Genomic DNA, 56,125 nt, shown 5'->3' with positions numbered 1-56,125 from the left:
TTCCCTCGGCCCGGGCGCAAAATATGTTGCGATGGGGAGTTCCTTCGCCGCCGGACCGGGCATCACGCAGACCGCCGACACGCCGCCAACGCGTTGCGCCCGATCTTGGGACAATTATGCACATCAGCTGGCTCGCAAACGCGGGTTTAGGTTGACGGATGTCAGTTGCAGTGGCGCCAAAGCCCTTCATCTGCTGGAAAAATGGAGCGAACTGCCGCCGCAACTCGACGCGCTGACGCAGGACACCTCGTTGGTTACCGTTACGGTCGGCGGCAATGATGTCGGTTATATTGGCGGGTTGATAGGCGCGTCATGCCGTGCGATCGGCGGCAGTTCCTGTCTGCCCGTCGTCGATCCGGGCGAGCAGGACTGGCAGCAACTGGAAGCCCGTATGCGGGCCATGCTTGCGGAAATGCGCCGCCGCGCACCCCAGGCGCGGATCATCGTCAACGATTATCCTGCAGTCCTGCCGGATGAAGGACAATGCCGGGCGTCGCCGTTGCCGCCGCAACAGGCGGACAGGAGCCGGGCGATCGCTGCGCGTCTGGCCCGGCTGACGGCGCAAATCGCTGGCCAATCAGGTGTTGAGCTGTTGCAGGCGTCCCGCATCACCCATGGTCATGATATTTGCGCGCGCGATCCATGGATGAACGGTTTCGCCGGTTCTGCGAATTCGACCGGATTCGTTCCCTATCATCCCAATCTGGCGGGAATGACGGCGGTTGCCAACGCTCTCGATCACATGCTCGACTGAACGGGCTATCAGCCGACGAAGGCCTGAAAAACCAGTGCCAGCCCGATCATACTGACCAGATAGGCAACGGTTCGCACGACCGGCACGCCCATGCCATAAAGCGGCAGATACACGATCCGCGCCCCCAGCCACATCCATCCGCCGATGGCAGTCAATCCGTTGGTCTTTCCCGCGATCACCACGCCCAGCAGCGTGATGATCGCGATGGGAAAGGTTTCCAGGAAATTGGCCTGCGCCCGCACCAGTCGCCCGCCGACGGGATCAAGGGGGGGCAATTCCTCGTCGCGCGCGCCCATATTCCATTTGGTACCATATTGGCGGGTCTTGATATGCGCTGCCGCGAAGATGTGAGCCAACAACAGCACGCAGCTCCACGCCAATATCTTCAGTTCGACGGCCATGTCATTTCCCCTTTCAGTCGCCCATTACCGGCAACCATATCGCGCTCGCGCTGCCTGCGCCATAATGCACGCTTTGCGTTGCAATCTTGTAGTCGTCCTTCTTCGCATTGAAGATCGACGGCACGAAGCTTTGCGGATTGCGGTCGTAGAGCGGGAACAGGCTCGACTGCACCGTCACCATGATCCGGTGGCCGGGCTGGAAGAGATGGTTCACATTGGGCAGGCCGAACCTGTAGTTTTCGACCTTGCCCGGCACTAAAGCCTCCGGCCTGTCGAAGCCATGGAGATAGCGCCCGCGATAGATCTCTATCCCGATGGGCAGCTGATAGCCCGCCATTTTCGGCACATTGCTATATTGTTCCGGATAGACGTCGATCAGCTTGACCACCCAGTCGCTGTCCGTACCGCTCGTGGCGGCGAACAGGTCAACTATCGGTTGCCCGGCGATATGCACCGGCTTGTCCAGCACCGGCGTAACATAGGTCAGCATATCGGGCCGCCCGGCGACGAAACGCTGGTCCTTCACCAGCCAGGTCTTCCACGCATCATCCTTGTTCGGCAGGACGGGGCGGGGAAGGTAGGGCACGGGCTTGGCCGGATCAGACACATAGCTGTCGCTGCCCTCGATCCCTGGCTTGGTCCAGCTCAAACCGTTGCTCGCTGAAAGATAGAGCGGCGTTGCTTTGCCTCCCGGCCACTTCGCCATCACCTGCCATCTGTCGGCTCCGGTTTCATAGGTAAGCGCCCCTGGGACCTTATATCTCTTGGCAGGATTGTCTTTCAAATAATGATCGAGAAAGGGTTTCATATAGTCACGGCGGAACTGGAGTCCGGTGTCGCCTGCGAAATCGAGATCCCCCAGATGCGACCCATCATAGTTGACGCCGCTATGCCGCCATGGCCCGATGACCAGGCTTACCATGTCGTTATTTCTGTCCTGCGGCTCCAGTGCCTTGTAGACCGCGGGCGCGCCATAGCTGTCCTCCTGGTCCCACTGTCCGACCACCAGCATGGTCGGCACGGTCAGCTTGCGTCGGCCAAGCAGCTTGTCGACGGCCTGCTCCTGCCAGAAGCTGTCATAAGCAGGATGCTCCATCAGCTTGCGGGAGAAAGGAAAAGTGTCCAGCCCATAGGCCCGCGCGAAATCACCCGCCGATCCCTCGGCCAGATAGGCGTCATATTCGTCGCCCGTTCCATAGGGCACGCCGCCGCCGCCCTTCTTTGCGGTCTGGCCCAGAACATAGTTGAAATTGGGCTGGCGAAACGCGCCGTTGTGGAACCAGTCGTCCCCGATCCAGCCATCCACCATCGGGCTTTGCGGAACGGCAGCCTTTAGCGCAGGATGGGGATCGATCAGCGCCATCAGCGAGGTGAAGCCCAGATAGGATGAGCCAGTTATCCCAACCTTTCCATTGCTTTCCGGTACATTCTTCACAAGCCAGTCGATGGTGTCATAGGCATCGGTGCTATGGTCGACCTGGGTATGATTCAGCGGCCCGCGCAAGGGGCGGGTCATCACATAGTCGCCCTCGGAGCCATCCAGCCCGCGCACATCCTGATAGACGCGGATATAGCCGTCATTGACGAACTCGGCGTCGGAGACGGGCAGGATTTCCTCGATCTTCTGGCTGCGGTTGCGGGAGGTAGACTTGCCCGCATTATAGGGCGTGCGGCTGAGCAGGATCGGGCCATGCTTTGTGCCCTTGCGCATGACGATGACGGTGAACAGCTTCACTCCATCGCGCATCGGGATCATCACTTCGCGCCGGATATAATCGGCCTGCTCGCGCGCCGGGTCGTAAACCTTGACCGTATCAGGGGTCATCGGATCGATCTGCGCGCCCAGCGGCGGCCCGAACGCCGCCAAGGCCAGAGCCAGGATTGAAACCCGTGCGAATATTCTCATGGCGTTGCTCCCTTTGCAGGCGCAACGGTTAGTTGTTGAACAACTGTATGGCAATGGTCGGGAAATAGTTCAGGTTACGCAAAAATCCTCCCCATCAGCCGATGGAGAGGATTGAAAGCTATCAGAACACCGGCTGGTTGGCCGGATCGTCCGGATCGGCCGCTGGCGAAGGGATGGGCGTCACCGGCGAGTGAATGCCGCACTCCACCTTGTCCCACCCGCGCCAGCGCCCGGCCCGCGGGTCTTCACCCGGCAGCACCTTGGACGTGCAGGGTTCGCAGCCGATGGAGAGATAGCCCTGCGCCTCCAGCGGATGGCGCGGCAGATTTTCCGCCTCGAACCAGGCTTCCAGATCGTCCTTGGTCCAATCACCCAGCGGATTGATCTTCAGCCGCCCATCCTCGACCTCGAAGCGGGGCAGGTTCTGCCGGGTCACCGACTGGAACGCCTTGCGCCCGGAAATCCAGGCGTCGAGGCCTTCCTTGGCGCGGGCCATCGGCTCGACCTTACGGATTTCGCAGCAACCATCGGGGTCGTAGGACCAGCGCAGGCCGGTCTCGTCCTTCTTCGCCAGCACTTCCGCATTGGGCACCACGGCCCGGCTGTCGGTGAAACCCAGCGTGTTGATCAACGTCTCCCGATAATCCAGCGTCTCGGCAAACATCTTGAGCGTGTCGACGAAGATCACCGGCACGCTCTTGTCCGCCTTGGCGATCAGCGAGAGCAGCACGGCGCTTTCCGTGCCGAAGGACGACACGACCGCCACATTCCCGGCCAGCCCTTCGGCAAAGACGGTCTTGAGCATCGACAGCGTGTCGACACCTTCGAAACGCGCGTTGAGCGCGTCCGCATCGGCCTGGGTAAAGGCGGGGCGGGCGTCGATCACGTCAAGCTGGCGGGCGGGTTCAGCCATTCACAGTCTCCGGATGCCGCTTCGCCCATACCGGGCGGCGGCCGTCGACGGTCTTCTGATAGACGTCGGCATAACGATTGAGCGCACGCTCCACGGCGGCATCGTCCAGCGCCTTGTCGGGCCGGAATGTGTCGAAACCGCAGCGGCGCATCGCGACAAGCTGGTCCACCAGCACATCGCCCACGGCGCGCAGCTCGCCCTGATAGCCGGCCTCGCGCAGGATGCGCGCCGCCGAATAGCCGCGCCCGTCGCCATAAGCCGGGAAATTCACCTCAACCAGCGACAGCCGGTCGAGATAAGGCAGCAATTCGCGCGCATCCTCGCCCGCTTCGATCCGCACCGCGGTCGAGTTGGACTGGCCCGTGAAGGATTCGACCGTCACGGCGGGTTCCTGCGCGGCTTCTCCGTCGCGGAAGGACAGGAACTCAACCATAGATCGCCTCCTTGAAGGGCTTCATGCCAAGACGGCGATAGGTGTCGAGGAAGCGTTCGCCCTCCTCCCGCTGCGCAAGATAGAGGTCCGTGACCTTCTCGATCGCATCCACGACGCCATCTTCCGAGAAGCCGGGGCCTGTGATCTGGCCGACGGCGGCATCCTCCGCGCCCGATCCACCGAGCGAGAGCTGGAAATTCTCCACGCCCTTCCGGTCGACGCCCAGCACGCCGATATGACCGGCATGGTGATGGCCGCAGGCGTTGATGCAGCCCGAAATCTTGACCTTCAGCTCGCCCAGGTCCTTCTGCCGCTCGGCCGAAGCGAAACGCTCCGACAGCTTCTGCGCCAGCGGGATCGAACGCGCATTGGCAAGGCTGCAATAATCGAGACCGGGGCAGGCGATGATGTCGGTGATGAGGTCCAGATTGGCCTCCGCCAGACCAGCTTCGTCCAGTTTCTGCCAGATGGCGTAGAGATCCGCCTTCTTCACATGCGGCAGGACGAGGTTCTGCGCATGGGTCACGCGCAGTTCATCAAACGAATGGGTTTCAGCGAGGTCTGCCACCAGCCCGATCTGCTCGGCCGAAGCGTCGCCCGGAATCCCGCCCTTGGGCTTCAGGCTGATGTTGACGATGGCGTAGCCCGGCTGCTTGTGCGCCGCGACCTGACGGTCGACCCACAGGGCGAAGGCCGGATCGGAGCGGTCCAGATCGTCGCTCAGGCCCTGCTCATAAGCGGGGTTGGCGAAGAAGGGCCGGATGCGGTCCAGTTCCTCGGTCGGCGGGTTGAGGCCGAGCTGCTTCATATGCGCATACTCTTCCTCTACCTGCCGCTTATATTCCTCGACCCCCAGTTCATGGACGAGGATCTTGATCCGCGCCTTATACTTGTTGTCGCGGCGACCGTAGCGATTATAGACGCGCAGGCATGCCTCCAGATAAGAGACGATCTCATCTTCGGGCACGAAATCCTTGATTTGCGGTGCAACCATCGGCGTGCGGCCCATGCCGCCGCCGGCATAGACTTCCGCACCGATCCGGCCGTCACGCGACACCAGCTTGAGGCCGATGTCGTGCAGCCGCATCGCCGAACGGTCATCCTCGCTGGCGATCACCGCGATCTTGAACTTGCGCGGCAGATAGGTGAATTCCGGATGGAAGGTCGACCATTGCCGCAGCAGTTCCGCCCAGGGGCGCGGATCGGTCACTTCATCCGCCGACACGCCCGCATATTGGTCGGACGAGATATTGCGGATGCAGTTGCCGCTGGTCTGGATGGCATGCATCTCGACCGTCGCCAGTTCGGCCAGAATATCCGGCGCATCGGCCAGCTTGATCCAGTTATACTGAAGGTTCTGGCGCGTCGTGAAATGGCCATAGCCCCTGTCATATTTCGCCGCGATTTCGCCCAGCTTGCGCATCTGCCTGCCCGACAGCGTGCCATAGGGAATGGCCACGCGCAGCATGTAGGCGTGCAGCTGGAGATAGAGGCCGTTCATCAGCCGCAGCGGCTTGAACTGATCCTCGGTCAGCTGCCCGGCCAGACGGCGCTGGGTCTGGTCGCGAAACTCCTCGACGCGGGCGTCGACGATGGATTGGTCGTAGCTGTCATAACGATACATGGTCAGATCACCCAGTTGCCGGCATCGGCATCATTCGGTTTGAGCGTCAGATCGGGGCGAACGGTCGGCCCCAGAGCGCGGATGCGGTCCTTGATATGCGCGGGGCGCACGCCGTCCGAATCGACGGTGGCGTCGATCACATAGGCGCCCACGACGCGCAGCGCGGCTTCCTCCGCCCGCGCGAGGTCTTCACCCCTTTCGCCTACATCGACGGACTCGCTGACCTGCCGCGACCAGCCGTCGCCCGCCCACCAGATGACATCGCCCGACGACAGATCATTCCCGGTCAAAATCTTCATTCTACCCTTTTCCCGCTCTCTGACGGCATCAAATCCCGATATTGAAGCAGCACATCCTGCGCCAGCGCATAGGCCGCCACGTCCCCGACGACGATCAGCGCCGGACTCTTCACCTTCTCCCGCGCCACCATGTCGCCCAGATCGGCGAGCAGTGTGCGTAAGGTTCGCATGTCGGCGCGCGTGCCATTTTCCAGCACCGCTACCGGGATGCCGGGGCTGACGCCGTCCGCGATCAGCTTGTCGGCGATATCCGCCGCCGTCGCCACGCCCATATAGATAACGAGCGTCCGCCCCGCACCCGCCAGCCCGGACCAATCCTGATCCGCCAACCCCTTGCACTGGCCAGCGACAAAGGTGACTGCGCTGGCGGCCTCGCGATGGGTGAGGGGAAGCTGGGCTTGTGCGGCTGAACCGATCGCGGCGCTGATCCCCGGTACGATCTCGACCGGCACGCCAGCGGCGCGACAGGCTTCCATTTCCTCGCCACCGCGCCCGAAGATGAAGGGATCGCCACCCTTCAATCGCACGACCGAGCGCCCGGCCAGCGCCATATCGACCAGCAGGGCATTGATGCCGTCCTGCGGCACGCTATGGCGGCTGCGCTGCTTGGCGACCGAGATCAATTCGGCTTCAGGCGAAGCCAGCGCCAATATTTCCGCCGAAACCAGCCCGTCATGCACGATCACCTCGGCCGCGCCGATCAGGCGGGCGGCGCGCAGCGTCAGCAGTTCCGGATCGCCCGGACCAGCGCCGACAAGGGTGACAGTGGCAGGTGCAGTTTCAGCCATGCTGGCCAAATGGCGAAAGCATCCCATAGTTTCAATTCAGAATGCTTTGTCCGGCACGTAGGAAAATTTGGGCGCGCTAACAGAACGGCTATCGCTCAGTCGCCCATGGCGCTCGTATCGATATCCTTAAGTCCGACCCCGATAGAGGCCCGGGGCTGCTCGATCTCCACGGAAGCCACCGGATAGGCGCAATAATCCGCCGCATAATAAGCACTCGGCCGATGATTCCCCGAAATGCCGACGCCGCCGAAGGGCGCCGACGAGGACGCGCCGTTGGTCGGCCGGTTCCAGTTGACGATTCCGGCGCGGATATTCGCCCAGAACTGGTTATATTGTTCGGGCGATCCGCCGACCAGCGCCGCCGACAGGCCGTAGCGCGTATTGTTCGCCTCCCGGATCGCGGATTCGAAATCTGGCACACGGATCACCTGCAACAGGGGGCCGAACAGCTCGACATCCGGCCGCTCCGCCATCGCCGTCACGTCGATGATCGCGGGCGTCACGAACGGCAGTCCCTTGGTCGGGCGCTGCATATGCTTGATCGGCCTGCCGCCGTTGCTCATCAGATAGAGAAAGCTCTCGGTCAGCTGGTCCGCCGCCAGATTGTCGATCACCGGCCCCATATAGGGCGCGGGATCGGCATGGGGATGGTCCACGATCAGCCGGTCGGCCAGCTTCCTGACCTCCCCGATGAGCGTATCGGCCAGGCTTTCCCTGACGATCAACCGGCTCGCCGCCGTGCAGCGCTGCCCGCTCGAAAGGAAGGCCGATTGCACGATCAGCGCCGCCGCGCTGGCGATATCCGCCGTGTCCCAGGCGACGATGGGATTATTGCCGCCCATTTCCAGCGCGAGAATCTTGCCCGGATTGGCCGCGAACTGCCGGTTGATGGCAATCCCGGTCTGCGCCGATCCGGTGAACAGCACGCCGCCCACATCGGGATGCGCCGCCAGAGCCTTGCCCTCGTCCGGCCCGCCCAGCACCAGCCGCACGGCATCCTCCGGGACGCCCGCCTCATGATAGAAGCGCACCAGCATCTCGCCCACCGCGGGCGTCTTTTCCGAAGGCTTGAACACCACCGCATTGCCCGCCAGCAGCGCAGGCACGATATGGCCATTGGGCAGATGCGCCGGGAAATTATACGGCCCCAGCACCGCCATGACGCCATGGGGTTTGTGCCGCACCGACTGTCGCGCGCCCATGGCCGCTTCCAGCCGCCGCTGCCCGGTGCGTTCGGAAAAGGCGGCGACGGAAATGTCGACCTTGTTCATCACCGCCGTCACTTCGGTCCGCGCATCCCATAACGGCTTGCCGGTTTCGCGCGCGATCAGGTCGGCCAGAGTCTCTTCATTGGCGCGTACCACATTGACGAAGCGGCGCAGCGTCTCGATGCGATAGGCGATGGGTTGCGCCGCCCATTTTGGCCAGGCGGAACAGGCGCGGGCGACCTCTGCCTCGACGTCGCTGGCAGTCCCCTGCCACAAGAGAGCACCAGTGGCGGGTTCGAACGAAGTCAGCGCTGCGGACATGGAACCGATATGGCAATTAATTCGATCTTAGGGAAGGGCTTCCCGCTGCCGCAGGCGGAGGGCTCAGGGCAAATCAGGCGAATCCCCCAGCGCATCGCCCATGGCCCGGATCGACGCGACCTTGTCATGGAGCGGCGCCCAGTCGTCATCCCTTTCGATGGCGCTCCAGATCGCTTCGACCTCATCGATATGCATGGAGCAGGGCGAAGCGGCACTCCAATAGGGATGATCGAGCGGTCCACTGGCCTCCAACCCGGCCACCGCCTCCCGGAATCCAGCCCATTCCTCGCCCGCATAGGGCGCGCCGTCGCGAGGCTCCCCTCCGCGCCAGTCCTGAAAGAAGCGGTCGATCGGCCGTTGCGTCCCGACCATGCCGCGCACCGCCGCCTCGACCATGGCCGATGCATCGCCGCCCTGCACCACGCCCAGCCGCCAGCAAAAGCGCCGGACCATCGCCTCACCATAAAGCTGCGGAAAGCGCTCCAGCTGCGCGATCAGCGGCTCCGCCTCGACCAGAGGCCGCAGCGACACCGCCAGTTGCGCCACATCCCAATGGATCGCTTCGGCCTGCCGCCCGAACGCGTAGAGGCCCGCATGGTCGAAATAGGCGGCGGTAAAGCCCGGCTCCCAAAGCGGCGTGAAGCGCCACGGTCCATAATCGAAACTCTCGCCCGTCACATTGATATTGTCGCTGTTGAGCACGCCATGCACGAAGCCCGCGACCATATAGCTCGCCGCCAGATCGGCGGTCCGCTCCACCACGCGTCCCAGCAATTGCGCGGGCGGATTGTCCCCCGGCGCTTCGCCATAGAGTTTCGTCAGCGCATAATCGACCAGCCGCTCCAGCAGGGCCTTGTCATCATGATAGGCCGCCCGCTGGAACGATCCGATGCGGATATGCGAATGGCTGAGCCGCACCATGACGGCGGCGCGGGTAGGGGATGGCTCGTCATTGCGCTCCAGCGCCTCGCCCGTCTCGATGATGGAGAAGGTTTTGGACGTATTGACGCCCAGCGCCTCCAGCATCTCGGTCGCCAATATCTCGCGTACCCCGCCTTTCAGCGTCAGTCGTCCATCCCCGAAGCGGCTGTAGGGCGTCTGTCCTGACCCCTTGGTGCCGAGGTCCAGCAACCGCCCGGCGCCATCGCGCAGCTGAGCGAACAGGAAGCCGCGCCCGTCGCCGATATCGGGATTATACACCCGGAACTGGTGCCCGTGATAGCGCAGCGCCAGCGGTCCCGGCAGCGATCCCTCCAGCGGCTGAAACCGCCCGAAATGCGCGACCCATTCTTCATCGCTCAGGCCCTCAAGCCCGACCGCGGGCGCCCATCGGTCATTGCGGAAGCGCAGGATCGCCTGTGGAAAGTCCGCCGCCGCAACCGGATCGGCAAAGTCGGGTTGCAGCGCGGCGATTTCATTCGCGGCGCGAAATTCGGAGGCTTGCAGGGGAGAGCGCATGCGGCGATATGTGGGACGAAGGCCTTAAGGATCAAGCAGCTTGAGCAATTACACCGACGGATATTGGTGGTCGCCCGATGGCCTGAGGCTCCATTATCGCGATTATGCCGGGGCGGAGGATGGCCGCCCGCCCTTGCTCTGCCTGCCGGGCCTGACCCGCAACGCCCGCGATTTCGAACCGCTGGCGGATCGTCTGGGCGGGCAATGGCGCCTCATCTGCCCCGACATGCGCGGCCGCGGCGAAAGCGCGCAGGCCAAGGACCCGATGAGCTATGTCCCGCTGACTTATCTGCAGGATATCAGCCGCTTGCTGGCCGACCTTGCGATCACCCGCTTCGTCGCCATCGGCACCTCGCTGGGCGCGATCATCACCATGTTGATCGCCGCGACCCATCGCGAATGGCTGGCGGGTGCATTGCTCAACGATGCCGGTCCGACGCTGGAGGAGGCGGGCCTTGCCCGCATCCGCACCTATGTCGGCGTCGGCCAGTCGCACCCCAGCTGGGTCCACGCCGCCCGCGCGCTGGAGGAGGCGAACCGGGATGTGTATCCCGCCTATGGTCTGGAGCAATGGCTGGCCATGGCGCACCGCCTTTACCGGCTCAACAATGCCGGGCGCGTCGTGCTCGATTACGACATGCGCATCGCCGAGCCGCTGCGCGTCGCCGGCGATGAAGCCGGGGTCGACATGTGGCCGGTGATGAAGGCCTTCAGCGGCATCCCGACGCTGATCCTGCGGGGCGAGCGCTCCGACATTCTGACCGATGCCACCGCCACGCGCATGGCGCAGGAGGCGGGAGCCGACGCCGACTATGCCGTCGTCCCCCATGTCGGCCACGCTCCCGTTCTGGACGAGCCTGCCGCCGTCTTCGCCGTCGACCGGCTGCTTGCGCGGGTCATGAATGACTGAACCGCCCCGGCTGCTTCATGTCCATGGCAGCTTCTCTCTGGGCGGAAAGGAAGCCCGCGCCGTCCGGTTGATGAACCTTTGGGGCGACCGCGCGCGCCATAGCATCGTCAGCGCCGCCCCGCATCTGATGAGCGCCCGGGACGCGATCGATCCGGGCCTTCAAACCGATTTCCCCGAATCGCCGCCGCTCGCCGGCAAGCCCGGCCTCAGGCGGTTCAGGGCCATTGCGCAATTCCTGTCCGGCTATGACCTTGTCCTCAGCTATAATTGGGGCGCGATGGACGCGGTCATGGCGCATCGCCTGCATGCCCCGTCTCTCAACCTTCCGCCCCTGATCCACCATGAGGACGGCTTCAACGCGGACGAGACCGCCGGTCTCAAGCCCCAGCGCAATCTCTACCGCCGCCTCGCGCTCCAGCGCGCCCACGCGCTGGTCGTACCCTCGATCCGCCTCGACGGCATCGCCCGGCAGGTCTGGCGCCAACCTCCGGCCCGGGTTCATCTGATCCGCAACGGCATCGACACGGCGCGCTATGCCGAACCCTGCGCGCCGGACGCCGTTCCGGGCCTCCTCCGCGCGCCGGGCAAGCTCCTCGTCGGGACGCTGGCAGGCCTGCGTCCGGTCAAGAACATTCCGCGTCTCGTCCGCGCTCTTGCGCCGCATCGCGACCGGCTGCAACTGGTGGTGATAGGGGAGGGGCCGGATCGCGACGCCATTCTGGCCGAAGCCCAGGCCCAGGGCCTCACCGACATCTGCCTGCCCGGCTTCATGAGCGAACCCTGGCGCTTCATGGGCCTGTTCGACCTGTTCGCGCTCTCGTCCGACAGCGAGCAGTTTCCGATCTCGCTGGTGGAGGCGATGGCCGCGGGCCTGCCCGTCGCTTCCACCAATGTCGGCGACGTCGCCCATATGGTCGCGCCCGAAAACCGTCCCTTCATCGTCCCGGACGAAGCGGGGCTGAGCGCGGCGCTGGGAGCGCTGGCCGCCGATCCAGACCTTCGCCTCCGCCTGGGCAACGCGAACCGCCATCGCGCCCGTCGCGATTTTACGGAGGAGGCGATGGTCGCCGCCTATGCGACGCTTTATGGTCAGGCACTATCCAGCCCCCATATTTTGCGGTAGGGCGCCGCCGGAAAATTCGCCCTATTTTAGCAAAGCTGCTATAGGGCGGCGTTTACGTGGCTGGCGGCCACGGGATTTTTGCGCTGGGAGATTGCGTTGTTCAAGGGGTTGAAGCCCATCATCTACGGCGGTCGCGAAGTGTGGCCGCTGGTCGAGGGCGGCAAGGGCGTAGCCGTTTCCAACCATGCCAGCTCCGGCGCCTGGGCGGCGGCCGGCGGCATCGGCACGGTGTCGGCGGTCAATGCGGACAGCTATGACAGCTTCGGCAACGTCATCCCCCAGATCTATCACGGCCGCACCCGCCGCGATCGGCACGAAGAACTGATCGCCTATGCCATCGACGGTGCGGTCGAGCAGGTGAAGCGCGCCTTCGAAATTGCAGGCGGCAAGGGCGCGATCAACATCAATGTCCTCTGGGAAATGGGCGGCGCCCAGCGCGTCCTCCACGGCGTTCTCGAAAAGACCAGGGGCATGGTCGCGGGCGTCACCTGCGGCGCTGGCATGCCCTATAAGCTGTCGGAAATCGCCGCTTCCTACGGCGTCAACTATCTTCCCATCGTCAGCTCCGGCCGCGCCTTCCGCGCGCTATGGAAGCGCGCCTATTCCAAGGCGTCGGAATGGCTGGCGGCCGTCGTCTATGAAGATCCCTGGCTGGCGGGCGGCCACAACGGCCTCTCCAACGCTGAAGATCCCAAGGTTCCGCAGGACCCCTATCCCCGCGTGCGGGACCTGCGCGCCACCATGCGCGAAGGCGGCATTTCCGACGACGTGCCGATCGTCATGGCGGGCGGCGTCTGGCACCTCAAGGACTGGAACGACTGGATCGACAATCCGGAACTCGGCGCCATCGCCTTTCAGTTCGGCACCCGTCCGCTGCTGACTCAGGAAAGCCCGATTCCCGACGAATGGAAACAGCGTCTTACCCAGCTGGAGCCGGGCGACGTGCTGCTGCACCGTTTCTCGCCGACCGGCTTCTACAGCTCGGCGGTCCGCAACCCCTTCCTGCGTCAGCTCGAAGCGCGGTCCGAACGCCAGATTCCGTTCAGTACGGAGCAGGCGGGCGACCACACGCATCAACTCGACGCGGGCGTGAAGGGCAGGAATTTCTGGGTGACGCGGGGTGACCTGCTGCGCGCCCGCGAGTGGGTGGGGCAGGGTTTCACCTCCGCGCTCAAGACGCCGGACAACACGCTGGTCTTCGTGACCGAGGAGGAAAAGGCCGAAATCCGCAAGGATCAGACCGACTGCATGGGATGTCTCAGCCAGTGCGCCTTCTCCAGCTGGATGGACAGCGAGACCAACTCGACTGGCCGTCTGGCTGATCCGCGCAGCTTCTGCATCCAGAAGTCCTTGCAGGAAGCCGTTCATGGCGGCGACCTGGACAAGAATCTGCTCTTCGCTGGCCACGGTGCCTATAAGTTCAAGCAGGATCCCTTCTATTCAAACGGGTTCGTGCCGACCGTGAAGCAGCTGGTCGATCGCATCCTGACCGGCAACTGATGGCAGATATTCAGGGACTGGCGGTGTTGCGCTATGATACGCCGCATTTCGACATCATGCGCCCAGGGCAATTTGTGATTTGCGCAGTTTCTGGTGCACGGATCGATCTTGACGACCTCAAATATTGGAGCGCCGAGTTTCAGGAGGCTTATCGCGGCCCGCAGGAGGCCACCGAATCATTCCTGAAGCATCGCAGCTCCGCATTCCGATAAGCCGTCATAGAGGAAGGGGTTTGCACCTGCGCTGAAGCAGGCGGCCCTTTTCCGCGCACCGCGAGGGGGATTGCGGGGCATTCTTTTTCAATTCGTCGCTGATCGGGCCTTTTTTACCGCAATTCAGCTATTTCTTTACGCGCCCACATGGTTTATCCTTCTTGAACGAAGCGACGCAAGATCGCGCGAAAGAGGAAGGATGTGAATGATGTCGCGGATCGACATTTTTGGTGATCGGGTTTGCGTGGTGACGAGCCTGCTGATCATGGGCTGGTTCATCTATAATGTAGCGTTCTGACGCGCCGCTCTCCCTCATCCCTTGCCGCTTTTATGGCATGGGCGCTTTGTCTGAAGCTTTTATGTGCCGTTATCCTGCTTATGCGTGGCGGGCCACAAAAGCTGCACTCTACCCCTCATAAAGCAAAGTTATCTTTCCGCCTCTCTATTGCATGAGTAGAGATATGCGTGAGCTTAGGCTCCGCGGCTTTTGAAGGATGTCAGCTTGCTCCGCGTCATCAACGGCTAAAGCGCACGGCACTGAAGCGACCACGCAAGGTTTCGTGTTCCTCCGCATCAGGAGAAGACGATGACCAAGACTGTTTCCCGTGCCAACCGGCGGCGCCATGCCGCGATTGGCCAGCAGATTCACATTCCGCATTCATCCTGGACGCGCACAGATCGCGCGTCCGAGCAGGCTGCGCCAGTCAAGCCCGATGAATTTTGGATCCGCCTTGGTTTGTAGCCTTTAGCGGAAAACCACCGTCTTTCCGCCATTCAGCAGGACCCGCCGGTCGGCCAGCCAGCTTACTGCGCGGGCCAGCACCTGCGCTTCTATGTCGCGGCCGATGCGGATCATGTCCTCTGCCGTGGCACGGTGGTCGACACGCTCTACCGCCTGTTCGATGATGGGCCCTTCGTCGAGGTCGGCGGTCACGAAATGGGCCGTCGCTCCGATCAGCTTGACGCCGCGCTCATGCGCGCGGTGATAGGGGCGCGCACCCTTGAAGCCCGGCAGGAAGCTGTGATGGATGTTGACGCAGCGTCCTTCCAGCTTGTCGACCAGCCCTTCGGACAGCACCTGCATATAGCGCGCCAGGATCAGATATTCCGACCGCGTCCGTTCGAACAGGCCGAGCAGCGCGGCTTCCTGCGCCGCCTTGTCGCCGTTGGGCGGCAGTTCATGATAGGGAATGCCGTGCCATTCGGTGATCCGGCGCATGTCGGGATGGTTGGACGCCACGCCCATGATGTCGACCGCCAGCGTCCCCGTCTGCCAGCGATGCAGCAGGTCGGCGAGGCAGTGCGATCCCTTGGACACGGCGATCAGCATGCGCGGCTTTTCGTCCGCCGCCGTCAGCCGCCAGTCCATGGCGAAGCGCGTTCCCACCGCCGCAAATTCCTGCCGCAGCCGGTCGGTGTCGCCCATGCGCTCATCGGTCGCCTCGAACGCGACGCGCATGAAGAAGCGGTCGGCCTCCCGGTCGGCATATTGCTGGCTGTCGGTAATGAAGCCGCCGCGCTCGGCCAGAAACTGACTCACCGCCGCAACGATGCCCACCCGATCGCCGCAGACCAGAGTGAGCACCCAGGATGGGACAACCGATAATGTCAAAGCAACGCCTCCCCGAACAGATAGGCTGGCGTTGCCCTAAGCCGTCGCGCCGATCAACCCGTCAGTCGGGCTTCGCGCTGGTCATGGCGAAAATCCCGGTCGCATTGCCGGTGTCGAAGGCCAGATCAAGGCCTCCCGTCTCCGGATCGATGTCGCGGCTGATGAATTCGTAGAAGGACCCCGGCACCCGGCGCAGTTCATGCCCCGCAAACAGCCGCTCGACCGTGTCGGCCCGGAAGGCGGTCTGCCGCACCCGCCCGGTGCGCGACACTTCCAGCTTTTCCTTCATCGGCCAGTCGTCCGCCTTCAGCCGCTCCGCCAGCCCGGCGACATCGGCCACCCGGTCGGTCGCATGGTTGAAGGCATTGCCCTCGGTCGCGATCCACGCCGCTTCGTGGGAGCGGGAGAGCAGCAGTTCATAATCCCCAATGCTGGCCGGCTCATGCTGCCGGTCGAAGGCGCTGACGATTACCGGCAATGCGGCGGCGGCATCCGCGAAAGTCACATCCTCGCCCGCCGCATAACGTGCCAGAACCGCCTGCGCCTCCGTCGTCAGCGGATCGCGCGAGGTGCCGAACACCCGCGCCGCGACCTCTGCAAATTCGGGATCGAAACGATCGACATGCAGTTCAGACAGGAAGAATTGCGGAATAGCCTCCGGCCAGTCGGCGTGGCGATAGGCCCTCCCGGTCATCCGCAGGCGGTCCAGCGGATAGATGGCGGCCATTTCATAGCCCAGCGGCAGGAATATGCGGGTGAAGGCCTCTTCGCCGGGCGGCAAAGCGCCGGTCGGCCCTTCCGGCAGGCGCACCGTCCGCAGCGCGCCATGATCGAACGTCACCTTGCCTCCGCGGGCCGTCCGGTCAGCCACATAGGCGGCCCCGCTCGGCACGCGCTCCAGCAGGTCATGAAACAGCACGACATTCATCGCCATGGCAAAGGCGCCGCGTGAAACCGTCGGCGTCCCTTCAGCCATCAGGTCCGGGTCGATGGCGAGCGCTGCCAGCGCCTGCGACGCTGCGTCCGCGCCGAGCACTATCTCTACCAGCGCGGCGACCGTTGCTTGCTCTTTCCCTGTCATGCCGAGGCTCCAATCCTGAAGCCGCCTTATGCCACGCTTGAAATAAAGTTCCAAGCGGTAGCAATATTCACATCTTCTTCGGCATGCACTCCGCGCCTGCCGCCTTAATCGCCCCACATAGCTTCGACGCGTCCGCGCCGCTTGCCAATGGTCCCGCCTGAAGCCGGGTCACGCCGCCGCTCGTCAAGATATAGGGCTGATAGCCCGACAGGCCGCTTACCCTGGCGCTGAGCTGGCTCCAGAGCGTCCGGGCGCGAGCCTCCGCGCTGAAGGCGCCGATCTGCACCCGCCAGTTGCCGCCGCCGGCTGCTCGCGGCAAGGCGGGCTTGGCCGCGGCGGCCTTCACCGGGGGCCTGGCCACCGGCGCCGCTTCGACCGGCTTCGGCCTGGCGGGTGGATTGGAGGGCGCCGTGCTGGAAGGAGGTAATTCGGCCGTCCGCAGCCGCGTGGGCGCCTCGCGGGAGATGGCGGCGCTCTGCCGCGAATCGTCGCCTGCCTGCGCTGTCTGTTGCTGCGCCGCCATCGATCGCGCCATGGCGATGCCCTGATCGCGCTGCTCCTGCGGGATATATTTGTCCATCTGTCCCAGGCTGGCCTTCGCCTGCGCGAGGCCGGAGTCGGACGCCCGCGTCATCAGCGCATAGGCCCGGACCCAGTTTTTCGCGGCCAGATCTCCATTGAACAGCGCCGTGCCGACGATATATTGCGCGCGCGGCTCGCCCCGGTCGGCGGCGCGCTGCAAATAGGGCAGGGCGCCCGCCCGGTCGCCCTGCTGGAACATCAGCAGGCCCAGATTGTCCTCGGCCCGGCTATGGCCCTGGGCGGCGGCCTTGCGATACCAGTCGATCGCCGCGCCGGGGTTCGTCTTGACCCCGCGCCCCAGCTTATAGGCCTGACCCATGTTGAACTGCGCGTCGGGATCGCCGGCCTGCGCCAGCGGCTGCCACACCGCGACCGCCTTGGCATAATCGCCCTGCTGCCACGCGTCGACGCCCGCCTTCACATCGGCCAGCGCCGTTTGCGGAAGGCTCAGTACCGCCCCGGCGGCCAGCACGCCCCAGATATGCTTCATGCTCATGCTCCCATCGGCTTTGCGCGCTTCATGCCAGATCAAGGTTAATAGCGGCTTAGCGCTGCGGCCACCGCTTTTTCCGTGCCTCCTGAGGCTTCCACGCGGATTAACCAATTCTTAGGCGCCGCTATGGCACTTCCTTTTCCAATTGGATTTTCTGGGGGAAATTGCGTGCGGATATTGGCATTGGCATCGCAAAAGGGGGGATCGGGCAAAACCACCCTCTCGGGCCATCTGGCCGTGCAGGCTCAGAGGGCCGGCGCAGGCCCGGTCGTCCTGATCGACATCGATCCGCAGGGTTCGCTGGCGGACTGGTGGAATGAGCGCGAGGCCGAATATCCCGCCTTTGCCCAGACGACCGTTGCGCGTCTGGCCGCCGACCTCGAAATCCTCCGTCAGCAGGGCTTCAAGCTGGCCGTCATCGACACGCCGCCCGCTATCACCATGGCGATCCAGAGCGTCATTTCCGTTGCCGAACTGATCGTTGTCCCGACCCGTCCCAGCCCGCACGACCTTCGCGCCGTCGGGGCGACGGTGGACTTGTGCGAACGCGCAGGAAAGCCGCTGATCTTCGTGGTCAACGCAGCCACGCCCAAGGCGCGGATCACGTCCGAAGCGGCCGTCGCCCTGTCCCAACATGGGACAGTCGCGCCGGTGACGCTGCATCACCGCACCGACTTCGCTGCCTCGATGATCGACGGCCGCACAGTGATGGAGGTCGATCCCAATGGCCGCTCCGCCGCCGAGGTGACGCAGCTATGGACCTATGTGTCCGATCGTCTGGAAAAGAATTTCCGCCGCACCGTCTTTTCCGTTCCGCACAATGCGGTCGGAACGCCCGGCACGGTTCGTCCGGCGAGCGGCGGCTTCGGCCGTCGGGTCACGCAGTAAGAGGAGGGGAAATATCATGACCGAGCCGAAACCTCTTGCTTCCCTGACCTCGGGCCTGCTGGCGCGCAAGGGCGCCGCATCGCCCGCCATGCGCCGCCCGGTGCTGGGCTTTGGCCTGACCTCTGGCGCCAACGCGCTTCAGGAGGATCTGGGCTGGAACGACATGGGCTTCGACGTGACGCAGCCCGAGCCGGTGCCGACCGAGTCTCGCTCCGTCGCGGGGCTGACGCCGATGACTCCGGTTCCCGTCTCGGCCCCCGTGCCTTCGGTCGTGACCGAGCGCGAGGAACTGGCCGAACGCATCGCCGAAAGCGTGTCCGAGCCCATTGCGGAAACGGCGCCCGTCCAGGTCGCCAAGCCCAAAAAGCCCGCCAAGCCCCGCAGCTCTGCGGTGGCGAGGGGCCGTAAGGCGGCTTTCACGTTGCGGCTGGATGCGGACCGGCATCTCAAGCTCCGCCTTGCCAGCGCGATCGTCGGCCGTTCGGCGCAGCAGATGGTGACCGAAGCGCTCGACAGCTTTCTGGGCGGCCTGCCGGAAGTCGACCGTCTGGCGCAACAGCTTCCGCGCTCGCGCAGCGGCAATTGAGGGATAGCAGCCCATGAAGTCCAAGGCTTTCACCAAGGCGGCGATTGCGTCGCTGCTCGTCGGAACGACCATGGTCGGATGCACCGGATCGGCCTTCCGCCCCTCCGCCATCGCCCCGCAGCAAAGCCCCGATCGTCTCGCCGCCTCCGTTGAAAAGGCGCTGGCCGACCGTGATGGCGCCCGCGCGGTGGTGCTTGCCGAGGCCGCCGTCCAGGCCATGCCGCGCGACGCCCGCGCCCGCCAGTTGCTGGGCCGCGCCTATGTGGCGGACGGCCGTTTCGCCTCGGCGGAAACCGCGCTGTCGGACGCGATCGCGCTTGGCCGGGATGATGCCCGCACGATCATTACGCTTGCGCTGGTGAAGGCGGGGCTGGGCAAGGACCGTGAAGCGCGCGACCTGCTGGCGAGCCACACCGGCACCGTCCCTGCCGCCGACTATGGCCTCGCCATGGCGATGGTGGGCGATGCGGAAGAAGGGGTGCGGATCCTCTCGCAACTGATCCACGATCCCTCGGCCACGGCGCAGACCCGCCAGAATCTGGCCTACGCCTACGCCATGGCCGGGCGCTGGAAGGATGCGCGGATGATCGCGGGCATCGACCTCGACCCGCTCGCCGCCAACCAGCGCATCAGCCAATGGGCGCAGACCGCAGCGCCGGGCATGTCGCAGCAGCGGGTTGCAGCCCTGATGGGCATCACGATCAACGGTGCGGATGCGGGCCAACCAGTCGCGCTGGCGCTGGCGCCGGAAGCTGCCTCGGCGCAGATGGCACAAGCCACCCTCGTCGTGCCGGTGCCGCAGGCAGTGTCCGCCGCCGAACAGGCCGCGCAGGCCGGTCCGCTGGAAACGGCCATGGCTGATCCGGCTCCTGCGCCCCAGCCCGTCGTCGCCGAAACGCCCGCGCCGGTCATTCAGAGCCTTGCCGCGCCCGTTCGCGTTGCCGCCCCCCGCGCCGTCGCTCCCGCTCGCCGCGTTGCGCCCGCCCGCGTGCAGAAGGTGGCCTATCGCCCGGCGGCGAAGAGCAACGGCCATTGGGTGGTTCAACTGGGCGCCTATGACAATGCCGCCGTTGCGCAGGAAAAATGGTTCGCAATAGCCCGCCGCGATGGCCGTCTCGCCGCGCTGCCTGTCGTCACCAGCCAGATCGCCGTCAACGGCGCGGGCTTCACCCGCCTTGCCGTCGGCGGCTTCGACGAGAGGGCCGAAGCGGCCGCCCTTTGCCGCGCCATTCAGGCGCGCAGGGGCCAATGCTTCGTGCGGGAGAATGTCGCGGACGCAACGCCGCAGCGCTGGGCCGTTGCAGCACGCGGCCGCCAATATGCCTCGCGCTGACGGTTAAGGCCTGATTGCAGCAATATCGTTTGCGGGCGGCGCCGGAGAGGTGTCCGCCCGCAGCGCTTTTTGCGGCCGTGCGGGGCAGCCTGAAGAGGGGAGGGGCAGGGAGGATCGCTGACTCCCCGTCAGGGGCGAAAATGGCTCCCCGAGTAGGATTCGAACCTACGGCCATTCGATTAACAGTCGAATGCTCTACCGCTGAGCTATCGGGGAGCAACCCGGCTTTCACCGGGCAGGCCGCGCCTTTCAGGGCTGCGGCAAATCTCTCAAAATGTGGCTCCCCGAGTAGGATTCGAACCTACGGCCATTCGATTAACAGTCGAATGCTCTACCGCTGAGCTATCGGGGAGCAGCCCTGCTTTCGCCGGGCAGGCCGCGCCTATAGCAGCGGCTTTCTCGACATGGCAAGCGGCAAATGCAGGAAAAATTACGCGATGAACTGTTCCGCCGCGATCCGGTCATCCAGCGTATGTTCCGGGTCGAAAAGCAGCGTCAGCGGCGTCGTGCGGTCTATCTTCACTTCCACCTGCGACACGTCGCGCACTTCGCGCTGGTCGGCCACGGCGCTCACCGGCCGCTTGACGGGATCAAGCACGCTGAACTGGATTACGGTATTTTCCGGCAGGATCGCGCCGCGCCAGCGCCGGGGGCGGAAGGGGCTGATCGGCGTCAGGGCGACCAGCGCCGATCCCAGCGGCAATATCGGCCCATGCGCCGACAGATTATAGGCGGTCGATCCGGCGGGCGTCGCCACCAGCACCCCGTCGCACACCAGCTCGGGCAGCACGGCGCGGTCGTTGACCTTCACTTCCAGCTTGGCAGTCTGGCGGGTTTCGCGCAGCAGCGACACTTCATTGATGGCGGGGATGGAGAATCTTTCGCCGTCCACCGTGTCGACCGTCATGCGCAGCGGATTGACCTTGAACGGCTTGGCGGCCTCGATCCGCTGTTCCAGCCGTTCCAGCCGCCACTCGTTCATCAGGAAGCCGACCGTGCCCAGATTCATGCCGAACACGGGCAGGATGTTCCGGCCTTCCAGCATGGAGTGCAGCGTCTGGAGCATGAAGCCGTCTCCGCCCAGAGCGATGATCATCTCCGCCTCTTCGACGGGCACGAAATCATAGGCTGCGCGCAGCCTTTCCTCCGCCGCCTTGGCTGCCGGGGTGGGGGAGGCGACCAGAGCGCGCCGGACGTACTGCGTCATCCGCCGGTCACGCTCATATGTCGTTTCACCGCCGCCGAGGCGCCTGCGCCGATATGGAAGTCGTGCTTCGCCGGTTTCAGTCGCAGCGCCCGGTCGATCAGCGGTTCCACGGCGCCGAGGCCGCCTTCCCGGAAGGCGGCCTTGAGGTCGACATGATCTTCATGCCCCAGACACATGAAGATCTTGCCTTCACAGGTCATCCGCATCCGGTTGCAGTCGGCGCAGAAATTGTTGGTGAGCGGCGTGATCAGCCCCAGCCGGGCGCTGAGGCCCTGCACCGCATGATAGCGTGACGGCCCGCCGGTGCGATAGCCGATCGGACTCAGCGCATGATGCTGCCGGATCGCATCGGCCACTTGCATCAGGGGCAGATAATGATCGGTCCGGTCCTCGCCGGTTTCGCCCAGCGGCATCGTCTCGATCAGGCTCAGGTCGAAGCCCTGCGCGTCGCACCAATGCAGCATCGGCAGGATTTCATCCTCATTGATGCCTTTCAGCGCCACCATGTTGATCTTGACCGCCAGCCCCGCCTCCCGCGCCGCGTCCAGCCCGTCCAGCACGGCGCGGATGTCGCCGCCGCGCGTCACATGGGCAAAGCGTTCGGGGTCCCGGCTGTCCAGACTGACATTGACCCGGCGCACGCCCGCATCGGCCAGCGCCTGCGCATGCTGGGCCAGCCGCGTGCCGTTGGTGGTGAGCGTCACTTCGTCCAGCCCGCCGCCCAGATGCCGCCCGATCCGCCGGACGAGGTCGACAATATCCCGCCGCACCAGCGGCTCCCCACCGGTCAGCCGGATCTTTCGCACGCCCCGCGCAATGAAGAGATCAGCGAGCAGCGCGATCTCCTCCAGCGTCAGCACCTCATTTCTGGGCAGGAAGGTCATTCGCTCCGCCATGCAATAGCGGCAGCGCAGGTCGCAGCGGTCCGTCACCGAAATCCGCAAATAGCTGATCCGGCGGCCGAGCGCATCGGTCAGGGCCGTGCGGGCAGGATCGACCGTCTCCACAATGCCTAGCTAGGCGATGGACTCCTCCTCTGCAAGCGCTCCCCGTTGCGCCAATGTGAACGGCCCGGTAACCGATAGACTTTATGGCCGTCCCCAAGGAGCATCATTTGTGAGCGGCGAAACCGCACTGGACGGACAACGGAGCCTCTTCATCCTGTCGCCGGGTGACCGCGACGGCCTGTCACAGCATGCCCAGCAGGCGGGCTGGGGAGCGATGGCGGCCCGGCGCGCCACCGATGCCGCACAGCGCTTTCTGCACAGCGACGCCCAGATCGCGCTGGTCGACATGCGGGGTGTCCGCGACGGCGACATGAAACTGGTCACGTCGCTGGTGCCTGCGGTGGATGCCGGAGGAGGTGCGCTGATCGTCCTTGTCGCCGCGCAGGACATGACGAGTGTGTCGCGCCTGCTGGAGGCCGGAGCGACCCACTTCCTCGCCGCGCCTTTTTCGCAGGAGCAATTGCGCGCTACTCTTTCGTCTGCCCAGCGTCTGGTCGATCGGCTGGTCGGCGGTGTCTCCCACAGTCAGCGCGCCCAGCGCATCCGCCGCGGCGACGCGCTGTTCTGGGAAAGGGAAGGGGACGGCATCCGTCTCAGCGACAATCTCGCCCGTCATCTCGGCGTGGAGGGGCACTGCATCAGCCCCGCAGGCCTTTTGCGCCGCCTGCCCCGTTCTGAGCGCCGCCCGGTCATTGCGGCGCTGCGCGGCATGATGCGCTCGGGCCGAGCGGAGGCCTTTGCCCATGCCGCTCCCGGCCGACCCGGTGACCGGCTGGTCCATCATCTGCGCCTGATCGATGGGACGGTGGCGGCCGATGTCGAGTGGCTCTCCGACGCGCACGGCCATGACGCGGCCGGGCGAGACGAGCTGACCGGCCTGCGCTCGCGTCACGCCGCGCTTGACTGGCTCGATCAGCGCAGGGGGTTGCCGACCACCTTGTTGCTGCTTTCGATCAGCCAGTTCGACCGCATGAACGCAGCCTATGGTCAGGTGGTGGGGGACGCCCTGCTGGGCCGAATCGCTCGCCGGATCGAGCGCATGACCTTCGACGCGGCGGCCGGCTCCATGGTGGCGCGGATCGCGGGCACCGAATTCCTCATCGGCCTGACTGGTGACGCGGCGGCCGCCGACCGCGCAACTTTCCTGGCGCGTCAGTTGATCGGCGCGATCGGCCGCCCTTTCAGCGCGGGCGATCATCTGATCCGCCTGACGGCCCGTTGCGGCATTGCCCAGTCCCGCCCCGACGACGACGCCACCCGCCTCATCCGCCGCGCAGGCACCGCGCTTGCCGACGCAAGGGCCGGGGGCGGGGAGGGCATCCGCATCTTCTCCTCCGAAAAGCGCAGCCGTCAGGTCGACGCCGACCAGCTTGAAACCGATTTGCGGCTCGCGCTGCACCGGGGCGAGATCGGCATCGTTTTCCAGCCGCAATATCCGGTTGAAGGGGAACAGATGATCGGCGTGGAGGCGCTGGCCCGCTGGAATCACCCGCAATATGGGCCGCTGGGCGCGGGCATGCTGTTCGCCACGGCCGAGCGGTCCGATTATATGCTGCCGCTTTCGGCCCATATCCAAGCCGAAGCCTTGCGCCAGGCCGCCGCATGGCCGCGCGCGCTCTCGCATCTGCGCCTGTCGATCAACGTCACGGCCGAGGATATCGCCCAGCCCGGTTTCATGCCGCAATTCCTCAACCTCGTCGACATGAGCGGCTTTCCCCGCTCCCGCCTGACGGTGGAGATCACCGAAAGCGGCCTGATCGAGGATGTCGACACGGCCACGGCATTGCTGACCGCCTTGCGCGCCGAGGGGTTGGCGGTTGCGGTCGATGATTTCGGCACCGGCTATTCCAGCCTTGCCTATCTCAAAAGTCTGCCGCTGGACTATCTCAAGATCGACAGCGGACTGGCGCAGGACATCGCAGGGACCGCCCGCGACCGCATCATCGTCCGCAGCGTCATCCATATGGCGAAATCGCTGGGCCTCAGCGTCATCGCCGAAGGGGTGGAGACCGAGCAGCAGCTCGATCTCCTGACCCGCGAAGGGTGCGACTATTATCAGGGCTTCCTGCGCTCGGCCGGCGTCTCTTCCGCCGAACTGGTGGCGCTCGCCCTAAAGGCTTAGACCCAGCCGTCCGATCAGGCTGGCGCCCGCATGGCGGCGGCCCGGCCCTTCGATGCTGCTGTCGGCGTAACGCAGTCCGGCAAACCAGCGCCCTTTGAAATAATCGACGCTGACGCCATAGTCCCAATAGGCGCCGTCGGGCCGCAATCGCGCCGCCTTCATAGGATCGCGCACCGCCCCGGAAGAATGCCCGGCCCGCGCCGAGAGGGTGAAGGGCGTCCCCGGCACACCCGCCGACGCCGAAGTCGACAGATAGAGATTGTCACCGCCGATGGAGGCCTGCCGCGGCGCGTAGCTGGCGTTGAAATCGACCGTGGCCGGCCCGATCAGGAAACCGGCACCTGCACCGATTTCGCCATAGCCCTGTCCGGAAGCGCCCGGAAAAAGATGATAGCGCCCTTGCGCTGAAATCCGCCATCCGCCCGACTCCCGCACATAGCTTGGCCCCAGATCGAGTGCGGCATCCGCCCCGCCATGCCGCCTGCTGTGCCATAATGAGACAGCTGAACCGTCCAGGCTCAACCCTTCGGCCACCGGCACCGAAACCGATCCGTGCACGACCGGATCGCCATCGCTCCAGCTCAGGCCGCGTCGCCGCTCATCGCTGGCAACTTCAACCGTTGCGGAAATGCCGTCGCTATATTGTGCGAGGGAAGGGGAGGCGCTGGCGGCCAGCGCAACGCCGCAAGCCAGCGCTCCCCGCAACTCAGTTCGACGCCAGATTGCGAACGGCATCAAGTTCAGCCAGCAAGGGCGCGCGATCCTTTTTGGCCACCGCTATCAGATGGTCGCGGATCTTGTCCTCATGCTGCGCCATATTGCGTTCGCCCGACTGGCGGCCCGGCGTGCAGGCGCCATGCTCGCTGCCTGAAAACTGCTTGTCGCTCGAAACGGTGCGCGTCAGCGCCGGCCCGTGGCTCAACGCCCGGTCGATGACGATCGTCGCGGTCCACTGGCAACGCTGCATGTCCATCCGGTTCGGGGCCTTGGCGCCCACGGTCTTCGTGCGGATTTCCGTCCGCGCCGTGTAGGTCGCCTGCACCGGCGAACCGCCATGGTCGATCTGAACGGTATGCGTGGCGGCGGCCGCCGCCATCGCGATGAGGGTCAAACTCATGCAAATTCTCCTGCTTGATGCCGGGCTTTGCCGCCCGGTCATCAAGGCGGGATTTAGGTTGCAACTGTTGCTGGCAGTTGTCTGACGGATAACAAAGGGGTGCTATCCGGCTGCCTTCGCCAACCCCTTCGACAATTGCAAAGCTCCATTCAGCCGCGCCGCCGGATCGGCCCAGGCTCGGTTCACCACCACCTTGCTGTCGGGCCGTAGCCGCGCCACGCCGTTCAATCGCTGAATATAGGCTACCAGCGCTTCGGGCCGGGGGAAGCGATCCTCGACGAAGCTGACCAGCGCCCCCTTCGGCCCGACATCGATCTTGGCGATGTTGGCCGACACGCAATTCTGCTTGATCTCGATGATCTTGAAGAGATTCTGTGTCGGCGCGGGCAGCTTGCCGAAGCGGTCGATCAATTCGGCCGCGAAGGCCTCCAGCCCCTGCCGGTCCTCGACCTCGTTCAGACGCCGATACAACCCCATGCGCAGATCGAGATCGGGCACATAATCCTCCGGGATGAGGATCGGCGCGTCCACGGTGATCTGCGGCGAGAAGCTCTCCCGCTTCTCGATTCCCGCGCCGCCTGCCTTCGCCTCAAGGATCGCATCCTCCAGCATCGACTGATACAGCTCGAACCCGACCTCCTTGATATGGCCGGATTGTTCGTCGCCGACGAGGTTGCCCGCGCCGCGAATGTCGAGATCATGGCTTGCCAACTGGAATCCTGCTCCCAACGTATCCAGATCGGACAGCACCTTCAGCCGTTTTTCCGCGGTCTCGGTAATCACCCGGTTCGCGGGCGTGGTGAAATAGGCATAGGCCCGCGTCTTCGATCGACCCACGCGCCCGCGAAGCTGGTAAAGCTGCGCCAGCCCGAAACGATCCGCCCGGTGGATGATGAGGGTATTGGCGGAAGGAATATCCAGCCCGCTTTCGACGATGGTGGTCGACAGCAGCACATCATAGCGCTTGTCGTAAAAGGCTGACATGCGTTCCTCGACTTCGCTTGCCGCCATCTGGCCGTGCGCGACGATGGGCTTCACCTCCGGCACTTCGGTCCGCAAAAATTCCTCCACCTCGGTCAGGTCGGAAATGCGCGGCACGACGAAGAAGCTCTGCCCACCCCGATAATGCTCGCGCAGCAGCGCCTCGCGGATCACCACCCCGTCCCACGGCATGATATAGGTCCGCACCGCCAGACGATCGACTGGTGGCGTTTGGATCACGGAAAGCTCGCGAAGTCCCGACATCGCCATCTGCAAGGTGCGGGGAATCGGCGTTGCCGTCAGCGTCAGCACATGCACATCGGTCTTGAGACTCTTCAGCCGTTCCTTGTGGGTCACGCCGAACCGCTGTTCCTCGTCAACGATGACCAGCCCCAGTCGCTTGAACTCCAGCCCCTTGGCCAGCAGCGCATGGGTGCCCACGACGATATCGATCGTCCCGTCGGCCAGCCCCGCCTTGACGGCCTTCGCCTCCTTGTCCGGCACCAGCCGCGACAGCCGCCCGATGTTGACGGGAAAGCCCCGGAAGCGTTCCTCGAAATTCATATGATGCTGCCGGGCGAGCAGGGTGGTGGGGCAGATCACCACCACCTGCATCCCGGCCATCGCCGCCACGAAAGCGGCGCGCAGGGCCACCTCGGTTTTGCCGAAGCCAACATCGCCGCATACCAGCCGGTCCATGGGTCGTCCGGCTGCCAGATCCTCGACCACGTCCATGATGGCGCGGTCCTGATCCTCGGTCTCCTGATAGGGGAAGCGATCGACGAACGCAGGGTATCCAGCGCTATCCGGCTCCGCCACGGTCGCAGCGCGCAGCGCTCGCTCCGCCGCCGTCCTGAGCAGCTCACCCGCAATCTCGCGGATGCGCTCCTTCATCCGCGCCTTGCGGCGCTGCCACGCCTCGCCGCCCAGCTTGTCGAGGCTCACCCCCTCGCTGTCGGATCCGTAGCGGGAAAGAACCTCCAGATTCTCGACCGGCACATAGAGTTTGTCGCCGCCCGCATATTCCAGCGCCACGCAGTCATGTGCAGCCTTGGCGACCGGGATTTGCGTCAGCCCCTCGTAGCGGCCGATGCCATGATCCATATGCACGACCAGATCGCCCGGCGAGAGCGTCGCCAGCTCGGCGAGGAAGGCGTCGGCACTCTTCTTCCGCTTGGCCCGCCGCACCAGCCGGTCGCCCAGCATGTCCTGTTCGGTCAGCACCGCCACATCTGGCGCGGTAAAGCCATGATCCAGCGGCAGGACGATCAGCACCGTGCTGCCGCCAGCTGCGATTCCCAAGGCCTCCTGCCAGCTATCTGCCGCAGCGATCCGTTTCAGCCCATGATCGGCCAGAAGCCCGGAAAGCCGCTCCCGCGCACCACCGGAATAGCTCGCAATGACGACCTTCTTCTTCACCCTCTGAAGTGAAGCGACATGCTTGCCCACAGCCTCATAGACGTTGGCGTTCTGCGCCCGTTCCGGCGCGAAATCGCGGGGGCCGTCAACTGCGAAATCGAGGACCGCTGCGCTTTCCGGCTCATGAAAAGGCGTGGTGGCGTGCATCGGCCACGCGCGTACGATGCCGTCCCACTCTTCGGCATCCAGATACAGCGCCCTGGGTTCCAAAGGCCGATACGCTCCTGGATCGGAGGATTTCGCCGCCACGCGATTGGCGTGGTAGTCCCTGATCGCCTCGAACCGCGCATCCGCCGCGCCCGCCACGCCATGATCCAGCACGACCAGCGTATCGTCGCCCAGATGCTCGGTCATCGGCACCAGCCGTTCCTCGAACAGCGGCAGCCAGTGCTCCATCCCCGCGAGACGTCGCCCGTCACTCACCGCCTGATAGAGCGGATCGCCGGTTGCCGTTGCCCCGAATGTCTCGCGATAGCGCCCGCGAAAGCGCTTGATCGTCTCTTCGTCCAGCAAAGCCTCGGACGCGGGCAGCAGCGTAAAACCCTCGACGCTGCCGCTGGTCCGCTGGTCGGCCGGATCGAACCGTCGCACCGTCTCGATCTCATCCCCGAAGAAATCGAGCCGCAGCGGCTGTTCCTCGCCGCCGGGGAACAGATCGACGATGCCGCCGCGAATCGCGAACTCGCCCCGGTCGTGCACGGTGTCGGTCCGCACATAGCCATTGGCCTGCAACATCTCCGCCAGCCGCGAAATCGCGATCCGCTCCTTGGGCGCCAGCTTCGCCACCAACTGCCGCACGCGAAAGGGCGTCAGGGTCCGCTGCGTCAGCGCATTGAGCGTGGTCAGAACCAGCTGCGGTCCCTTGGGCTTTCCCTGAAGGGCATAAAGTCCTGCCAGCCGCGCCGAGGCCGTGCGCAGCGAAGGGCTGGCCCGGTCATAGGGCAGGCAGTCCCAGGCAGGAATTTCGACGATCTCGATTTCCGGCGCGAAATAATGCGCCGTATCCGCCACGGCGCGCATAAGCTGCTCGTCGGGCGCGACGAACAGGGCCCGCGCAGGCGCCGCCCGCGCGATATCCGCAAGCAGCCACGGTTGAAACCCTGCCGGAACCCCCGAAAGGGTCATGGGGGAGGAGGCTTTGAGGATTTTGAGAAGATCGGTCATTCGCTACTCGGTTTCCCTCCCTTCAGGGAGGGGCCAGGGGAGGGCATTGGTGTGCGAAGGGCAGTCTATTTCTTCCCGATCTCCACGAAATCGAGCTTTGCGAACCTGTCCCACATCGGTCCCTGCCACTCCTCCGGCACCGGCAGCACCCCCATGGCCCACGCCATGATGTCCGCATCCTGCTCATCCATGAAGCGCTCGAACCACTGGATCTCGTCTTCGCTCCATTCGGCATGATAGCGATCGAAGAAACCGCCCACGGCCAGATCGGCTTCCTTGATGCCGCGATGCCAGGCCCGGAATTGCAGGCGGCGGATACGGGGATCTTCGTTCACAATTTGTTCCTTGCGCGGGCATGCCGAAATCGCCGATCGGATGTTTGAACCACCGTCCCGGCTGGGCTAGAGCGTTGGCCATAACCATGCGCCCAGATATCCTCAACCCACTCTTCACCGAAATCGAAGCGCTCAAGGGCGTGGGCCCCGCGCTCGCCAAACCGCTGGAACGGCTGGGGCTGGCTCGAGCCGTCGATGTCGCCTTTCATCTGCCGGTCAGCTTCATCGACCGCCGCATGGTCGATGAGCTGATCCTCTCCGACTCGGGCCGCGTCATCGGTATTCAACTCACGCCGACCGATTATCGGGCCTCCGGCAGCGCCCGCGCGCCCTTCCGCGTCATCGCGCAGGACAAATATGGCAACAGCGTCGCGCTGGTCTATTTCGGCCGCAACAGCGCCTGGCCCCGCAAGCTGCTGCCCTTGAACGAACCCAAATTCATCTCCGGCAAGCTGGAGGCCTATGGCGACAATCTCCAGATCGTCCATCCCGACTATGTGCTTCCCCCGGAGGAAGCCGCCACCATCCCCTCGCGAGAGCCGGTCTATGGGCTGTCGGAGGGCCTAACCAACAACCGCATGCGCGATCTCGCCGCCCAGGCCCTGAGCCGCGCCCCGGACCTTCCCGAATGGATCGAACCCAGCCTGCTGGGTCAGAAGGGCTGGCCGACATGGCACGAGGCGCTCACCCGCGTCCACGCCGATCCCAGCGACGCCCAGGCCCGCGAACGCCTCGCCTATGACGAGATTTTCGCCGGCCAGCTCGCGCTGATGCTGGTCCGTCAGTCGTCCCGCAAACGCAGGGGCGTGCCCATCGCGGGAGACGGCCGCCTGCGCGCCATGCTGCAACTGCCCTTCGCTCCCACAGGCGCTCAACGCCGCGCCTTCATGGAGATCGAAGGCGACATGGCCCAACCCGTTCCCATGCTCCGGCTTCTCCAGGGCGATGTAGGCTCCGGCAAGACGCTGGTCGCCCTGATGGCGCTTCTGAACACCGTTGAGGCAGGCGCTCAGGGCGCGTTGCTTGCGCCGACCGAAATCCTCGCCCGCCAGCACTACGAAACGCTGCGGAAGATGGCGTCCGGCCTGCCGGTCAGTATCGCCATCCTCACCGGCCGCGAGAAGGGCAAGACCCGCGAGTCCACCCTGATGGGCCTCGCGGACGGCAGCATAGACATTCTCGTGGGCACCCACGCCATCTTTCAGGAGGCGGTTCGCTACAAAAATCTCGCCCTCGCGGTGATCGACGAACAGCATCGCTTCGGTGTCGCCCAGCGCATGATGCTGGCCGCGAAAGCCGACCGCACCCCGCATCTGCTGGTAATGACCGCGACGCCCATCCCGCGCACGCTGACGCTGACCTATTATGGCGAGATGGACGTATCCCGCCTTGACGAAATGCCGCCGGGCCGCCAGCCGATCCAGACCGTGGTCATGTCGTCCAACCGCCTCGATGAAGTGGTCGAAGCGCTCGCCCGCCACATCGAAGGCGGGGGCCAGGCTTATTGGGTCTGCCCCTTGGTCGAGGAAAGCGAGACCAGCGATCAGGCGGCCGCCGAAGCCCGCGCCGAAATGCTGAAAATGCGCTTCGGCGAACAGGTCGGCCTCGTCCATGGCCGCATGAAAGGCCCGGAAAAGGACGCCGCGATGGAAGCCTTCGCTGGGGCTCGCACGAAGATCCTCGTCGCCACAACCGTCATCGAAGTCGGTGTCGATGTGCCGAACAGCAACCTCATCATCATCGAAGGTGCCGAACGTTTCGGCCTCGCGCAACTCCATCAGCTGAGGGGGCGCGTCGGTCGCGGCCAGAATCACAGCGTCTGCATCCTGCTGCGCGGGGGCGCCCTGTCGGAAACCTCCCGCGCCCGCCTCGCTCTGATGCGGGAAACGAACGACGGCTTCCGCATAGCCGAAGAAGACCTGCGTTTGCGTGGCGCAGGCGAAATCCTGGGCACCCGTCAGTCCGGCGAAGCGCAGTTGAAGATTGCCACCCCCGAGCATCTTTCGGCCTTGCTCGATTCCGCCCGGGACGATGCGCACCTCCTGATCGAGCGCGACGGCGGTCTCACGCAGGCGAGAGGCGAGGCGGCCAGAACCTGCCTCTATCTGTTCGAGCGCGACGCTGCGGTAGGATTGCTCCGAAGCGGCTGATCGCTGCGACGAGTGGGGCGACGAATTGCTGCAACCGCGAAACCATCCTGCCGCCAAGCCGTTGCAAAATCATGCAATCGGACATCAGCCTGCACCATATCACGGCGATGGCGGCAATTTCCATCGCCGTTTCGGTCGCTGTCGCTTTTCTCCTACACTGGTTCGCCTACTGGGCCGCCACCCGCATTTTCCGTCGGATGGGCATGGAGCCGGTCCTCCTGCCCGCCATCTACCAGCCCACCCGCTGGATCATCGTCCTGATGACGCTCGCCGCAGGCATCCAGCCACTGACATTCAGCCCCAATGTAGAAGCCATCTGGTCGATCGGCTCTAAAATGCTGTTCATCCTTTTGAACGGCTGGCTGATCTTCGCTGCCATGCGTGCGGGCCGCATCCTGCTTGTACGCCGCAGCCTTCACCATCCTGTCTTCGTCGGTGGTTGCCCTCACCAAGGATAATCTCAAGGCCCGCCGGCAGCACACCCGCATCCGCATCCTATATCGCGTGACGCAGTTCGTCATCGGATTCCTCATCCTGTCGTTGATGCTGATCATGATTCCCGGAGTCCGCACCGTGGGCGTCACCCTGATGGCGTCGGCGGGTCTGGCAGGCCTTGCCGTCGGCGCCGCAGCCCAGCCTGCGCTCAAAAATCTGATCGCGGGTATACAGATGGCCTTTTCCGAGCCCATCCGGCTTGACGATGTGGTGATCGTGGAGGGCGAATGGGGCCGCATAGAGGACATCAAGCTGACCTATGTGGTCGTCCGCATCTGGGACGACCGCCGCCTGATCGTTCCCGTTTCCTACTTCCTCGAAAAGCCGTTTCAGAACTGGACGACAAAGACGTCGGATCTGCTGGGCACCGTTTTCCTCTATGTCGACCCGGCGACGGATATAGAGCCGATTCGCGCCAAGTTCGTCGAATCGGTCAAGGCTAATGCCCGTTGGGACGGCCGCGTCGCGATCCTGCAAGTCACCGACCATCGCGGCGACGCGCTGGAACTGCGCGGACTCCTCAGTGCGCGAAACGCTGGCACAGCCTTTGACCTGCGCTGCGAGGTCCGCGAAGCGATGATGAACTATCTGCGCAGCGACATGCCGCAGGCGCTAGTCCGCTCGCGCCACAGCATCGAAGCGGGGCAAGCTCTTGCGGGAAATTTTACCAGGCCGTCTGCCGGGGAGGAATAAGCGACAGCATTGCGTCATAGATGCGGGGTTCGATCGTCTGGACAAATTCCATGCCGATCCGGCCGTCCTCCGCCCAACGCACCTCGGCGGCATGATCCTTCACGACCGGCAGCCAGACCGTGACGCGCTGCCCGATGTCGAGCGGTGCGTCGGTCCGGCACATCAGCCCGAGCGCGGAGATATTGATGATCCGTGCGCCATGGGTACGGCCTTGGGCAGTGATATGGCTTACCATGTCCACCAGATCGCGCTGCGCCCGCCGCTGATTGACCGAAGGGTCCCGCGACAGGTTGAGATGGCCGAGGTTTGCGAACACCGAAGGCATGGCAACATTATGCGGTAAGGAAGATGGCCTCTTCCTTACCGGACATGGTTAGCACGTCATTGACGTTCGCGATATTTCAGGCGGTTACCAGACCATGCTTCTTCGCGCCGAAGCTGACCTTGTCCCCTGGCTTCAGCGCCAGAGCGGGATCGCTCACCACCTCGCCGTTCACGCGAATGGCACCTTCGGCCAGCTTGCGCCGCACCTCCTTGTTCGACGCCGCAAAGCCCAGCGCTGCCGTCCCCTGAACGATGTTCAGCCCCTCGGTCCCAAGACTCACGGTCGGCAGGTTGACGTCCGAAGCGCCCTCCTCAAAGGTCTTGCGCGCCGTCTCAGCCGCCAGAGCCGCCGCCTCGGCGCCCCGGCAGAGGGCGGTTGCTTCATTGGCGAGGATCTTCTTCGCCTCGTTGATCTCCGCGCCCTGAAGTGCAGCCAGTCGTTCCACCTCGTCCATCGGCAGGTCGGTAAACAGCCGCAGCCGGTTTGCGACGTCGGCGTCGGCCGTGTTCCGCCAGAATTGCCAATAATCGTAGTTCGAAAGCAGATCCTCGTTGAGCCACACCGCACCGCCCACGGTCTTGCCCATCTTCGTCCCGTCCGCGTTGGTCAGCAGCGGCGTCGTGAGGCCGAACACCTGCGTTCCGTCCACGCGCCGAGACAGTTCGACACCATTGACGATATTGCCCCACTGATCGGACCCGCCCATCTGGAGACGGCAGGCCGAACGCCGCGACAGCTCCAGAAAATCATAGGCCTGAAGAATCATGTAGTTGAATTCAAGGAAGGAAAGCGATTGCTCCCGGTCCAGCCGCAGCTTCACCGAATCGAAGCTGAGCATCCGGTTGACCGAAAAATGCTGGCCGATGTCGCGCAGGAACGGGATATATTCGAGTTTGTCGAGCCATTCGGCATTGTCGACCATGATCGCATCGGTCGGCCCGTCACCAAAGGTCAGGAACCGTGCGAACACCCGTTTGATGCTCGCGACATTTTCCGCAATCAGATCAGTGGTCAGCAGCTTGCGCGCCTCGTCCTTGAAGCTCGGATCGCCGATCTTGCCTGTGCCGCCGCCCATCAGCACGATCGGCTTGTGCCCGGCCTTCTGCAATTGGCGCAGCATCATGATCGACACCAGATGCCCGACATGCAGCGAGGGCGCCGTCGGATCGAAGCCGATATAGCCCGGCACGATCTGCCTGGCGGCGAGGGCGTCCAGCCCCTCCGCGTCGGTCAGCTGGTGAATATAACCGCGCGCTTCGAGCAGGCGGAGCAGATCGGACTGGTAGTTGCTCATGGCGCGCGCCTGTAGCATTGAGGGGGGCACTGGAAAAGAGGCGGGACAATTTCATGCTGGCAATAGGCCTCATGTCAGGCACTTCGCGGGACGGCATCGACGCCGCGCTGATCGATACGGACGGCGAAGGCAGCAGCGTGGGCGTGGCGTTCCACGCCATGTCCTATGCGGAGGGCTTTCGCCTGCGTCTTGCCGAAGCGTGCCAGCGCGCCATGACGATGGACCGGCCAGGTTTCGAACCCCTGATCCGCGCGGTCGAGGAAGAGTTGACCGAATTGCATGTCGAGGCGGTTTCCGATCTCCTCGCCCGCAGCGGTCATGTCACGCAGGACATAGCCGTCATCGGATTTCACGGCCACACTGTCGCGCACCGTCCCGAATGGCGCTGGACATGGCAGATCGGGGATGGATCTGCGCTTGCGGGCGCGTTCGGCATCCCCGTCGTCGGGGACCTGCGCAGCGCAGATGTCGCCGCAGGCGGGCAGGGCGCTCCGCTGCTCCCGGTCTATCACCGCGCCCTCGCGCACGGCCTGTCGAAGCCCGTCGCCATCCTCAACCTCGGCGGCGTGGCCAACATTACAGCCATTGCCTCGAGTGGAGAGATCACCGCCTTCGACACAGGCATGGCCAGCGGCCTGATCGACAACTGGATGCAAACCCATAGCGACCGCAGCTTTGACGAAAATGGCGCCACGGCGGCCAAAGGCAAGGTCGACGAAGCCCGTCTCGCGCGGATGCTTTCTGATCCCTGGTTCGCGCTGGCGCCGCCCAAGAGCATCGACCGCGAAGCCTTCACCATCGAAGCCGTCCAGGGCCTCGATCTGGAGGATGGCGCAGCGACGCTCACCGCCTTTTCCGCCGCTGCGGTGGCCCATGGTCTGGCGCATCTGCCCGAACGTCCGGCACGCATCTATGCCGCGGGCGGCGGCCGTCACAACGTCACGCTCATGCAGATGCTCGCCGCCCGCACCGGCGCGGAGGTCCATGCGGTTGATGAGCTTGGCTGGGACGGCGATGCGCTCGAGGCGCAGGGCTTTGCCTATATGGCGGTCCGCCACCTCCGCAATCTGCCGATCAGCTTCCCCGGCACCACGGGCGCGCCCCAGCCCATGACCGGCGGCATTCTCTTCGAACCGGCCTGAAACGGATAGGGCAGGCGACGCCTGAGCTTTCGCCTCCAGCCGCTCCAGCAGCCGGTCCGTCTTCTCATGCGGATTGACGATCTCGGTTTCGGCGCGCAGGTTTTTTCTGTCTGACGGCCGCCTGCTGCGCTGAACATCGGGCGGCTATCTGACCCCGAGGGAAAATCCGCGAAAAGGGCGTTTCCTGCACCGCTGTCGTTTCCCTGGACTTCTCGCTCATCCTATCGTTTGCGGGTCAGTTCCCGCATGGCGCAATCGATCCCGCCTATGGTCAACGGATACATGCGGTCGTTCATGATCTCGCGGATGATCCGGGTCGACTGGCTGTAACCCCAGTGCGCCTCCTGCGCCGGATTCAGCCACACGGCGGCGGGATAGGTGTGGGTGACGCGGCTCAGCCATACCGCGCCCGCTTCGTCGTTCATATGCTCGACCGATCCGCCGGGATGGCTGATTTCATAGGGACTCATCGCTGCATCGCCGACGAAGATCACCTTATAGTCATGGCCATATTTGTGCAGTATGTCCCAGGTCGGCGTTCGCTCCGAAAAGCGTCGCTTATTGTCCTTCCACACGCCTTCGTACAGGCAGTTGTGGAAGTAGAAGAATTCCATATTCTTGAATTCGCTGGTCGCCGCGGAAAACAGCTCTTCGCACAGCGTGATGAAGGGGTCCATCGATCCGCCCACATCCAGGAACAGCAGCAACTTGACCGCATTGTGCCGCTCCGGTCGCATCCTTATGTCCAGCCAGCCCTGCCGCGCCGTGCCGCGGATGGTTTCGTCCAGATCCAGCTCGTCGGCGGCGCCCTCCCGCGCAAAACGGCGCAGCCGCCGCAGCGCGACCTTGATATTGCGGGTGCCCAGCTCCTTCATGCTGTCGAGATTGGCGAATTCGCGCTTCTCCCACACTTTGATGGCCCGCTTGTGACGGCTTTCTCCGCCAATCCGCACGCCTTCGGGGTTGTAGCCGCCATGGCCGAAAGGCGACGTGCCGCCGGTGCCGATCCACTTGCTGCCGCCCTGATGCCGCCCCTTCTGCTCCTCCAGCCGCTTCTTCAGCGTCTCCATGATCTCGTCCCAACTGCCCAGCGACTTGATCTTTTCCATCTCCTCTGGATCGAGAAATTTCTCCGCAACCAGCCGGAGCCAGTCTTCCGGGATTTCCGCCTCGACCCCTTCTGTGCCCAGCACACCCCTGAACACCTGGGCAAACACCTGATCGAACCGGTCGAGCAGTCCTTCGTCCTTCACATATGTTGCGCGGGCGAGATAATAGAAATCCTCCGGCCGTTGACCGATCACGTCGCGGTCCAGCGCTTCCAGCAGCAGCAGATGCTCCTTGATGCTGGCGGGGATGCCGGCAGCGCGGAGCGCGTCGAGAAAATTGAGCATCATGGTCCGGCTCTTCTCCGTCAGCAGGGCGGACGATGCAAGCTCTGGCCGTTGTTGGAATGTTAAGTGTTGCAATGCAAGGTTAACAGGGCACTATCCATTTCAGACGGAAACGGGCGGGGTATCTTTGGAAAACGGGGATTTGTTGGCCGACCTTGGGGAGCGATCGGGCGACATTGCATTGCAATGCAGCGAAACTGCGGGTTTTCTGGGTGAGTTGAACCGCCGCATCCAGAACGATGCCCGGCGCCTTGGCGAACTGCAGTCGAACATGGATGCGCTGGCCGTCAGCCAGAATGAAAGTGTCCTCGCAGCTCAGGAACTCAGCCTTACCGCGCGTCGCGCCGCAAAGATCGTCGCCGAAGGCCATGACGCCATTACCCTGTCGCTGGGGCAGGTCACGAAACTCATTGAAAATGTGACGGGGCTGGAAGGCCATCTCCGCCGCTTTCTCGATGTGATCGAGACGGTGGGGGGCATCTCGGATGAGCTGGGCGCGATTGCCCGGCAGACCCGGCTGCTTGGCGTCAATGCGGCGATCGAGGCCGCGCGCGGCGGTGAAGCGACACAGGGCTTTGCCGTGGTTGCCGATGAAATCCGCCGGTTGGCGGGCCAAGCGGGCGAATCAGCCGCGTCGGTCGGCGACAAGCTCGGCCAGCTTGACCGCGATGCCCGCCAGTTGATCGGCGGCGTGGAGGCCAATATTGCCAGCGGACGCGACGCGGGTTCGCACATCGATACCCTGCGCGCCACCATGGCCGAAATCGCGTCGCTGGTGACCCAGTTCGGCGACCGTTCCGACAGCATCGTCACATGCACGGACGAGGCGGACGGCGATGTTGCAGCGCTTAGGCAGGGCTTGTCTCTGTTCAGCCGTTCCTCCGCCGAAAGTGCCGGCCGGGTGGATATGGTGCGCGGCCAACTCGAGCAGTTGGAGGGAATGGCCAACGCCATGCTGAACAGAGCGGCGCATGGCGGCCATATCACCCGCAACAGCCGCTATATCGCTTTGGCTGAAGAAGGCGCCCTGGAAGTGATGGCGCTGATCGAACAGGCGCTGGAACGGCGGGAACTTGATCTGGATCGTCTGTTCGACACGGTTTACAGGCCTGTGCCGGGGTCGGAGCCGGTTCAATATGAAAATGGGTTTACCGCTTTTGCCGATCAGCATGTGCGGCCCTTGCTGGATCGGCGGACGGCGCAGGATGCGGCTATCGTGGGCTGTTGCCTGGTCGACATGAACGGTTATCTGCCCACCCATATCAGCGCGCGAAGCCAGCCGCAGCGGCCCGGACAGCAACGCTGGAATATGGAAAATGCCCGCAACCGCCAGATCTTTATGGACAGTCAGACCCGCAGCGCTCTGGATGGTGAAGGCGACTTCTTCCTCTTCACCTACCGGCAGGATCTGGGCGAAGACCGCTATCGCGCCCTGCGCAGCGTGTTCATACCCCTTGTCATCCGCGGGCGGCGCTGGGGCCTGTACGAGGTCGGCTATCTCATCTGAGAGTTAGCGGTTGCCCCCGCTGCGGAGCGTCACCTCGCCATTGGCGGCAAAAGCGGCAACCGCGCTGGCCTGAGCGGTCTGCGGGTCCTTGCCGTCCAGAATTTGCGCGATCTGGCGCGGGCTGGGCACCTTGTCATAAATGCCATAGAAATCCGTCTGGCCGACCGAGTGGATAGACAGCTGGTAACCCTGGCCGCTTTTGGCAGGGTCGAAGGCCAGGATCGTGCCTGCATCGTCCACTGGAACGATGATCGCGCCATCCTTGACGCCGGCCTGCTGGAGCATGTCGTAGCTGCTCTCCGCCGTCCTGACCCGATCCCGGATACATAGGGTTGCGCTGCCCTCTCGCGGCAGGGCGCTGTCGATCGGCGCGGCGGCAGAGGTTCCGGTCATCCGCGCATCGCCCGCATTGTTTGTCGGACAGTCGGAAAACCGGGCTGGGGAGGTCGAATGGATGACCGACGCGTGGTCAAATTGCAGGCCGTCCAGCATACCATCCAGTCCGGCCAGCACCTCCCCGCGCCGTTCCGTCGGGCCGGTGATTCTGAGCTTCACCAGCCAACGCCCGGCATGGACGAAGGCGGCTGCCGTCGTCAGCGCGCCGTCGGCGGCGTCGTCATAGACTGCTCTGATAGCGCCATTGGCCCGTCCGCCCGCTGCAATGCTGGCATAGGCTGTGCGCCGGGTCCTGGCCCCGAAACGCTCCATGACTGCTTTGTCGGTCATATAGGCGGCGAGGGACGCGTCGGCGTAGCTGGGCATATAGATGTAAAGCGTGGCCTGGATCGCGCCGTCATCGGAGAGATATTGGGCATAATTGTCGATGCCCTTGCCGCCATTGGACACCTCGCCGCTCTTGGACAGCGATAGGCCCGCCACGGTTTGCGGCAGGGAAATCCCCGCAGCGTCGGCCCGCAAAGATGTGGCGGTGGGAGTCCAGGCTTCCCTTTCCTCGCTCGCCTGGGCGAAGGCCGGTGCCGAAAGAGCCAGCACGACCGACAAAAGAGACACAGGCAAAGGTGACAGGGCACGCTTCGGCATAGACATCCTTCCCGAAATTCATGACCGTCTTGTGCGGCTTTGAATGGCAGGAAGTCAGGTTGAACCGAAATGCGCGCCGGGCGCAAGCGGGCTTTTAAGCGACGGGCGGGATTTGTGCGGGATAATGGGGCAGTTCGGGGTCCAGATGCGCCCAACCCGGCGCGGCATCGGTCCAGATGACCGCTTGCGGACCCAGAAGATCAGGGTCGTCGAGCGCTCCGGCACGGATGAAGGTGAGATGCGGCCGCGACTCGGCCAGGCTGAACAGCGGCGTTCCACATTCGGGACAAAAGCCCCGCCGCATCGCGTTGCCACTGTCTGCGACGCTGGCATGCCAATGCACTTCCCCGGTGGTCGTCACCTTGTCGGATGGGAAGCAGACGTTGACCGTGCCTGATCCTCCGCCAAGATATTGGCAGAGGCGGCACCAGCACATGCGCGCCGCCATCGGTTCGGCATCGATGCTGATGCGAACCTGCCCGCACAGGCATCCTGCGCCGTGCGCCATGGTCAGCGTCCCTGCCTGCGCGCCATGAAGGCCAGCCGTTCGAACATCATGATGTCCTGCTCATTCTTCAGCAGCGCGCCATGCAGCGGCGGAATGGCCTTTGTCGGATCGCGGTCCTGCAAGACCTCCAGAGGCATGTCTTCAGCCAGGATCAGTTTCAGCCAATCGAGCAATTCGCTGGTCGACGGTTTCTTCTTGAGGCCCGGAACATCCCTGATCTCGTAGAAAATCTCCAGTGCGCGGTTGACCAGAATCTTCTGGATACCGGGGAAGTGGACGTCGACAATGGCCTGCATCGTCTCCCGGTCGGGAAATTTGATATAGTGGAAGAAGCAGCGGCGCAGGAAAGCGTCCGGCAGTTCCTTTTCATTGTTAGAGGTGATGACGACCACCGGCCGCTCCTTGGCGGCCACCGTCTCGCCCGTCTCATAGACGTGGAAAGCCATACGATCGAGTTCCTGCAACAGATCGTTGGGAAATTCGATGTCGGCCTTGTCGATCTCGTCAATCAGCAACACGGGCAGGGTGGGGGAGGTGAACGCCTCCCACAGCTTGCCCTTGCGGATATAATTGCCGATCTCGTGAACGCGTGGATCGCCGAGCTGGCCGTCGCGCAGTCGGGCGACCGCATCATATTCATACAGGCCCTGATGCGCCTTGGTCGTCGACTTGACGTTCCATTCGATCAGCGGTGCATTGAGGGCATTGGCGATTTCCTGCGCCAGCACGGTCTTGCCGGTGCCTGGTTCGCCTTTGACCAGCAGAGGACGGCGAAGCAGCACCGCGGCGTTGACGGCCACCTTCAGATCATCGGTGGCGACATAATCCTGCGTGCCTTCAAACCGCATATGCTTGTTCACTCATCCTGCCTGCACTCGGTGCCGGTTATCGCAAAGCGGGGCAGGGGAGCAAAGACTTTATGCGCGTTCTGCGGGTCAGGCCTTATTGGCGCGAATTCTGGCGCGGGCCTGAAGCACGTCCCAGAGGCCGCGATGCTGGTTCAGCAACTGGCGCGCACCAAAGAGGATGGCGCGGTCAATCACGTCATCGCCGCCAATCGCCCGCGCGACTTCCAGTGTCGATGCGCGATCGGGCAGTTCGCAACCGTGCGGCTCAACGCCTACGCGAATCGCGGCAATGTCCAATATGTGCCGCACAGCCCGCCAATCGAGCACCAGCGCGACGGCCGCGCCCATCGCGCAGCCCCGCCGGTCTGACTGGGCCAGCATGTCGAGCGCGTGGCGCTGCTGGCTGACGACGGTTTCGCAATCGCTTTGCCCGGCAGTGCTGGGGGCGGGGCCGACTGCAACGGTCACCTGGGTCAGATAAGCGCGTTCGCGTGCAAAGCCGTCCGCCGCGTCTATAAGCCACGCGCGGGCGGCATTGTCCGCTGATCGCGTGGCGGCATGGTCGATGACGCCGGGATGCCGGCCATGGAGCAGGCAGAGATAGTAGGCCGCATCGGCCAGATCCTGCAAAGACAGCGCCGCATTCGGCCCGAAACTCGCGCGCGCGCCGCTGGCGTAGCCGTGGCCGGCCGTGCCGTCGGCGGCCACCAACGCGTCCAGAACATGCGATACATCGCCAAATTGATAGCGCGGTGCTGCTTCGCTCATCATCTTCCCCTGCGTGCCCCGGACAAGCCTGCGGGGCGCTGTCTCGCGACCCTAGAGAGTCGAGGTAAAAGAGGAGTTTACGCCAAGAAAAAAGGCGGCCCGAAAGCCGCCCCTTTGGATCATTTTACCGTGCCGCAACCTCTTCCCGTCGAGAAACTCTCTACTGGTCGAGGAAGCTGCGCATCTTGCGGCTGCGGCTGGGGTGCTTCAGCTTGCGGAGCGCCTTCGCCTCGATCTGACGGATGCGCTCGCGGGTCACGCTGAACTGCTGGCCGACTTCTTCCAGCGTGTGATCGGTGTTCATGCCGATGCCGAAGCGCATGCGCAGCACGCGTTCTTCACGCGGCGTCAGCGAAGCGAGGACGCGGGTGACGGTTTCCTTGAGGTTAGCCTGAATGGCGGCATCCACCGGGATGATCGCATTCTTGTCCTCGATGAAATCGCCCAGATGCGAATCCTCCTCGTCGCCGATCGGCGTTTCGAGGGAGATTGGTTCCTTGGCGATCTTCATCACCTTGCGCACCTTCTCCAGCGGCATGGACAGGCGCTCGGCCATCTCCTCCGGAGTCGGCTCGCGGCCCTGCTCGTGCAGGAACTGGCGGGACGTGCGTACCAGCTTGTTGATCGTCTCGATCATATGGACCGGGATACGGATGGTCCGCGCCTGATCCGCGATCGAGCGGGTGATCGCCTGACGGATCCACCAGGTCGCATAGGTCGAGAACTTATAGCCGCGCCGATATTCGAACTTATCGACCGCCTTCATCAGGCCGATATTGCCTTCTTGAATAAGATCAAGGAATTGCAGGCCACGGTTCGTATATTTTTTAGCGATGGAGATGACGAGGCGCAGGTTCGCCTCAACCATTTCCTTCTTCGCGATGCGCGCCTCGCGCTCGCCCTTCTGCACCATATTCACGATGCGCCGGAACTCACTGAGCGACATGCCCGTGGCTTGCGCGATCTCGCTGACTTCCGTGCGGATACGCTCGACCGCGCGCCCCTCGGCAGCGGCGAAGGCGGCCCATTTCTTGTCCAGGCCCGACACCTTGTCGATCCAGCCGTCGTCGAGCTCGTGGTTCACATAGCGGTCGAGGAAATCCTTGCGGCTCACCTTGTGCCGTTCGGCCAGACGTAGCATCTGCCCGCCCAGCGCGGTCAGGCGCCGGTTATAGGCATAGAGCTGGTCGACCAGATATTCGATCTTCTGCTGGTGAAACTGAACGCTCTCCACCTCGGCGGTCAGCTGCTCGCGCAGTTCCTGATAGTCGTCCTCGGCCTTTTGGCTCAGCGTCTCGCCATTGGCCATGGCGGTCATGCGAGCCGCCTGCGCGTTGGAGAAAGTCCGGAAAATCTCGGTGATGGTCGCAAACTTCTCCAGAGCCATCGGCTTCAGAGTCTCTTCCATCTGGGCGAGGGAGAGGGTGTTATCTTCCTCTTCCTCCTCTTCCGCCCGACGAGCGCGGCGTTCGGTCAGGCCTTCCTCGTCTTCGTCGGAATCGACGGATTCCTCTTCCGGTTCTTCCTCTTCCTTGAAGCTCGGACCGGCGGTCTTCTCACTGATCTCGCCATCATCGTCCCCGGCGCCTTCCTCCAGATTTTCCGGAGCCGGGTCCTTGGAGAGCATCGCGTCGAGATCGAGGATCTCGCGCAGTTGCATTTCTCCATTATTGAGCGCGGTCGACCATTCGATGATTGCGTTGAAGGTGGTCGGGCTTTCGCACAGGCCGAGAATCATCGTGTCTCGACCGGCCTCAATCCGCTTGGCGATGGCTATCTCGCCCTCACGGCTGAGCAACTCCACTGCGCCCATCTCGCGCAGATACATCCGCACCGGGTCGTCGGTGCGGTCGACCGTCTCTTTCTTCTTTTCGGCTACCGGGCGCGGCGAACCATCGTCTTCGGCCGCTTCGTCCGAGCTGTCATCATCGCCATCGTCGCGCTGATCGTCGCCGTCTTCGCTGGCTTCCTCATTCTCGACTATGTTCACGCCCATTTCGTTGAGCGCGGACATGATGTCCTCGATCTGCTCGGACGACATCTGGTCCTGCGGCAGGGCGTCGTTCAGCTCGTCATAAGTGATGTAGCCGCGCTTCTTGGCACGCGCGATCAGCTTTTTGACCGAAGCCTCGTTCAGATCCAGCAGGGGTGCATCGCCAGTATCCGCATCCTCGCCCGCACCCTTGCTGTTCGCCTTGCTCGCCATTTATTCGCCTTAACTCCGCCGATCCGGTGGGATCGAATTCATACAATATCTTCGGACTGCGCCAGTTCCGCCAGGCGGCGATCATGATCGAGCTTCAACTGCCGGACCCTTTGCTGTTCCGCAAAGGTCTCCTCATTGAGATCGTCTCTCGCCCGCCGGGTGGCTTCCGCCAACGCTGCCTCCAACTCCGGTCCCTGCGCCATCACCCGAATAGCTTCGTCCAGATCGCGTTGCACGCGATCTGCGTCGGCTTTCATCCTATGGGGGGTGAATGTGAACGTGTCGGCCCGAAGCATCCCCTTCGCCATATTATACACTTCACCTTGCCCCAATATGGTAAGGAGGCCACCTGTTTCAACTGTTTCTTTGCCGAATGACGCAGCGATCATCGCGTTCAGCAATTCGGCCAGCGCAGGGTCCCCGATTCGCAGGCCGGAAAGCATTTCCCGGTGCAGTGCGATCTGGTCGGGATGCCGCAGCAGACTCGCGAGAACGGCCCTGAGCAACCGCAGTTCCATCCCGCTCGCGCCGATGGATCGGGCTTCGTTCCCGGCGGGCGGGATAGGGGGCTTCCAATTGCCTTTCTTGTCCCGCTGCCAGCCCGCCCGCGCGCCACCGCCCCGCTGTTGGCGAGCCTGTCCGCCGAAAGCCGGGCGGGCGAAGAACAGCGCGTCGTAACGCTCGCGGAAGGCATGGACATAATGCGCCCGCACATCGGGGTGGGCGATGGCATCAGTAATGGCGGAAAGCCGTTGCTTGAGCGCGGCCTTCTGCTCCGGCGTTTCGAGCCGGGCGGCGGCCTGCTCATATTTCCAGAGCCGATCGACCAGAGGCTCGGCCGCGCCCAGCACCGCTTCCATCGCCGCCGGTCCCTCGGCACGGATCAGGTCGTCCGGGTCCTGTCCTCCGGGCAGGGTGGCAAAGGCAAGGCTCATTCCCGGCCTTAGCAAGGGGAGGGCGCGGGTCGCCGCCCGGATCGCCGCCTTCTGCCCCGCCGCATCGCCATCGAAACAGAGCAGCGGCACATCGCTCATTTTCCAGAGTCGTTCGATCTGATGCTCGGTCAGCGCCGTGCCCAGCGGTGCCACCGCCTCCGCAAAACCGGCCTGCGCCAGCGCGATGACGTCCATGTAGCCCTCAACGACGATGACGCGTCCGGCCTGACGGCTGGCAGGCGAGGCCCGGTCTATATTGTAGAGAGTCCGGCCCTTATCGAAGAGCGGCGTGTCGGGTGAATTCAGATATTTGGGTTCGCCCGTACCAAGGATTCGCCCGCCGAAAGCGATCACGCGTCCGCGAATATCCCGGATCGGCAGCATCAACCGCCCGCGGAAGCGGTCGTAGCTGTCGCGCTTTTTGCTTTTGCCCCCGTCCAGCTCAGCGCCATCGGGATCGATCAGCAGGCCCGCTTCGATCAGCAATGGTTCGCCAAAATCCTTGAGCGCCGCCTTGAGCCGCCCGCGCCCATCGGGCGAAAAACCGAAGCCGAAGATTTTGGCCGTCGCCGCACTTATCCCCCGCCGCTGGAGATAGGCCCGCGCCTCCGCACCCTCGATGCCGCCAAGCTGCTCCTCGAAAAATCTTTGCGCTGCCGTCATGGCATCGTGCAGCCCCTTGGCCTGCTCCTGCCGCCTGGCTGCGCGGGGATCGGGGGTAGGGACGTCCATCCCCGCCGTTGCGGCAAGTTCCTTCACAGCCTCCATGAAGGGCAGGCCGCGCTGATCGGTCATCCAGCGGATCGCATCCCCATGCGCGCCGCAACCGAAGCAATGGTAAAAGCCCTTCTCGTCGTTGATCGTGAAGCTGGGCGTCTTCTCATTATGAAAGGGGCAGCAGGCCTTATATTCGCGGCCTGCCTTCTGCACCTTCACGGTCCGCCCGATCAGCGTCGACAGCGAAGTCCTTGCCCGCAACTCGTCCAGAAAGGCAGGAGAAAGACTCATAGGCTTTCCCTAAAGTGCGTCCTTCCCGAACGAAAGGGGCTTGGCGCGAGCTTTCTCAGCTCAGCGCCGCCTTCACCAGCCCGCTGGCCCTGCTCATGTCGATTACCGACCCGTGCCGTTCCTTCAGGACGGCCATGACCTTGCCCATATCCTTGACGCTCGCGGCGCCGACCTCCGCCTTGATCCCCTCGATCACGGCCTTCGTTTCATCCTCGCTCAACTGCTGCGGCAGGAAGCTGTCGATCACGTCCAGCTCCGCCTGCTCCTTCGCGGCGAGTTCATCGCGCCCGCCGCTCTTGAACATGTCGATGGATTCGCGCCGCTGCTTGGCCATTTTCTGTAGAACCTCGACCACGATCACATCGTCTTCCGGCACATTGGAAGCCGTGCGCAGTTCGATATCCCGGTCCTTCAGCTTCGCCAGAATGAGCCGCACGGCGGCCAGCCGATCCTTCTCCCCGGCTTTCATGGCGGCGACCTGGGCACTCTTAATCTCGTCGCGAATCATGCGAATGAATCCTGTTTCTCGGGAAAGGATCAGATATAACGCCAAAAGAGATTTTTAACAGGAGTTGACCGCGGGGCCTCACCCGCATAGGTGACCGGCCGTTTAACCCGCTCCAGACGGGTTCCCGCAAAAAGCATAAAGGACCTAAAGACCATGGCTGACGCCAAGACCCTCATTGTGCCTAAAGGAGCGACAGGGGTATTGGTTTTTGCCGATGGCTCCGCGGTCTTCGGGCGTGGTTTCGGCGCTGCTGGCGACGCGGTGGGTGAACTCTGCTTCAACACGGCGATGACCGGTTATCAGGAGGTGATGACCGATCCCAGCTATGCGGGCCAGATCGTCACCTTCACCTTTCCCCATATCGGCAATGTCGGCACCAACCTCGATGACGTGGAGGCGGATTTGCCCCATGCGCTGGGCTGCGTGGTGCGGCAGGACGTCACCGAACCCAGCAACTTCCGCAATGTCGAGCCTTTCGACCAGTGGATGAAGGAAAAGGGCCGCATCGGCCTGGCCGGCGTGGATACCCGCGCGCTGACCCGCATGATCCGCCTGAAGGGCGCGCCCAACGTCGTGATCGCCCATGATCCTGAAGGAAGGTTCGATCTCGAAGCGCTTGCCGCAAAGGCCGCGTCGTGGCCGGGCCTCGAAGGAATGGACCTTGCCATTGAAGTGTCGGGCAAGGAAAGCCGCCTGTGGAAGGATGGCGTGTGGAAGCTGGGCTTCGGCTATGGCCTCAATGAAGCCGGTGAAGAACGCCCCCATGTCGTCGCGCTGGATTATGGCGCGAAGAACAACATCTTCCGCAATCTGGTGAAGGCGGGCGCCCGCGTCACGGTGCTACCCGCTACCGCCACCTTCGAGCAGGTGATGGAGCAGCAGCCCGACGGCGTGTTCCTCTCCAACGGCCCCGGCGATCCGGCCGCGACCGGCGAATATGCCGTGCCGGTGATCAGGAAGGTGCTGGAAGCCGATCTGCCGGTCTTCGGCATCTGTCTTGGCCACCAGATGCTGGCGCTCGCCGCCGGTGCCAAGACGGTCAAGATGCATCAGGGCCATCGCGGGGCGAACCACCCGGTCAAGCGGCTGTCGGACGGTCTGGTCGAGATCACGTCGATGAACCACGGCTTTGCAGTCGACAGCGACACGCTGCCCGCCAATGTGAAGCCGACCCATGTGTCCCTCTTCGACGGCAGCAACTGCGGCATCGAACTGACGGATAAAAAGGCCTTCTCGGTGCAATATCATCCCGAAGCCTCGCCCGGCCCGCAGGACAGCTTCTACCTGTTCCAGCGCTTCGTCGAGGGGCTTAAGTGAGCCTCAACCTGCCCTCGGTTGACGAAGCCCGCCTTGCCGCAGAGTGGGAGGCGGACAAGGCCGTCCTCGCCAATCTCGCTGCCAATGGTGACGTGGCGCGTTTGTCGCGCCCCGTCGACGTCAGCTTCAAGGGCAGCGAAAAGGATTTCGAGCGTGTTCTCACCATCGCAAGCCAGTTCGGCTTCGTCGAACTGGACCGCGAAGAGGATGAGGATGGCGACCTGTTCCTCTTCCTCGAATGCGAGCAGCCGGTCGATGAACAGTCGATCCGCGCGCTGACGAAGAAATGCCTCCAGATCGAAATATTGTGCGGAGTCGAATATGACGGCTGGGGCTGCGAAGCCCGAACCGGACAAGTGCATTGATCGCCATTTTGCTCATTGTGCGCGCCAGCGCCTTCCACCGTTAAACCAGAGGCCGAATAATGCCCAAGCGCACCGACATCTCCTCCATCCTCATCATCGGCGCTGGCCCGATCATCATCGGCCAGGCTTGCGAGTTCGACTATTCGGGCACGCAGGCGGTGAAGGCGCTCAAGGAAGAGGGCTATCGCATCATTCTGGTGAATTCCAACCCGGCCACCATCATGACCGATCCGGAATTTGCCGACGCGACCTATGTCGAGCCGATCACGCCCGAAATCGTGGCGAAGATCATCGAGAAGGAGCGCCCCGACGCGGTGCTGCCGACCATGGGCGGCCAGACGGCGCTCAATACGGCGCTTGCCCTGTTCAATGAAGGCACGCTGGAAAAGTTCGGCGTCAAGATGATCGGCGCCGATGCCGAAGCCATCGACAAGGCTGAGGACCGCCTGAAATTCCGCGACGCGATGGACAAGATCGGTCTGGAATCCGCCCGCTCGCGCATCGCCCACACGATGGAAGAGGCGCTGGAGGCTCTGGAATTCACCGGCCTGCCGTCGATCATCCGCCCCAGCTTTACCCTCGGCGGAACCGGCGGCGGGGTCGCCTACAACAAGGAAGAGTTCAAGCGGATCGTCGCCGAAGGGCTTGACGCTTCGCCCACCACCGAAGTCCTGATCGAGGAATCGCTGCTCGGCTGGAAAGAATATGAGATGGAGGTCGTGCGCGACCGTAACGACAACGCCATCATCATCTGCTCGATCGAGAATGTTGACCCGATGGGGGTCCATACCGGCGATTCCATTACCGTCGCGCCCGCGCTGACGCTGACCGACAAGGAATATCAGATCATGCGCAACGCGAGCATCGCGGTGTTGCGTGAAATCGGCGTGGAAACAGGCGGTTCGAACGTACAGTTCGCGGTCAATCCGAAGGATGGTCGCCTGATCGTTATCGAAATGAACCCGCGCGTGTCCCGCTCCTCGGCGCTGGCCTCCAAGGCGACCGGTTTCCCCATCGCCAAGGTCGCGGCAAAGCTGGCCGTCGGCTACACGCTGGACGAGATCGAGAATGACATCACCGGCGCGACCCCGGCCTCGTTCGAGCCGACCATCGACTATGTCGTGACCAAGATCCCGCGCTTCGCCTTCGAGAAATTCAAGGGGTCCGAGCCGCTGCTCGGCACTGCGATGAAGTCGGTGGGCGAGGTAATGGCGATCGGCCGCAACATCCATGAATCGATGCAGAAGGCGCTGCGCGGACTGGAAACCGGGCTGTCGGGCTTCAACAATGTCGAGCATCTCGAGGGCGCGCCCAAGGACGACATCGTCGCCGCTCTGGCGCAGCCGACTCCGGATCGCCTGCTGGTCGCCGCACAAGCCCTTCGTGAGGGTCTGACCGTCGCGGAAATCCACGCCATCGCGAAGTTCGATCCCTGGTTCCTGGAGCGGATCAAGGAAATCATCGACGCGGAGGCCGAAATTCTGTCGAACGGTCTGCCGCAGGATGCGGACGGGATGCGTCGCCTCAAGGCGATGGGCTTCTCCGACAAGCGCCTTGCTTTCCTCGCACTCAAGTCCGCCAATCTGCGCGGCATGGAGCGCGGCATTGCGCGGGGGTCTGGCCTGATCCACGAAGCGGTCAAGGCCATGACCGGCGGCGTCACCGAGGATGAAGTGCGCGCGCTGCGCCACAAGCTGGGCGTGCGCCCGGTCTTCAAGCGCATCGACACTTGCGCCGCCGAGTTCGAGGCTAAGACGCCCTATATGTATTCGACCTACGAAGCCCCGATCTTCGGCGAGCCGGAGAATGAGGCTGGCCCGAGCGACCGCAGGAAGGTCGTGATCCTGGGCGGCGGTCCCAACCGCATCGGGCAGGGTATCGAGTTCGACTATTGCTGCGTCCATGCCTGCTTCGCGCTCAGCGAGGCCGGGTTCGAGACGATCATGGTCAACTGCAACCCCGAAACGGTGTCGACCGACTATGATACCTCCGACCGCCTCTATTTCGAGCCGCTGACGGCTGAGGACGTCCTCGAAATTCTGAGCGTAGAAATGTCGAACGGCACGCTGGCCGGCGTCATCGTCCAGTTCGGCGGCCAGACGCCGCTCAAGCTCGCACAGGCTCTGGAGGATGCGGGCATTCCGATCCTCGGCACCTCGCCTGACGCCATCGATCTGGCCGAAGACCGCGAGCGTTTCGCGGCGCTGATCGACAAGCTCAAGCTCAAGCAGCCCGCCAATGGCATCGCCCGCAGCCGCGAGGAGGCGATCGCGGTCGCCAACCGCATCGGCTATCCGGTGCTGATGCGCCCGTCCTACGTTCTTGGCGGCCGTGCCATGGAGATTGTCGACGGTCAGGCCCAGCTGGAGGAATATATCGCCACCGCCGTTCAGGTGTCCGGCGATTCGCCGGTGCTTATCGATCAGTATCTGCGCGACGCGGTCGAGGTGGACGTCGATGCCCTGTGCGATGGCGACGATGTGGTCGTGGCGGGCGTGCTCCAGCATATCGAGGAAGCGGGCGTTCACTCCGGCGACTCTGCGTGCTCCCTGCCGCCCTACAGCCTGTCGGACGAAATCATCGCGGAAATCGAGCGCCAGGCCGACGTCCTTGCCCGCGCCCTGTCGGTCCGGGGGCTCATGAACATCCAGTTCGCGGTCAAGGATGATGTGGTCTATCTGATCGAGGTCAACCCACGCGCCAGCCGCACCGTGCCTTTCGTTGCCAAGGCGATCGGCACGCCCATCGCCAAGATTGCCTCGCGCGTCATGGCGGGCGAGAAGCTGAAGGACCTGCCGAAGATCGACCGCAACGCAATTTCGCACATCGCGGTCAAGGAAGCGGTCTTCCCCTTCGCGCGCTTCCCCGGCGTCGACCCTGTGCTGTCGCCGGAAATGAAGAGCACCGGCGAAGTCATGGGCATCGACAGCGACTTCGCCACCGCCTTCGCCAAGGCGCAGCTCGGTGCGGGCACTGTCCTGCCCAAAAGCGGCACGGTGTTCGTGTCGGTCAAGGACAGCGACAAGCCTGTGATCCTGCCTGCGGTCCAGAAAATGGCGGCTTTGGGCTTCACCATCATCGCTACCGGCGGCACGGCCCGCTATCTGGAAGAGCAGGGCATTGCCGTGCAGGGCGTGAACAAGGTGGCCGAAGGGCGGCCGCATATCGTGGACAAGATCACCGACGGCGACGTGGACCTGATCTTCAACACGACCGAGGGCTGGCAGTCGCTCAAGGACAGCAAGGCGATCCGCACCAGCGCGCTGCGGGCTAAGGTCGCCAGCTTCACCACGGCGGCCGCCAGCGTTGCGGCTGCGAACGCGATCGAGGCTCTTCGGGGGCATGCCCTTGAAGTGCGGTCGCTCCAGTCCTATTATCCCGTGTCGCAAGCCTGATCCCCTGCACAAGGAAGCATGCTGCGGGTGGCCCCATGGTGGGGGCCGCCAAAGGGAAGTTTTGACGAAGGATTTGCAATAATGGCGACCGTGGAAAAGATGCCGATGCTGCAAATGGGCTATGATAAGCTCAACGCGCAGCTCCGCGAGCTGAAGGCCGAACGGCCTTTGATCGTGGACGCCATCGAAGAAGCGCGCGCGCACGGGGACCTCTCCGAGAACGCCGAATATCATGCGGCGAAGGAACGTCAGGGCCAGGTGGAAGCCACCATCGCCGATCTGGAAGACAAGCTGTCACGCGCGCAGATCATCGATCCCACGACGCTTTCAGGCGACAAGGTGGTGTTCGGTGCGACCGTCACCCTTCTTGACGAAGATGACAAGCCCGTAAAATATCAGATCGTTGGTCAGGCCGAGGCGGACGCCAAGGCAGGCATGATCAGCTATAACAGCCCGATCGGCCGCGCGCTGATCGGCCGCCAAATCGGTGAAGAGGTTGAAGTGTCTGTGCCCTCGGGAGACAAATTCTACCTGATCGACAAGATCGATTTCATCTGAGTTCTGTGAGACTGCCAGCCGGTCGCATGACAAACGGGATCGCGGCGATCACTTTCGTCGCGTTCCTGTTATTGTACCTGACGGGACAGGTCGACAATGCCGCGATTATTGCCGGTTTCATCCCGGCCCGGGTTGAGGATGGCGCACTGCTCGCCGGAATGACGGCGGTTCCGGTCTGGTTGACCCCGATCAGCTGCACGCTTGTTCATGCCAATTGGCTGCACATCGCCTTCAACCTTTTCATGTTCGTCTTTTGCGGACGGCAGGTCGAGCATGTGCTGGAAAAGGGGGCTACGCTCGTCCTCTATTGCGCGGGGGCTTATGGCGCGACGGCTCTGCAATGGGCCATTGATCCGCACTCGACCAATCCGATGGTCGGAGCAAGCGGTGCCATTTCCGCGATCATCGCGACCTACGCGCTGCTCTACAGTCAGCAGAATGTCCGGCGGATCGGGCCGCTTTCGGCCAATCTTGTCCGCGCGCTCTGGCTCGCGGCAACATGGATCGCGATTCAGCTCATGATCGGTCTGGTTGGAGGATTTGGCGATCTGGGTCAGATCGCGATTGCCGCACATATTGGCGGCTTTCTGGTGGGGCTGGCGCTGACGCGTCCGTTGCTTCGCTGGCGGTTCCGTAAGCGGCCCCAGCCCCTTTCCTGAAATAATCAGGCCGACGGCAGCTCGGGTTCGAGCAGGCGGTGCAGATGCACGATCACATAGCGCATCTCGGCATCATCGACGGTCCGCTGCGCGGCGCCGCGCCAGGCTTTTTCGGCGGACGCATAATCGGGGAAAACGCCCACGATATCGATGGAGTTCAAGTCTTCAAAATCAAGCGTCTGAGGATCGGTAACGCGACCACCCATTACAAGGTGCAGCTTGCTCATGGTGCTTTATGTTCTCCTGTTCGGTGAACATACACCGTAGCAGCCCCGCGGCACCCTTGAAAGGGTGCGGCCGGGCCTATCGGGATGCTTTTGGCGGCGAAGCGATTAGCTTTTTGGCAACCGCGCCTTGAGTGCCTCGCTGATGGCATCGATCCTGCCTGCAACCAAAGCGACGGCATCTTCAGCCAGACGCGAAGCCTTGCCGCCCAGATCTGCGGACGTTGCTGCGCTTCTGGCTGACGACGCAGCCTCTTTCGCCGTCTCGCCTGCATTATGGAGCGCGTCGCCCGCACTGGATTTCAGGTTCTCTGCGCCATCGGCAGCAGCCGCCCGAGCGGCGGCCGCGGCCTCCAGAACCTTTATCCCTGCCGTCGAGGCGAGGCCGGGCAGGGCCTTCATGACCTTCCGGCTCTTGGGGAACATCCAGGCGATCAGCGCCCCGGCGGCCACGGCGCCCGCTACGGCGGCGACCGGATGCTCCTGCACAATCTCATTGGCCCGCGCGGCCACCCGCTGCGAGCGGTCCCGTGCATCGGCATAGGCCGCGCTTGCCTTGTCGCGGACGTCGTCCGCCCGTTCACGACTTGCCTGGATGAGATCTCCGGCGCTTTCGCGGGCCCGGTCGGTCGTGTCTCGGAACACTCCAGAGGCAGTTCCTGCCATATCGTTCGCCGCTTCGCGGGCTCGGGTGATGTGGGTGCGGATGTCAGCCATCGTGGGTCTCCGAAGTCTCTTCAGTGCGGTTGCTTATCCGAACGTACATCCGCCGGAAAAGTGCCCCAAGTGGTCGCCGCATCAAATAGATGCCTAATGCGGCAACTGCTGCGGCCGTTGCGGTCGGCCGTTGCTGGATTTTCGCTGCGGCATAGGCTGTGCCGTCCAGCAGGGTTTCAGTCGCCTTGCCTCTGATATCCTGTTTCAGCCGGGTGGGAGCAACGCGCGCCTTGGCGGCCTGCGCACTCGACAGAAAGGCGGACTTGCGTTCCTCCGCCCGCGTCGACGCTGCGCGAAAGGCTTCTTCCCGGCTCATGATTTGACGGCCCTTTTCATCTGCCCGATCTGCCCCTTGGCAATCAGCAGCAGGATTGATGCGACAACCAGGCTACCGCCAGACACGACCGTCGTTGCCCAACCGGCGCCGAGGTGAGGCGACAGTGCGATGATGGCGCCGATCAGGCAGGCGACCAGAGCAGCGAAGATCAGCATGACTGCGATTGCCGCGAAAATCACGGCATTGCGCACGCCGACCGCGACCATGCCCGCGCGCAGCTTCTGCCTTTCCACCTCCGCCTGCGCATAGGCGCGTCCGTCGGCATAAAGCCGCAAAAACACCTCCCGGACGGACTCGTCCGGCGCTTCGGTCTGCCTCGGCTCTTGCGTCAAAATTTCCTCCGTCCCTCGAGCGGGGACTGGCTCAGGCGTCTTCATCAGGCCCTTTTGCAAGGCGCATCAGCACAAAGCCGACTACCGCGGCAGCACCGATCGCCACGGCCGGACTCTTGCGCACGAAGTCGCGAGCCTCGGTCATGAGCTGATCGACATCCTTGCTGTCGAGCGTTTTGGCAGCCCCTGCCACCGATTCGGCAGCCTGACGGGCATAGTCGCCATATTGGGGGCCAAGCTTTGCATCCACGGTTCCCGCCGTGTCGGAGATCAGCTTGGCAAGGCTTTGCATCGCCGATCCGGTTCTGTCCTTGGCGACTCCGGCGGCGGATTTCGCGGTCTTGCCCGCCTGCTCCTTGATGGGATCGATATGCGCCCTCCAATCGACGGCATTTAGCTTTTCGGCGGCGGATCTGGCGGCCTTTTCGGCCTGTTCCCTGATCGGGGCGATCTGTGCGGTCCAGCCATGGGCGACGGTGCCATTGCCTTGACTCTTCGGAGCGGCGGCCTTGCGCACCGGGGCTTTTTTTACGGGTGCAGCCTTCACCAGCGTCGCGGCAGGCGCCTTGGCCGGCTTCGCCTTGGGGGCCTTTGCTGCAACGGGCTTGCGTGGGCGCTTGGCGGGCGGGGTTTCCGGGGTGTCGGCCATCGTCCTGTATCTCCCTTTATTCAACATGGTGGCATCGCGACGTTGGGCGGGTGGCTCTTTTCCAAAATGCTTCGCGGCGGCTTATAGTTCCGTTGCCGTCACTATTCTGACCATCGGCATTTTTCATCGCCTTGCAAGCCCCGCATTGCCATTCGGGGAGGTGCTGGCTAAGCGAGGCGCGAAAAGGCACCTAGAACCCAGTCCCGAGGAAGCAATCCATGACCGCCATTCTCGATATTCACGCCCGTCAGATTCTGGACAGCCGCGGCAATCCGACCGTCGAAGTTGACGTTATGCTGGAAGATGGCAGCTTTGGCCGCGCTGCTGTTCCGTCGGGTGCCTCGACCGGTGCCTATGAAGCGGTAGAAAAGCGCGACGGCGACAAGAGCAGGTATCTGGGCAAGGGCGTGCTGACCGCTGTTGCCGCCGTCAACGACCAGATCGCCGAGCAGATCATCGGCCTCGACGCCGAGGATCAGGCAGAGGTCGACGCCGCGATGATCGCGCTCGACGGGACCGAGAACAAGTCGAACCTGGGCGCCAATGCGATCCTGGGCGTCAGCCTGGCCGTGGCGAAAGCGGCTGCCGATGCGCGGGGCCTGCCGCTTTATCGCTATGTCGGCGGCGTCAACGCGCATGTTCTGCCGGTGCCGATGATGAATATCATCAATGGCGGCGAACATGCCGACAATCCGATCGACTTCCAGGAGTTCATGATCATGCCGGTCGGTGCGCAGAGCATTGCAGACGCCGTGCGGATCGGTTCGGAAATCTTCCATACCCTCAAGAAGGGGCTGCATGACAAGGGGTTGGCGACTTCGGTCGGTGACGAGGGCGGATTTGCGCCGATGCTGGAGTCCAATGCGGCGGCCCTGGACGTCATCATGGAGGCGATTGCCAGCGCCGGCTATGTGGCGGGCGGCGATGTGCTCCTGGCTCTCGATGTGGCGGCGTCATCCTTCTATAGCGAAAA

The 56,125-nt window shown here is 63.6% G+C and carries 52 protein-coding genes, 2 tRNA genes and 1 pseudogene; 20 read left to right on the top strand and 35 right to left on the bottom strand.

The window, feature by feature from the left end:
- A partial coding sequence (locus tag ACFC3J_RS07450; protein ID WP_375195558.1) for an SGNH/GDSL hydrolase family protein occupies positions 1–754 on the top strand: 754 nt, incomplete at its 5' end.
- Positions 755–762: 8 nt separating this feature from the next.
- On the opposite strand, the gene ACFC3J_RS07445 is transcribed toward ACFC3J_RS07450, so the two are convergent.
- The 9 genes from ACFC3J_RS07445 to ACFC3J_RS07405 form a co-directional block, all read right to left on the bottom strand.
- Positions 763–1,155 (bottom strand): MAPEG family protein, encoded by a 393-nt coding sequence (locus tag ACFC3J_RS07445; protein WP_375195557.1) that lies wholly within the window; start codon positions 1,153–1,155, stop codon positions 763–765.
- Positions 1,156–1,168: 13 nt separating this feature from the next.
- A complete protein-coding gene (locus ACFC3J_RS07440) occupies positions 1,169–3,061 on the bottom strand; it encodes a CocE/NonD family hydrolase (RefSeq protein ID WP_375195556.1) in 1,893 nt (630 codons plus the stop codon).
- A 121-nt stretch (positions 3,062–3,182) separates the two neighbouring features.
- Entirely contained in the window at positions 3,183–3,974 is a 792-nt protein-coding gene (locus ACFC3J_RS07435) for a phosphoadenylyl-sulfate reductase (RefSeq protein WP_375195555.1), read from the bottom strand.
- Positions 3,967–4,407 (bottom strand): DUF934 domain-containing protein, encoded by a 441-nt coding sequence (locus tag ACFC3J_RS07430; protein WP_192666805.1) that lies wholly within the window; start codon positions 4,405–4,407, stop codon positions 3,967–3,969. The genes ACFC3J_RS07435 and ACFC3J_RS07430 overlap by 8 nt, the downstream gene beginning before the upstream one ends.
- Positions 4,400–6,031: a nitrite/sulfite reductase gene (locus ACFC3J_RS07425; RefSeq protein ID WP_375195554.1), complete on the bottom strand. Its 1,632-nt coding sequence runs from the start codon at positions 6,029–6,031 to the stop codon at positions 4,400–4,402. The genes ACFC3J_RS07430 and ACFC3J_RS07425 overlap by 8 nt, the downstream gene beginning before the upstream one ends.
- A 2-nt stretch (positions 6,032–6,033) precedes the next feature.
- A complete protein-coding gene (locus tag ACFC3J_RS07420; protein WP_375195553.1) occupies positions 6,034–6,330 on the bottom strand; it encodes a DUF2849 domain-containing protein in 297 nt (98 codons plus the stop codon).
- A complete protein-coding gene (gene cobA / locus ACFC3J_RS07415) occupies positions 6,327–7,118 on the bottom strand; it encodes a uroporphyrinogen-III C-methyltransferase (RefSeq protein ID WP_375195552.1) in 792 nt (263 codons plus the stop codon). The genes ACFC3J_RS07420 and cobA overlap by 4 nt, the downstream gene beginning before the upstream one ends.
- Before the next feature lie 95 nt (positions 7,119–7,213).
- Positions 7,214–8,647: a succinylglutamate-semialdehyde dehydrogenase gene (astD, locus tag ACFC3J_RS07410; protein ID WP_375195551.1), complete on the bottom strand. Its 1,434-nt coding sequence runs from the start codon at positions 8,645–8,647 to the stop codon at positions 7,214–7,216.
- Between the two features lie 63 nt (positions 8,648–8,710).
- Complete coding sequence (locus ACFC3J_RS07405; protein ID WP_375195550.1) at positions 8,711–10,105, bottom strand: protein adenylyltransferase SelO; 1,395 nt, start codon at positions 10,103–10,105, stop codon at positions 8,711–8,713.
- 40 nt (positions 10,106–10,145) lie between these two features.
- Between ACFC3J_RS07405 and ACFC3J_RS07400 the strand changes: the two genes are divergently transcribed.
- The 5 genes from ACFC3J_RS07400 (at position 10,146) to ACFC3J_RS07380 (ending at position 14,592) form a co-directional block, all read left to right on the top strand.
- Positions 10,146–11,015 carry an alpha/beta fold hydrolase gene (locus ACFC3J_RS07400; RefSeq protein ID WP_375195549.1) on the top strand — a complete coding sequence of 290 codons (870 nt, stop codon included), beginning with the start codon at positions 10,146–10,148 and terminating at the stop codon, positions 11,013–11,015.
- Positions 11,008–12,138 (top strand): glycosyltransferase, encoded by a 1,131-nt coding sequence (locus ACFC3J_RS07395; RefSeq protein ID WP_375195548.1) that lies wholly within the window; start codon positions 11,008–11,010, stop codon positions 12,136–12,138. Before ACFC3J_RS07400 ends, ACFC3J_RS07395 begins: the two co-directional genes overlap by 8 nt.
- 96 nt (positions 12,139–12,234) lie before the next feature.
- Positions 12,235–13,638 (top strand): NAD(P)H-dependent flavin oxidoreductase, encoded by a 1,404-nt coding sequence (locus tag ACFC3J_RS07390; RefSeq protein WP_375195547.1) that lies wholly within the window; start codon positions 12,235–12,237, stop codon positions 13,636–13,638.
- A complete protein-coding gene (locus ACFC3J_RS07385) occupies positions 13,638–13,850 on the top strand; it encodes a DUF2093 domain-containing protein (protein WP_375195546.1) in 213 nt (70 codons plus the stop codon). Before ACFC3J_RS07390 ends, ACFC3J_RS07385 begins: the two co-directional genes overlap by 1 nt.
- A 586-nt stretch (positions 13,851–14,436) precedes the next feature.
- Positions 14,437–14,592 carry a hypothetical protein gene (locus tag ACFC3J_RS07380; protein WP_375195545.1) on the top strand — a complete coding sequence of 52 codons (156 nt, stop codon included), beginning with the start codon at positions 14,437–14,439 and terminating at the stop codon, positions 14,590–14,592.
- A 3-nt stretch (positions 14,593–14,595) separates the two neighbouring features.
- Here ACFC3J_RS07380 and purU read toward each other — a convergent pair whose 3' ends face one another.
- The 3 genes from purU to ACFC3J_RS07365 all read right to left on the bottom strand — a co-directional run bounded on the left by purU (position 14,596) and on the right by ACFC3J_RS07365 (position 17,621).
- A complete protein-coding gene (gene purU, locus ACFC3J_RS07375; protein ID WP_375195561.1) occupies positions 14,596–15,435 on the bottom strand; it encodes a formyltetrahydrofolate deformylase in 840 nt (279 codons plus the stop codon).
- A gap of 88 nt (positions 15,436–15,523) precedes the next feature.
- A complete protein-coding gene (locus tag ACFC3J_RS07370) occupies positions 15,524–16,543 on the bottom strand; it encodes a DUF1338 domain-containing protein (protein ID WP_375195544.1) in 1,020 nt (339 codons plus the stop codon).
- Positions 16,544–16,610: 67 nt separating this feature from the next.
- A complete protein-coding gene (locus ACFC3J_RS07365) occupies positions 16,611–17,621 on the bottom strand; it encodes an SPOR domain-containing protein (RefSeq protein WP_375195543.1) in 1,011 nt (336 codons plus the stop codon).
- A 165-nt stretch (positions 17,622–17,786) separates the two neighbouring features.
- Here ACFC3J_RS07365 and ACFC3J_RS07360 point away from each other — a divergent pair, with 165 nt between their 5' ends.
- The 3 genes from ACFC3J_RS07360 to ACFC3J_RS07350 are packed head-to-tail and all read left to right on the top strand — an operon-like array spanning position 17,787 to position 20,425.
- Positions 17,787–18,506 (top strand): ParA family protein, encoded by a 720-nt coding sequence (locus ACFC3J_RS07360; protein ID WP_192666816.1) that lies wholly within the window; start codon positions 17,787–17,789, stop codon positions 18,504–18,506.
- Between the two features lie 16 nt (positions 18,507–18,522).
- Positions 18,523–19,092 carry a hypothetical protein gene (locus ACFC3J_RS07355; RefSeq protein WP_375195542.1) on the top strand — a complete coding sequence of 190 codons (570 nt, stop codon included), beginning with the start codon at positions 18,523–18,525 and terminating at the stop codon, positions 19,090–19,092.
- A gap of 13 nt (positions 19,093–19,105) precedes the next feature.
- Complete coding sequence (locus ACFC3J_RS07350; RefSeq protein ID WP_375195541.1) at positions 19,106–20,425, top strand: SPOR domain-containing protein; 1,320 nt, start codon at positions 19,106–19,108, stop codon at positions 20,423–20,425.
- Between the two features lie 141 nt (positions 20,426–20,566).
- Here ACFC3J_RS07350 and ACFC3J_RS07345 read toward each other — a convergent pair.
- From ACFC3J_RS07345 to moaA, 4 genes are all read right to left on the bottom strand, one after another.
- Positions 20,567–20,641 (bottom strand) — tRNA-Asn (locus ACFC3J_RS07345).
- 61 nt (positions 20,642–20,702) lie between these two features.
- A tRNA-Asn gene (locus tag ACFC3J_RS07340) sits at positions 20,703–20,777 on the bottom strand.
- Between the two features lie 78 nt (positions 20,778–20,855).
- Complete coding sequence (locus ACFC3J_RS07335; RefSeq protein WP_375195540.1) at positions 20,856–21,632, bottom strand: NAD kinase; 777 nt, start codon at positions 21,630–21,632, stop codon at positions 20,856–20,858.
- Positions 21,629–22,639, bottom strand: a complete 1,011-nt coding sequence (moaA, locus tag ACFC3J_RS07330; protein WP_375195539.1) for a GTP 3',8-cyclase MoaA — start codon at positions 22,637–22,639, stop codon at positions 21,629–21,631. Before moaA ends, ACFC3J_RS07335 begins: the two co-directional genes overlap by 4 nt.
- A gap of 109 nt (positions 22,640–22,748) precedes the next feature.
- On the opposite strand from moaA, the gene ACFC3J_RS07325 reads away from it, so the two are divergent.
- A complete protein-coding gene (locus ACFC3J_RS07325) occupies positions 22,749–24,761 on the top strand; it encodes a putative bifunctional diguanylate cyclase/phosphodiesterase (RefSeq protein ID WP_375195538.1) in 2,013 nt (670 codons plus the stop codon).
- Here ACFC3J_RS07325 and ACFC3J_RS07320 read toward each other — a convergent pair.
- The 4 genes from ACFC3J_RS07320 to ACFC3J_RS07305 form a co-directional block, all read right to left on the bottom strand.
- Positions 24,750–25,496, bottom strand: a complete 747-nt coding sequence (locus tag ACFC3J_RS07320) for a TorF family putative porin (RefSeq protein ID WP_375195537.1) — start codon at positions 25,494–25,496, stop codon at positions 24,750–24,752. The genes ACFC3J_RS07325 and ACFC3J_RS07320 overlap by 12 nt on opposite strands.
- The gene (locus ACFC3J_RS07315; protein ID WP_375195536.1) at positions 25,468–25,878 is read right to left on the bottom strand and encodes a hypothetical protein; all 411 of its coding nucleotides are present in this window, start codon (positions 25,876–25,878) and stop codon (positions 25,468–25,470) included. The genes ACFC3J_RS07320 and ACFC3J_RS07315 overlap by 29 nt, the downstream gene beginning before the upstream one ends.
- A gap of 102 nt (positions 25,879–25,980) precedes the next feature.
- Positions 25,981–29,442, bottom strand: a complete 3,462-nt coding sequence (gene mfd / locus ACFC3J_RS07310; RefSeq protein ID WP_375195535.1) for a transcription-repair coupling factor — start codon at positions 29,440–29,442, stop codon at positions 25,981–25,983.
- 65 nt (positions 29,443–29,507) lie between these two features.
- Positions 29,508–29,777, bottom strand: coding sequence for a succinate dehydrogenase assembly factor 2 (locus tag ACFC3J_RS07305; RefSeq protein ID WP_375195534.1), 270 nt, complete (start codon positions 29,775–29,777; stop codon positions 29,508–29,510).
- A gap of 86 nt (positions 29,778–29,863) precedes the next feature.
- Between ACFC3J_RS07305 and recG the strand changes: the two genes are divergently transcribed.
- Entirely contained in the window at positions 29,864–31,927 is a 2,064-nt protein-coding gene (gene recG, locus ACFC3J_RS07300) for an ATP-dependent DNA helicase RecG (protein ID WP_375195533.1), read from the top strand.
- Positions 31,928–31,998: 71 nt separating this feature from the next.
- Positions 31,999–33,115, top strand: a pseudogene (locus ACFC3J_RS07295) (mechanosensitive ion channel family protein).
- On the opposite strand, the gene ACFC3J_RS07290 reads toward ACFC3J_RS07295, so the two are convergent.
- Both ACFC3J_RS07290 and tyrS read right to left on the bottom strand, forming a co-directional pair.
- Entirely contained in the window at positions 33,087–33,440 is a 354-nt protein-coding gene (locus ACFC3J_RS07290) for a PilZ domain-containing protein (RefSeq protein WP_375195532.1), read from the bottom strand. The pseudogene ACFC3J_RS07295 and the gene ACFC3J_RS07290 sit on opposite strands and share 29 nt — an antisense overlap.
- 76 nt (positions 33,441–33,516) lie before the next feature.
- On the bottom strand, positions 33,517–34,734 hold the full coding sequence (gene tyrS / locus ACFC3J_RS07285) for a tyrosine--tRNA ligase (protein WP_375195531.1): 1,218 nt from the start codon (positions 34,732–34,734) through the stop codon (positions 33,517–33,519).
- 53 nt (positions 34,735–34,787) lie between these two features.
- On the opposite strand from tyrS, the gene ACFC3J_RS07280 reads away from it, so the two are divergent.
- Positions 34,788–35,876, top strand: coding sequence for an anhydro-N-acetylmuramic acid kinase (locus ACFC3J_RS07280; RefSeq protein WP_375195530.1), 1,089 nt, complete (start codon positions 34,788–34,790; stop codon positions 35,874–35,876).
- A 221-nt stretch (positions 35,877–36,097) separates the two neighbouring features.
- Here the strand turns inward: ACFC3J_RS07280 and ACFC3J_RS07275 are convergent, their stop codons facing one another.
- Complete coding sequence (locus ACFC3J_RS07275) at positions 36,098–37,273, bottom strand: VWA domain-containing protein (RefSeq protein ID WP_375195529.1); 1,176 nt, start codon at positions 37,271–37,273, stop codon at positions 36,098–36,100.
- A 139-nt stretch (positions 37,274–37,412) separates the two neighbouring features.
- Here ACFC3J_RS07275 and ACFC3J_RS07270 point away from each other — a divergent pair, with 139 nt between their 5' ends.
- Positions 37,413–38,777 carry a methyl-accepting chemotaxis protein gene (locus ACFC3J_RS07270; RefSeq protein WP_375195528.1) on the top strand — a complete coding sequence of 455 codons (1,365 nt, stop codon included), beginning with the start codon at positions 37,413–37,415 and terminating at the stop codon, positions 38,775–38,777.
- 3 nt (positions 38,778–38,780) lie between these two features.
- Here ACFC3J_RS07270 and ACFC3J_RS07265 read toward each other — a convergent pair whose 3' ends face one another.
- The 7 genes from ACFC3J_RS07265 to ACFC3J_RS07235 form a co-directional block, all read right to left on the bottom strand.
- Positions 38,781–39,818, bottom strand: a complete 1,038-nt coding sequence (locus ACFC3J_RS07265; RefSeq protein ID WP_375195527.1) for a hypothetical protein — start codon at positions 39,816–39,818, stop codon at positions 38,781–38,783.
- A gap of 94 nt (positions 39,819–39,912) precedes the next feature.
- The gene (locus tag ACFC3J_RS07260; protein ID WP_375195526.1) at positions 39,913–40,326 is read right to left on the bottom strand and encodes a GFA family protein; all 414 of its coding nucleotides are present in this window, start codon (positions 40,324–40,326) and stop codon (positions 39,913–39,915) included.
- Positions 40,327–40,328: 2 nt separating this feature from the next.
- Positions 40,329–41,174, bottom strand: coding sequence for an AAA family ATPase (locus ACFC3J_RS07255; RefSeq protein ID WP_375195560.1), 846 nt, complete (start codon positions 41,172–41,174; stop codon positions 40,329–40,331).
- Between the two features lie 87 nt (positions 41,175–41,261).
- Positions 41,262–41,942 carry a hypothetical protein gene (locus ACFC3J_RS07250; RefSeq protein ID WP_375195559.1) on the bottom strand — a complete coding sequence of 227 codons (681 nt, stop codon included), beginning with the start codon at positions 41,940–41,942 and terminating at the stop codon, positions 41,262–41,264.
- Positions 41,943–42,102: 160 nt separating this feature from the next.
- Positions 42,103–44,148: an RNA polymerase sigma factor RpoD gene (gene rpoD, locus ACFC3J_RS07245; RefSeq protein WP_375195525.1), complete on the bottom strand. Its 2,046-nt coding sequence runs from the start codon at positions 44,146–44,148 to the stop codon at positions 42,103–42,105.
- A 38-nt stretch (positions 44,149–44,186) separates the two neighbouring features.
- The gene (dnaG, locus tag ACFC3J_RS07240) at positions 44,187–46,091 is read right to left on the bottom strand and encodes a DNA primase (protein ID WP_375195524.1); all 1,905 of its coding nucleotides are present in this window, start codon (positions 46,089–46,091) and stop codon (positions 44,187–44,189) included.
- Positions 46,092–46,146: 55 nt separating this feature from the next.
- The gene (locus tag ACFC3J_RS07235) at positions 46,147–46,599 is read right to left on the bottom strand and encodes a GatB/YqeY domain-containing protein (protein WP_375195523.1); all 453 of its coding nucleotides are present in this window, start codon (positions 46,597–46,599) and stop codon (positions 46,147–46,149) included.
- Between the two features lie 153 nt (positions 46,600–46,752).
- On the opposite strand from ACFC3J_RS07235, the gene carA reads away from it, so the two are divergent.
- The 5 genes from carA (at position 46,753) to ACFC3J_RS07210 (ending at position 52,893) form a co-directional block, all read left to right on the top strand.
- A complete protein-coding gene (carA, locus tag ACFC3J_RS07230) occupies positions 46,753–47,916 on the top strand; it encodes a glutamine-hydrolyzing carbamoyl-phosphate synthase small subunit (RefSeq protein WP_375195522.1) in 1,164 nt (387 codons plus the stop codon).
- Positions 47,913–48,281: a ribonuclease E inhibitor RraB gene (locus tag ACFC3J_RS07225; protein ID WP_375195521.1), complete on the top strand. Its 369-nt coding sequence runs from the start codon at positions 47,913–47,915 to the stop codon at positions 48,279–48,281. Before carA ends, ACFC3J_RS07225 begins: the two co-directional genes overlap by 4 nt.
- 59 nt (positions 48,282–48,340) lie before the next feature.
- Positions 48,341–51,676 (top strand): carbamoyl-phosphate synthase large subunit, encoded by a 3,336-nt coding sequence (gene carB, locus ACFC3J_RS07220; protein WP_375195520.1) that lies wholly within the window; start codon positions 48,341–48,343, stop codon positions 51,674–51,676.
- Between the two features lie 81 nt (positions 51,677–51,757).
- The gene (greA, locus tag ACFC3J_RS07215) at positions 51,758–52,234 is read left to right on the top strand and encodes a transcription elongation factor GreA (protein WP_192666842.1); all 477 of its coding nucleotides are present in this window, start codon (positions 51,758–51,760) and stop codon (positions 52,232–52,234) included.
- A gap of 26 nt (positions 52,235–52,260) precedes the next feature.
- A complete protein-coding gene (locus ACFC3J_RS07210) occupies positions 52,261–52,893 on the top strand; it encodes a rhomboid family intramembrane serine protease (RefSeq protein WP_375195519.1) in 633 nt (210 codons plus the stop codon).
- A gap of 5 nt (positions 52,894–52,898) precedes the next feature.
- Here the strand turns inward: ACFC3J_RS07210 and ACFC3J_RS07205 are convergent, their stop codons facing one another.
- From ACFC3J_RS07205 to ACFC3J_RS07185, 5 genes are all read right to left on the bottom strand, one after another.
- On the bottom strand, positions 52,899–53,120 hold the full coding sequence (locus ACFC3J_RS07205; RefSeq protein ID WP_192666844.1) for a DUF4170 domain-containing protein: 222 nt from the start codon (positions 53,118–53,120) through the stop codon (positions 52,899–52,901).
- Positions 53,121–53,225: 105 nt separating this feature from the next.
- The gene (locus ACFC3J_RS07200) at positions 53,226–53,834 is read right to left on the bottom strand and encodes a hypothetical protein (RefSeq protein ID WP_375195518.1); all 609 of its coding nucleotides are present in this window, start codon (positions 53,832–53,834) and stop codon (positions 53,226–53,228) included.
- On the bottom strand, positions 53,827–54,150 hold the full coding sequence (locus ACFC3J_RS07195) for a hypothetical protein (RefSeq protein ID WP_375195517.1): 324 nt from the start codon (positions 54,148–54,150) through the stop codon (positions 53,827–53,829). The genes ACFC3J_RS07200 and ACFC3J_RS07195 overlap by 8 nt, the downstream gene beginning before the upstream one ends.
- On the bottom strand, positions 54,147–54,503 hold the full coding sequence (locus ACFC3J_RS07190; RefSeq protein ID WP_375195516.1) for a phage holin family protein: 357 nt from the start codon (positions 54,501–54,503) through the stop codon (positions 54,147–54,149). Before ACFC3J_RS07190 ends, ACFC3J_RS07195 begins: the two co-directional genes overlap by 4 nt.
- Before the next feature lie 31 nt (positions 54,504–54,534).
- Positions 54,535–55,152: a hypothetical protein gene (locus ACFC3J_RS07185; RefSeq protein WP_375195515.1), complete on the bottom strand. Its 618-nt coding sequence runs from the start codon at positions 55,150–55,152 to the stop codon at positions 54,535–54,537.
- A gap of 218 nt (positions 55,153–55,370) precedes the next feature.
- On the opposite strand from ACFC3J_RS07185, the gene ACFC3J_RS07180 reads away from it, so the two are divergent.
- Positions 55,371–56,125 (top strand): phosphopyruvate hydratase (locus tag ACFC3J_RS07180; RefSeq protein WP_375195514.1); only part of this gene is annotated, 755 nt, incomplete at its 3' end.

The organism is Sphingobium sp. (genome assembly GCF_041987595.1).
GTDB lineage: Bacteria > Pseudomonadota > Alphaproteobacteria > Sphingomonadales > Sphingomonadaceae > Sphingobium.
Note: the sequence above shows the minus strand (reverse complement) of the source record. Positions and strands in the feature narration are given on the sequence as shown.

Bases quoted from the DNA above. Each gene is read 5' to 3' on its own strand.
- ACFC3J_RS07265 (WP_375195527.1), bottom strand. From the start codon at position 39,818: ATGCCGAAGCGTGCCCTGTCACCTTTGCCTGTGTCTCTTTTGTCGGTC.
- ACFC3J_RS07280 (WP_375195530.1), top strand. From the start codon at position 34,788: ATGCTGGCAATAGGCCTCATGTCAGGCACTTCGCGGGACGGCATCGAC.
- ACFC3J_RS07430 (WP_192666805.1), bottom strand. From the start codon at position 4,407: ATGGTTGAGTTCCTGTCCTTCCGCGACGGAGAAGCCGCGCAGGAACCC.
- ACFC3J_RS07445 (WP_375195557.1), bottom strand. From the start codon at position 1,155: ATGGCCGTCGAACTGAAGATATTGGCGTGGAGCTGCGTGCTGTTGTTG.
- ACFC3J_RS07290 (WP_375195532.1), bottom strand. From the start codon at position 33,440: ATGCCTTCGGTGTTCGCAAACCTCGGCCATCTCAACCTGTCGCGGGAC.
- ACFC3J_RS07420 (WP_375195553.1), bottom strand. From the start codon at position 6,330: ATGAAGATTTTGACCGGGAATGATCTGTCGTCGGGCGATGTCATCTGG.
- ACFC3J_RS07355 (WP_375195542.1), top strand. From the start codon at position 18,523: ATGACCGAGCCGAAACCTCTTGCTTCCCTGACCTCGGGCCTGCTGGCG.
- astD (WP_375195551.1), bottom strand. From the start codon at position 8,647: ATGTCCGCAGCGCTGACTTCGTTCGAACCCGCCACTGGTGCTCTCTTG.
- ACFC3J_RS07315 (WP_375195536.1), bottom strand. From the start codon at position 25,878: ATGAGTTTGACCCTCATCGCGATGGCGGCGGCCGCCGCCACGCATACC.
- greA (WP_192666842.1), top strand. From the start codon at position 51,758: ATGGCGACCGTGGAAAAGATGCCGATGCTGCAAATGGGCTATGATAAG.
- ACFC3J_RS07320 (WP_375195537.1), bottom strand. From the start codon at position 25,496: ATGCCGTTCGCAATCTGGCGTCGAACTGAGTTGCGGGGAGCGCTGGCT.
- carB (WP_375195520.1), top strand. From the start codon at position 48,341: ATGCCCAAGCGCACCGACATCTCCTCCATCCTCATCATCGGCGCTGGC.
- ACFC3J_RS07350 (WP_375195541.1), top strand. From the start codon at position 19,106: ATGAAGTCCAAGGCTTTCACCAAGGCGGCGATTGCGTCGCTGCTCGTC.
- ACFC3J_RS07235 (WP_375195523.1), bottom strand. From the start codon at position 46,599: ATGATTCGCGACGAGATTAAGAGTGCCCAGGTCGCCGCCATGAAAGCC.
- ACFC3J_RS07255 (WP_375195560.1), bottom strand. From the start codon at position 41,174: ATGCGGTTTGAAGGCACGCAGGATTATGTCGCCACCGATGATCTGAAG.
- ACFC3J_RS07205 (WP_192666844.1), bottom strand. From the start codon at position 53,120: ATGAGCAAGCTGCACCTTGTAATGGGTGGTCGCGTTACCGATCCTCAG.
- ACFC3J_RS07405 (WP_375195550.1), bottom strand. From the start codon at position 10,105: ATGCGCTCTCCCCTGCAAGCCTCCGAATTTCGCGCCGCGAATGAAATC.
- ACFC3J_RS07370 (WP_375195544.1), bottom strand. From the start codon at position 16,543: ATGACAGGGAAAGAGCAAGCAACGGTCGCCGCGCTGGTAGAGATAGTG.
- ACFC3J_RS07440 (WP_375195556.1), bottom strand. From the start codon at position 3,061: ATGAGAATATTCGCACGGGTTTCAATCCTGGCTCTGGCCTTGGCGGCG.
- dnaG (WP_375195524.1), bottom strand. From the start codon at position 46,091: ATGAGTCTTTCTCCTGCCTTTCTGGACGAGTTGCGGGCAAGGACTTCG.
- ACFC3J_RS07385 (WP_375195546.1), top strand. From the start codon at position 13,638: ATGGCAGATATTCAGGGACTGGCGGTGTTGCGCTATGATACGCCGCAT.
- ACFC3J_RS07395 (WP_375195548.1), top strand. From the start codon at position 11,008: ATGACTGAACCGCCCCGGCTGCTTCATGTCCATGGCAGCTTCTCTCTG.
- carA (WP_375195522.1), top strand. From the start codon at position 46,753: ATGGCTGACGCCAAGACCCTCATTGTGCCTAAAGGAGCGACAGGGGTA.
- cobA (WP_375195552.1), bottom strand. From the start codon at position 7,118: ATGGCTGAAACTGCACCTGCCACTGTCACCCTTGTCGGCGCTGGTCCG.
- ACFC3J_RS07195 (WP_375195517.1), bottom strand. From the start codon at position 54,150: ATGAGCCGGGAAGAAGCCTTTCGCGCAGCGTCGACGCGGGCGGAGGAA.
- ACFC3J_RS07335 (WP_375195540.1), bottom strand. From the start codon at position 21,632: ATGACGCAGTACGTCCGGCGCGCTCTGGTCGCCTCCCCCACCCCGGCA.
- ACFC3J_RS07275 (WP_375195529.1), bottom strand. From the start codon at position 37,273: ATGATGCTCAATTTTCTCGACGCGCTCCGCGCTGCCGGCATCCCCGCC.
- ACFC3J_RS07210 (WP_375195519.1), top strand. From the start codon at position 52,261: ATGACAAACGGGATCGCGGCGATCACTTTCGTCGCGTTCCTGTTATTG.
- ACFC3J_RS07365 (WP_375195543.1), bottom strand. From the start codon at position 17,621: ATGAGCATGAAGCATATCTGGGGCGTGCTGGCCGCCGGGGCGGTACTG.
- ACFC3J_RS07200 (WP_375195518.1), bottom strand. From the start codon at position 53,834: ATGGCTGACATCCGCACCCACATCACCCGAGCCCGCGAAGCGGCGAAC.
- recG (WP_375195533.1), top strand. From the start codon at position 29,864: ATGCGCCCAGATATCCTCAACCCACTCTTCACCGAAATCGAAGCGCTC.
- tyrS (WP_375195531.1), bottom strand. From the start codon at position 34,734: ATGAGCAACTACCAGTCCGATCTGCTCCGCCTGCTCGAAGCGCGCGGT.
- mfd (WP_375195535.1), bottom strand. From the start codon at position 29,442: ATGACCGATCTTCTCAAAATCCTCAAAGCCTCCTCCCCCATGACCCTT.
- ACFC3J_RS07250 (WP_375195559.1), bottom strand. From the start codon at position 41,942: ATGAGCGAAGCAGCACCGCGCTATCAATTTGGCGATGTATCGCATGTT.
- rpoD (WP_375195525.1), bottom strand. From the start codon at position 44,148: ATGGCGAGCAAGGCGAACAGCAAGGGTGCGGGCGAGGATGCGGATACT.
- ACFC3J_RS07380 (WP_375195545.1), top strand. From the start codon at position 14,437: ATGACCAAGACTGTTTCCCGTGCCAACCGGCGGCGCCATGCCGCGATT.
- ACFC3J_RS07185 (WP_375195515.1), bottom strand. From the start codon at position 55,152: ATGGCCGACACCCCGGAAACCCCGCCCGCCAAGCGCCCACGCAAGCCC.
- ACFC3J_RS07260 (WP_375195526.1), bottom strand. From the start codon at position 40,326: ATGGCGCACGGCGCAGGATGCCTGTGCGGGCAGGTTCGCATCAGCATC.
- ACFC3J_RS07435 (WP_375195555.1), bottom strand. From the start codon at position 3,974: ATGGCTGAACCCGCCCGCCAGCTTGACGTGATCGACGCCCGCCCCGCC.
- ACFC3J_RS07425 (WP_375195554.1), bottom strand. From the start codon at position 6,031: ATGTATCGTTATGACAGCTACGACCAATCCATCGTCGACGCCCGCGTC.